This is a genomic window from Amycolatopsis iheyensis, assembly GCF_024703995.1.
GTDB lineage: Bacteria > Actinomycetota > Actinomycetes > Mycobacteriales > Pseudonocardiaceae > Amycolatopsis > Amycolatopsis iheyensis.
Genome location: NZ_JAMXQV010000003.1, coordinates 340,205 through 396,130, shown reverse-complemented (window position 1 = coordinate 396,130; position 55,926 = coordinate 340,205). Strand labels below are relative to the sequence as shown.

The 55,926-nt window shown below is 72.4% G+C and carries 55 protein-coding genes (2 of these 55 only partly in view); 32 read left to right on the top strand and 23 right to left on the bottom strand.

The features are described from left to right. The 4 genes in view from M8542_RS09085 to M8542_RS09070 are tightly spaced (at most 9 nt apart) and all read right to left on the bottom strand, a layout consistent with a single transcriptional unit that may run on beyond the window. Positions 1 to 578, bottom strand: partial view of a carbohydrate ABC transporter permease gene (locus M8542_RS09085; protein WP_257919586.1) — the 5' portion only. The gene continues 295 nt to the left of window position 1, outside the view; the window shows 578 of its 873 coding nt (coding positions 1–578); it begins with the start codon at positions 576 to 578; the stop codon falls past the left edge of the window. Then, positions 575 to 1,480 (bottom strand): carbohydrate ABC transporter permease, encoded by a 906-nt coding sequence (locus tag M8542_RS09080; protein ID WP_257919585.1) that lies wholly within the window; start codon positions 1,478 to 1,480, stop codon positions 575 to 577. The genes M8542_RS09085 and M8542_RS09080 overlap by 4 nt, the downstream gene beginning before the upstream one ends. A 9-nt stretch (positions 1,481 to 1,489) precedes the next feature. Beyond that, positions 1,490 to 2,749, bottom strand: a complete 1,260-nt coding sequence (locus tag M8542_RS09075) for an ABC transporter substrate-binding protein (RefSeq protein ID WP_257919584.1) — start codon at positions 2,747 to 2,749, stop codon at positions 1,490 to 1,492. Then, on the bottom strand, positions 2,749 to 3,549 hold the full coding sequence (locus M8542_RS09070) for an endo alpha-1,4 polygalactosaminidase (RefSeq protein ID WP_257919583.1): 801 nt from the start codon (positions 3,547 to 3,549) through the stop codon (positions 2,749 to 2,751). Before M8542_RS09070 ends, M8542_RS09075 begins: the two co-directional genes overlap by 1 nt. A 276-nt stretch (positions 3,550 to 3,825) precedes the next feature. On the opposite strand from M8542_RS09070, the gene M8542_RS09065 reads away from it, so the two are divergent. The 6 genes from M8542_RS09065 to M8542_RS09040 all read left to right on the top strand — a co-directional run bounded on the left by M8542_RS09065 (position 3,826) and on the right by M8542_RS09040 (position 8,635). Further along, positions 3,826 to 4,911: a sensor histidine kinase gene (locus M8542_RS09065; RefSeq protein WP_257919582.1), complete on the top strand. Its 1,086-nt coding sequence runs from the start codon at positions 3,826 to 3,828 to the stop codon at positions 4,909 to 4,911. Further along, positions 4,904 to 6,172, top strand: coding sequence for a hypothetical protein (locus M8542_RS09060; protein WP_257919581.1), 1,269 nt, complete (start codon positions 4,904 to 4,906; stop codon positions 6,170 to 6,172). Before M8542_RS09065 ends, M8542_RS09060 begins: the two co-directional genes overlap by 8 nt. Next, positions 6,157 to 6,807 (top strand): response regulator transcription factor, encoded by a 651-nt coding sequence (locus tag M8542_RS09055; protein ID WP_257919580.1) that lies wholly within the window; start codon positions 6,157 to 6,159, stop codon positions 6,805 to 6,807. The genes M8542_RS09060 and M8542_RS09055 overlap by 16 nt, the downstream gene beginning before the upstream one ends. Positions 6,808 to 6,976: 169 nt before the next feature. After that, positions 6,977 to 7,597 carry a hypothetical protein gene (locus M8542_RS09050; RefSeq protein WP_257919579.1) on the top strand — a complete coding sequence of 207 codons (621 nt, stop codon included), beginning with the start codon at positions 6,977 to 6,979 and terminating at the stop codon, positions 7,595 to 7,597. A 172-nt stretch (positions 7,598 to 7,769) separates the two neighbouring features. Further along, on the top strand, positions 7,770 to 8,138 hold the full coding sequence (locus tag M8542_RS09045; protein ID WP_257919578.1) for a hypothetical protein: 369 nt from the start codon (positions 7,770 to 7,772) through the stop codon (positions 8,136 to 8,138). After that, positions 8,135 to 8,635, top strand: a complete 501-nt coding sequence (locus tag M8542_RS09040) for a roadblock/LC7 domain-containing protein (RefSeq protein ID WP_257919577.1) — start codon at positions 8,135 to 8,137, stop codon at positions 8,633 to 8,635. The genes M8542_RS09045 and M8542_RS09040 overlap by 4 nt, the downstream gene beginning before the upstream one ends. A gap of 122 nt (positions 8,636 to 8,757) precedes the next feature. On the opposite strand, the gene M8542_RS09035 is transcribed toward M8542_RS09040, so the two are convergent. From M8542_RS09035 to M8542_RS09025, 3 genes are read right to left on the bottom strand one after another with little or no spacing between them, the layout of a single operon-like run. Next, a complete protein-coding gene (locus M8542_RS09035) occupies positions 8,758 to 9,285 on the bottom strand; it encodes a 2'-5' RNA ligase family protein (RefSeq protein WP_257919576.1) in 528 nt (175 codons plus the stop codon). After that, positions 9,282 to 10,220, bottom strand: a complete 939-nt coding sequence (locus M8542_RS09030) for an SDR family NAD(P)-dependent oxidoreductase (RefSeq protein ID WP_308210246.1) — start codon at positions 10,218 to 10,220, stop codon at positions 9,282 to 9,284. The genes M8542_RS09035 and M8542_RS09030 overlap by 4 nt, the downstream gene beginning before the upstream one ends. Positions 10,221 to 10,225: 5 nt before the next feature. Further along, on the bottom strand, positions 10,226 to 10,702 hold the full coding sequence (locus M8542_RS09025; protein WP_257919575.1) for a TspO/MBR family protein: 477 nt from the start codon (positions 10,700 to 10,702) through the stop codon (positions 10,226 to 10,228). Positions 10,703 to 10,878: 176 nt separating this feature from the next. Between M8542_RS09025 and qcrB the strand changes: the two genes are divergently transcribed. Beyond that, positions 10,879 to 12,447 (top strand): cytochrome bc1 complex cytochrome b subunit, encoded by a 1,569-nt coding sequence (gene qcrB, locus M8542_RS09020; RefSeq protein ID WP_257919732.1) that lies wholly within the window; start codon positions 10,879 to 10,881, stop codon positions 12,445 to 12,447. Positions 12,448 to 12,631: 184 nt separating this feature from the next. Here qcrB and M8542_RS09015 read toward each other — a convergent pair whose 3' ends face one another. Then, positions 12,632 to 13,477 (bottom strand): MerR family transcriptional regulator, encoded by an 846-nt coding sequence (locus M8542_RS09015; RefSeq protein WP_257919574.1) that lies wholly within the window; start codon positions 13,475 to 13,477, stop codon positions 12,632 to 12,634. Between the two features lie 92 nt (positions 13,478 to 13,569). On the opposite strand from M8542_RS09015, the gene M8542_RS09010 reads away from it, so the two are divergent. The 5 genes from M8542_RS09010 (at position 13,570) to M8542_RS08990 (ending at position 18,636) form a co-directional block, all read left to right on the top strand. Beyond that, positions 13,570 to 14,802, top strand: coding sequence for an NAD(P)/FAD-dependent oxidoreductase (locus M8542_RS09010; protein WP_257919573.1), 1,233 nt, complete (start codon positions 13,570 to 13,572; stop codon positions 14,800 to 14,802). A gap of 91 nt (positions 14,803 to 14,893) precedes the next feature. Continuing rightward, positions 14,894 to 15,991 carry a ferredoxin reductase gene (locus M8542_RS09005; protein ID WP_257919572.1) on the top strand — a complete coding sequence of 366 codons (1,098 nt, stop codon included), beginning with the start codon at positions 14,894 to 14,896 and terminating at the stop codon, positions 15,989 to 15,991. A gap of 16 nt (positions 15,992 to 16,007) precedes the next feature. Next, positions 16,008 to 17,270: a fatty acid desaturase family protein gene (locus M8542_RS09000; protein ID WP_257919571.1), complete on the top strand. Its 1,263-nt coding sequence runs from the start codon at positions 16,008 to 16,010 to the stop codon at positions 17,268 to 17,270. A 179-nt stretch (positions 17,271 to 17,449) separates the two neighbouring features. Next, a complete protein-coding gene (locus tag M8542_RS08995) occupies positions 17,450 to 18,382 on the top strand; it encodes an acyl-ACP desaturase (RefSeq protein WP_257919570.1) in 933 nt (310 codons plus the stop codon). A gap of 17 nt (positions 18,383 to 18,399) precedes the next feature. After that, on the top strand, positions 18,400 to 18,636 hold the full coding sequence (locus M8542_RS08990; RefSeq protein ID WP_257919569.1) for a hypothetical protein: 237 nt from the start codon (positions 18,400 to 18,402) through the stop codon (positions 18,634 to 18,636). A gap of 7 nt (positions 18,637 to 18,643) precedes the next feature. Here the strand turns inward: M8542_RS08990 and M8542_RS50300 are convergent, their stop codons facing one another. Together M8542_RS50300 and M8542_RS08980 are read right to left on the bottom strand one after the other, a co-directional pair. Then, positions 18,644 to 19,966: a DUF4474 domain-containing protein gene (locus M8542_RS50300; RefSeq protein ID WP_257919568.1), complete on the bottom strand. Its 1,323-nt coding sequence runs from the start codon at positions 19,964 to 19,966 to the stop codon at positions 18,644 to 18,646. Beyond that, complete coding sequence (locus tag M8542_RS08980) at positions 19,963 to 20,271, bottom strand: hypothetical protein (protein ID WP_257919567.1); 309 nt, start codon at positions 20,269 to 20,271, stop codon at positions 19,963 to 19,965. Before M8542_RS08980 ends, M8542_RS50300 begins: the two co-directional genes overlap by 4 nt. Before the next feature lie 245 nt (positions 20,272 to 20,516). Between M8542_RS08980 and M8542_RS08975 the strand changes: the two genes are divergently transcribed. The 6 genes from M8542_RS08975 (at position 20,517) to M8542_RS08950 (ending at position 27,397) form a co-directional block, all read left to right on the top strand. Next, entirely contained in the window at positions 20,517 to 22,148 is a 1,632-nt protein-coding gene (locus tag M8542_RS08975) for a beta-1,3-glucanase family protein (protein WP_257919566.1), read from the top strand. Positions 22,149 to 22,419: 271 nt separating this feature from the next. Then, entirely contained in the window at positions 22,420 to 24,228 is a 1,809-nt protein-coding gene (locus M8542_RS08970; RefSeq protein WP_308210245.1) for an arabinofuranosidase catalytic domain-containing protein, read from the top strand. Between the two features lie 114 nt (positions 24,229 to 24,342). Continuing rightward, entirely contained in the window at positions 24,343 to 25,314 is a 972-nt protein-coding gene (locus M8542_RS08965) for an NAD(P)-dependent oxidoreductase (protein WP_257919565.1), read from the top strand. Then, positions 25,307 to 26,344, top strand: coding sequence for a D-alanine--(R)-lactate ligase (gene vanA / locus M8542_RS08960; RefSeq protein ID WP_257919564.1), 1,038 nt, complete (start codon positions 25,307 to 25,309; stop codon positions 26,342 to 26,344). Before M8542_RS08965 ends, vanA begins: the two co-directional genes overlap by 8 nt. Beyond that, entirely contained in the window at positions 26,341 to 26,949 is a 609-nt protein-coding gene (gene vanX, locus M8542_RS08955; protein WP_257919563.1) for a D-Ala-D-Ala dipeptidase VanX, read from the top strand. The genes vanA and vanX overlap by 4 nt, the downstream gene beginning before the upstream one ends. Before the next feature lie 16 nt (positions 26,950 to 26,965). Continuing rightward, positions 26,966 to 27,397, top strand: coding sequence for a GNAT family N-acetyltransferase (locus tag M8542_RS08950; protein ID WP_257919562.1), 432 nt, complete (start codon positions 26,966 to 26,968; stop codon positions 27,395 to 27,397). Here M8542_RS08950 and M8542_RS08945 read toward each other — a convergent pair. After that, complete coding sequence (locus M8542_RS08945; RefSeq protein ID WP_257919561.1) at positions 27,375 to 28,442, bottom strand: sensor histidine kinase; 1,068 nt, start codon at positions 28,440 to 28,442, stop codon at positions 27,375 to 27,377. The genes M8542_RS08950 and M8542_RS08945 overlap by 23 nt on opposite strands. Further along, a complete protein-coding gene (locus M8542_RS08940) occupies positions 28,435 to 29,109 on the bottom strand; it encodes a response regulator transcription factor (protein WP_257919560.1) in 675 nt (224 codons plus the stop codon). Before M8542_RS08940 ends, M8542_RS08945 begins: the two co-directional genes overlap by 8 nt. An 86-nt stretch (positions 29,110 to 29,195) precedes the next feature. Between M8542_RS08940 and M8542_RS08935 the strand changes: the two genes are divergently transcribed. From M8542_RS08935 to M8542_RS08925, 3 genes are all read left to right on the top strand, one after another. Further along, positions 29,196 to 29,633: a M15 family metallopeptidase gene (locus tag M8542_RS08935; protein WP_257919559.1), complete on the top strand. Its 438-nt coding sequence runs from the start codon at positions 29,196 to 29,198 to the stop codon at positions 29,631 to 29,633. 277 nt (positions 29,634 to 29,910) lie between these two features. Beyond that, the gene (locus M8542_RS08930; RefSeq protein ID WP_257919558.1) at positions 29,911 to 31,212 is read left to right on the top strand and encodes a DUF1800 domain-containing protein; all 1,302 of its coding nucleotides are present in this window, start codon (positions 29,911 to 29,913) and stop codon (positions 31,210 to 31,212) included. 6 nt (positions 31,213 to 31,218) lie between these two features. Next, positions 31,219 to 32,418 carry a DUF1501 domain-containing protein gene (locus M8542_RS08925; RefSeq protein ID WP_257919557.1) on the top strand — a complete coding sequence of 400 codons (1,200 nt, stop codon included), beginning with the start codon at positions 31,219 to 31,221 and terminating at the stop codon, positions 32,416 to 32,418. 55 nt (positions 32,419 to 32,473) lie between these two features. On the opposite strand, the gene M8542_RS08920 is transcribed toward M8542_RS08925, so the two are convergent. The 4 genes from M8542_RS08920 to M8542_RS08905 all read right to left on the bottom strand — a co-directional run bounded on the left by M8542_RS08920 (position 32,474) and on the right by M8542_RS08905 (position 37,459). Further along, complete coding sequence (locus M8542_RS08920) at positions 32,474 to 33,760, bottom strand: ATP-binding protein (protein WP_257919556.1); 1,287 nt, start codon at positions 33,758 to 33,760, stop codon at positions 32,474 to 32,476. Continuing rightward, positions 33,757 to 34,437 (bottom strand): response regulator transcription factor, encoded by a 681-nt coding sequence (locus tag M8542_RS08915; RefSeq protein ID WP_257919555.1) that lies wholly within the window; start codon positions 34,435 to 34,437, stop codon positions 33,757 to 33,759. The genes M8542_RS08920 and M8542_RS08915 overlap by 4 nt, the downstream gene beginning before the upstream one ends. 70 nt (positions 34,438 to 34,507) lie before the next feature. Beyond that, positions 34,508 to 35,515, bottom strand: a complete 1,008-nt coding sequence (locus M8542_RS08910; RefSeq protein ID WP_257919554.1) for a right-handed parallel beta-helix repeat-containing protein — start codon at positions 35,513 to 35,515, stop codon at positions 34,508 to 34,510. A gap of 12 nt (positions 35,516 to 35,527) precedes the next feature. Then, complete coding sequence (locus tag M8542_RS08905; RefSeq protein ID WP_257919553.1) at positions 35,528 to 37,459, bottom strand: hypothetical protein; 1,932 nt, start codon at positions 37,457 to 37,459, stop codon at positions 35,528 to 35,530. 432 nt (positions 37,460 to 37,891) lie between these two features. On the opposite strand from M8542_RS08905, the gene M8542_RS08900 reads away from it, so the two are divergent. The 6 genes from M8542_RS08900 (at position 37,892) to M8542_RS08875 (ending at position 43,906) form a co-directional block, all read left to right on the top strand. After that, complete coding sequence (locus M8542_RS08900; protein WP_257919552.1) at positions 37,892 to 40,330, top strand: HAMP domain-containing protein; 2,439 nt, start codon at positions 37,892 to 37,894, stop codon at positions 40,328 to 40,330. Between the two features lies 1 nt (position 40,331). Beyond that, entirely contained in the window at positions 40,332 to 41,516 is a 1,185-nt protein-coding gene (gene pgsB / locus M8542_RS08895) for a poly-gamma-glutamate synthase PgsB (protein WP_257919551.1), read from the top strand. Continuing rightward, a complete protein-coding gene (locus M8542_RS08890; protein WP_257919550.1) occupies positions 41,513 to 41,995 on the top strand; it encodes a poly-gamma-glutamate biosynthesis protein PgsC/CapC in 483 nt (160 codons plus the stop codon). Before pgsB ends, M8542_RS08890 begins: the two co-directional genes overlap by 4 nt. A gap of 11 nt (positions 41,996 to 42,006) precedes the next feature. After that, positions 42,007 to 42,873, top strand: coding sequence for an NlpC/P60 family protein (locus M8542_RS08885; protein WP_257919549.1), 867 nt, complete (start codon positions 42,007 to 42,009; stop codon positions 42,871 to 42,873). Then, complete coding sequence (locus M8542_RS08880) at positions 42,870 to 43,013, top strand: hypothetical protein (protein WP_257919548.1); 144 nt, start codon at positions 42,870 to 42,872, stop codon at positions 43,011 to 43,013. The genes M8542_RS08885 and M8542_RS08880 overlap by 4 nt, the downstream gene beginning before the upstream one ends. 65 nt (positions 43,014 to 43,078) lie before the next feature. Further along, complete coding sequence (locus M8542_RS08875) at positions 43,079 to 43,906, top strand: hypothetical protein (RefSeq protein ID WP_257919547.1); 828 nt, start codon at positions 43,079 to 43,081, stop codon at positions 43,904 to 43,906. Here M8542_RS08875 and M8542_RS08870 read toward each other — a convergent pair. Both M8542_RS08870 and M8542_RS08865 read right to left on the bottom strand, forming a co-directional pair. Then, positions 43,903 to 45,705, bottom strand: coding sequence for a bifunctional sugar phosphate isomerase/epimerase/4-hydroxyphenylpyruvate dioxygenase family protein (locus M8542_RS08870; protein ID WP_257919546.1), 1,803 nt, complete (start codon positions 45,703 to 45,705; stop codon positions 43,903 to 43,905). The genes M8542_RS08875 and M8542_RS08870 overlap by 4 nt on opposite strands. Then, positions 45,692 to 46,588 carry a shikimate dehydrogenase gene (locus M8542_RS08865; protein ID WP_257919730.1) on the bottom strand — a complete coding sequence of 299 codons (897 nt, stop codon included), beginning with the start codon at positions 46,586 to 46,588 and terminating at the stop codon, positions 45,692 to 45,694. Before M8542_RS08865 ends, M8542_RS08870 begins: the two co-directional genes overlap by 14 nt. 141 nt (positions 46,589 to 46,729) lie before the next feature. Here M8542_RS08865 and M8542_RS08860 point away from each other — a divergent pair, with 141 nt between their 5' ends. Beyond that, positions 46,730 to 47,392: a TetR/AcrR family transcriptional regulator gene (locus M8542_RS08860; RefSeq protein WP_257919545.1), complete on the top strand. Its 663-nt coding sequence runs from the start codon at positions 46,730 to 46,732 to the stop codon at positions 47,390 to 47,392. Here the strand turns inward: M8542_RS08860 and M8542_RS08855 are convergent. The 3 genes from M8542_RS08855 to M8542_RS08845 form a co-directional block, all read right to left on the bottom strand. After that, positions 47,370 to 48,131, bottom strand: coding sequence for an N-acyl homoserine lactonase family protein (locus tag M8542_RS08855; RefSeq protein WP_257919544.1), 762 nt, complete (start codon positions 48,129 to 48,131; stop codon positions 47,370 to 47,372). The two genes, M8542_RS08860 and M8542_RS08855, sit on opposite strands and share 23 nt — an antisense overlap. Beyond that, positions 48,128 to 49,471: an MFS transporter gene (locus tag M8542_RS08850; RefSeq protein WP_257919543.1), complete on the bottom strand. Its 1,344-nt coding sequence runs from the start codon at positions 49,469 to 49,471 to the stop codon at positions 48,128 to 48,130. The genes M8542_RS08855 and M8542_RS08850 overlap by 4 nt, the downstream gene beginning before the upstream one ends. A 153-nt stretch (positions 49,472 to 49,624) precedes the next feature. Then, positions 49,625 to 50,200, bottom strand: coding sequence for a TetR/AcrR family transcriptional regulator (locus M8542_RS08845; protein ID WP_257919542.1), 576 nt, complete (start codon positions 50,198 to 50,200; stop codon positions 49,625 to 49,627). Positions 50,201 to 50,297: 97 nt separating this feature from the next. On the opposite strand from M8542_RS08845, the gene M8542_RS08840 reads away from it, so the two are divergent. Beyond that, positions 50,298 to 51,314, top strand: a complete 1,017-nt coding sequence (locus tag M8542_RS08840) for an SDR family oxidoreductase (protein WP_257919541.1) — start codon at positions 50,298 to 50,300, stop codon at positions 51,312 to 51,314. Here M8542_RS08840 and M8542_RS08835 read toward each other — a convergent pair. Beyond that, positions 51,311 to 52,264, bottom strand: coding sequence for an SDR family oxidoreductase (locus M8542_RS08835; RefSeq protein WP_257919540.1), 954 nt, complete (start codon positions 52,262 to 52,264; stop codon positions 51,311 to 51,313). The two genes, M8542_RS08840 and M8542_RS08835, sit on opposite strands and share 4 nt — an antisense overlap. 17 nt (positions 52,265 to 52,281) lie before the next feature. Further along, the gene (locus M8542_RS08830) at positions 52,282 to 52,710 is read right to left on the bottom strand and encodes a MerR family transcriptional regulator (protein ID WP_257919539.1); all 429 of its coding nucleotides are present in this window, start codon (positions 52,708 to 52,710) and stop codon (positions 52,282 to 52,284) included. Positions 52,711 to 52,795: 85 nt separating this feature from the next. Between M8542_RS08830 and M8542_RS08825 the strand changes: the two genes are divergently transcribed. The 3 genes from M8542_RS08825 to M8542_RS08815 form a co-directional block, all read left to right on the top strand. Further along, a complete protein-coding gene (locus M8542_RS08825; protein WP_257919538.1) occupies positions 52,796 to 53,260 on the top strand; it encodes a winged helix-turn-helix transcriptional regulator in 465 nt (154 codons plus the stop codon). Between the two features lie 64 nt (positions 53,261 to 53,324). Beyond that, on the top strand, positions 53,325 to 54,161 hold the full coding sequence (locus M8542_RS08820; RefSeq protein ID WP_257919537.1) for an isocitrate lyase/PEP mutase family protein: 837 nt from the start codon (positions 53,325 to 53,327) through the stop codon (positions 54,159 to 54,161). A 42-nt stretch (positions 54,162 to 54,203) separates the two neighbouring features. After that, on the top strand, positions 54,204 to 55,926 hold the 5' portion of the coding sequence (locus tag M8542_RS08815) for a hypothetical protein (protein WP_257919536.1). It continues 1,571 nt past the right edge of the window; the window shows 1,723 of its 3,294 coding nt (coding positions 1–1,723); the start codon lies at positions 54,204 to 54,206; its stop codon lies off the right edge, out of view.

Below are 55,926 nucleotides of genomic sequence, written 5' to 3'. Positions count from 1 at the left end.
CGCGAGCAGCCGTCGATCCACGCGGCTTCTTCCAGTTCCCGTGGCAGTGAGAGGAAGAACTGGCGCAGCAGGAACACCGCGAACGGCGTGACCAGCGACGGCACGATGAGCGCGCCCAGGCTGTCGATCAGGCCCAGCTGCTTCATCACCAGGAACGTCGGGATCATGGTGAGCTGGAACGGGATCGCCATCGTCGCGACCATCAGCGCGAGCAGCACCCGCGAGCCGGCGAACCGCATCCGCGCGAACGCGTACCCGCCGAGCGTGCCGAACAGCAGGTTCGACACCACGGTCACCGCGGAGACGATCAGCGAGTTCGTGAACCAGCGCACGAACAACGCGTTGTCGAGCACGTACCGGTAGCCCGCCCAGTCCACATGGGACGGCCACAGCGCTGGCGGGAACCGGTTGATCTCGGCGTTGCTCATCACCGACCCGAGCAGCAGCCACACCAGCGGCGCGGCGAACAGCAGCGCGAGCGGCGCGAGCAGCAGGTGCCACGGGCTGAACGGCAGCCGCGGCCGGCGCAGGGCGGGCAGCACGCGCGGCGCGGGCACGCTGCCGATCCGGGCGGTCATCGCCGGCCCCGCAGCACGCGCACGGCGAGCACGACCACCAGCAGGCCGAGCGCGAGCACGTAGGCCGACGCCGCGCCGTAGCCGGCGGTGAAGTTCTTGAACGCCTGCTCCCAGACGAAGTAGACGATCACCGTCGTCGAGCCGAGCGGGCCGCCCTTGGTCGTCACGTAGACCAGGTCGAACACCTGCAGCGACGTGATCAGCTGCCACAGGAGGAGGAACGCCGTCACCGGGGTGACCGCGGGCAGCGTCACGTGCCGCAGCACCCGCAGGGTCCCGGCGCCGTCCAGCCGGGCGGCCTCGACCAACGACGGCGGGACGTCCTGCAGCGCGGCCAGGTAGACCACGACGCAGAACCCGGTGCCACTCCACAGCGTGATCCCGACCAGCACCAGCAGCGCCTGCGCCGGATCGGTCAGAAACCCCTGCGGGGACACGCCGAGGTGGTGCAGCACCGAGTTGGCCGCGCCGAACTGCGGGTCGAGGATGAACGAGAACAGCACACCCTGGGCCGTCGCCGAGAGCACGAACGGGACGAACACGAGCGTCCGGTACACCCCGGCCAGGCGGATGCGCCGGTTCAGCGCCTGCGCCAGCAGGAACCCGAACAGGATGCTCAGCGGCACGTAGAGCACCGTGTACAGCACGGTGTTGCCGACCGCCTGCGCGAAGTGCGGGTCCTGGGCGAGCGCCGCGTAGTTGTCGACGCCGACGAACCGGCTCGGCGTCACGAGGTCGTCGGCCTGGAAGGACAGCAGCAGCGACCACGCCACGGGCACCACGCCGAGGCCGAGGATGATGAGCACGGCGGGTGAGACGTAGGTCCACGCGGCCGCGGTTTCGCGGCGGCGACGGCTGCGCGCGGTGGGCGCGAGGGTGATCGGGGACGGCAGTCCGGGCATGGCGGCTCCCTAGCGGGGGATGATGAGGGCGGCGTTCGCGGCCGCGGCGCAGTCGCGCAGGGCGTCGGCCGGGGTGGCGCGGCCCAGCAGCACGGCGACGATCGCGGTCCCGATCGCCGCCGACACCTGGGGGTAGGCCGGGTGCATCGGCCGCACGCGGGCGTGCTCGAGCGCGTCCACGAACGCCGGCAGGCCCGGCGTCTCGGCCGTTTTCTCTTGCCACGCGGGCAGGTTCTTCGTCTGCGGACTCAGCGGCAGGCTGCCCGCGCCGATGTCCCAGCGGACGTCCTGCGCCGGAGCGGCCAACCAGGACAGGAAGGTGCGTGCCGCCCGGACCCGCTCCTCACCGTTGTCGAACAACGTCCAGGTGTCCGGGCCGGAGATCGTCACCGGGCGGCCGCTGAAGCTCGGCAGCGGCACGACCGCGTAGTCGATCCCGGCGTCGGTGATGTCGGGCAGCTGCCACGGCCCGGTGACGACCATGCCGATGTTCCCGCTCTCGAACGCCTGGTACATCTGCTCGCTGCCGGTTTTCGGGTCGAGGTAGACACTCTTGGCCGCGGCGAGGTCGCGCACGACTTCGAGCGCCCGCACGCCCTGGTCGGCGAACCCGATGCCGCGCCCGGCCACGACGTCACCGCCGAGGTCCCAGATCATCGGCCAGATCCGCCAGACCGTGTCCTCGTCGCCGGTGGCCGGCCAGGCGGTGCCGAACACGCCGCCGCCCGGATCGGTGAGTTTCCCCGCGGTGGCCACGAAATCGGACCATCGCCAACCCGCCTCGGGCAGCGGCAGGCCGGCCTTCTCGAACAACGCCTTGTTGCACACCACGGCGAGGGAGTCGAGCAGCGCCGGGACCGCGCGGACCCGGCCATTGACCGTGACCGCCTCGCGGGCCGGTCCCCAGAAGCCGGGGCCGGCGTCGACGAGGTCGGTGACGTCGACGACCTGCGGGCTGCGTGCGACGTTGGCCAGGTCCGACCCGAAGACGTAGGCGATGTCCGGGTAGGACCCCGACGCGAGCGCGGCGGTGACCTTCTGCAGCATCGCGTCGGCGAGCACGCCGCCGCCGAGGTCGATCCGGATCCCGGGGTGGGTCCGGTGGAAGCCGGCGACGAGCTCGTCGAGGACCTTCTTGCCGGTGTCGGTCTGGCCGTGCCAGACCTCGACGGTGACCGGACCACCGGCACTCTGTGCCGTGCCGCACCCGGCCACGGCCGCGCCGAGGGTCAAGCCGCCGACGCCGCGGAGGAAACCGCGCCGGTCCATCAGCAGGTCTTGCGGACGTAGCCAGCTTCGCCCTTCGGGACGACGTCGTGGTCGCGCCGGACGATGCTGAGGGAGCCCCAGCGATCGCAGGCGGTGCGCAGCCCCGCGTCGGTGTATTCGATGACGATCACGTGGTCGCCGAACGCCGGGGTGAACTCACCGCAGTTCTTCTGCTGGCCGCATTCTTCGGCGACGGCGAAGTCGAGGCCGTTCGCCTGGCGCTGCCCGGCGAGTTCGGAGGTGTTCTTCTGGCCGATCGCCAGGTTCTTCTGGTGGGCGTGCGCGGACAGCAGGCGGATGTAGGCCTGGGCGTCGCTGTCGGACAGAAGTCCTTGGGAGCGCGTGAAACTGTCGTAGTTGTCAGGCTCGATCGCCTGGAAACCCTTGGCCGCGCAGTTGTCGACCCAGGTGTTCACCTTGGCCGCGACGCTTTCGCGCTTGGCCGCGGTGCGGAGGTCGAGGAGAGCCTCACCCCAGTCCTCGTCCATGACGACGTCGCCGTTCGCGTCGCGCAGCAGGAGGTCACCCCACTCCCCCTCGGCGCCGGGCTGGGCCTGGAAAGCGTTGACGTAACAGATGTTGTAGCGGCCCGCGGCGGGTTGGGCGGTGTGGTCGCGGCTGACGACCTTGACGTCGCTCGCCGGGGTGTAGGCGCCGCCGATCTGGTAGTCGAAGCCGGCTCCGGCCGGCGGTGGGGTGACGGCCGCGGCCGGGGCGGCGGAAGCGGAACACGCGGTGCCGGCGACGACCACGGCGGCGAGGGCGGCGCCGGTCAGCAACTGAACGCGGGAAGAGGGCATCCTCGAACTCCGGAGAGTGGTGGGCACGACCCCGCCTCGGACCACGAGCACGTCCTGGCGACTCAGTCCGGGCTCGCGGCGGCGGCCGACATACCGGCTGGGCGTACCTCTGACGTCGGGCGTCCGTTCCGACGTGTTCAGCAGTAAAGCGAGCAAAACCGGGCATGTCAAGTGCTCGATAGTGCTTGCTTTCTGGCCTTAATGGACAATATTCATCAGCCCGGGCTTGCCCTGGTAGAAACAGAACGTCCGTTTTCCGCTGTTCCCGGGGGTGTGATGACCGCCAGCGCCCCGGGGGCGGTTGAGGAGCGGTTCCGCGCGTCCGTCACCCGGTTCGCCGGGCCCGTGCGGGCCGCGGCCGCCGCGGTCGTCGCGATCTTCGGCATGGTCGCCGCGCCGGGGGACGCGCTGCCCCTGGCGTTCGGGCTGCTGGCGGTGAGCCTGGTCGCGAGCGCCGCCGACGTCTTCCGGCCGTCGTTCGCCCTGTCGGTCCTGCGGGCCGGCGCGGTGGGCGCGTGCCAGCCGTGGCTGACGTCGGTGCCCGGCGAGGCGAGCCTGTGGGCGGTGAACGTCCTGACGATCACCGCGATCACCTGGCAGTGGGAGTACCCGCCGCGGCGGACGGGACCGTTTTTGGCGGTGCTCCTGGCCGTCGGGCTCGCCGCCGGGGGCGGGGACTGGCTGCCGGTCGCGCTGCGGGTGGTGGTGGAGAGCGTCCTCGCGCGGGCGGCCTTCGTGCTGCTGGTGCGGTCGACCGCGCGGACGGACGCCGTACGCGCCGAGCAGGCCGCGCTCGAGCAGGCCGAGGCCCTGGATCGGGACCGCCGTCGTCGTGAGCGGGAGTACTTGGCCCTGTTGCACGACACGGCATCGGCGACTTTTCTCGCGGTGGCTTCGGGCGCGGCCGCGGACCCGGCCGCGGTGGCGGGCTACGCGGCTCGGGATCTGGCCATCTTGACTGGGTCGCATCGTGAGGAGGACACGCCCGTCGATCTCGAGGCCGGGCTGCGCGCGACCTTGGCTGGGCGGGGGTTGCCGGTCGACGCGGTGTGGGAGCAGGTGCCGCTGATCCCGGCTTCGGCCGCGCTCGCGCTGGTGCGGGCGGCGGAGGAGGCGTTGCGCAACGCGGAACGACACTCGGGCGCGGCTTCGGTGTCGGTGCGGCTGACGGCGTTGCCGGGCGGGGTCGTGGTGACGATCGCGGACGACGGCTCGGGGTTCGACCCGTCGTCGGTGCCCGCGGCACGGCGTGGGGTGCGGGGATCGGTGGTCGAGCGGATGCGCGCGGCCGGCGGGACGGCGGAGGTCCGGTCAGCGGTCGGCGCCGGGACGACGGTGACCTTGAGGTGGTCCCGTGGTTGAGCCGGCCGCGGACGACGGTGGCGGGGTGGCCGGCTCGGCTGAGCCGGCGGTTCAGCCCACCGCTCCTGCGGCGCGGCCGGCCGCAGGAGCCGAAGGAAGTTCCGCGGCCTCGCCCGCCCACCCCGCGGAGCCCGCACCTGCGCCCCCGCTCGCCGGAGCCGCTGCCGCACACCCGACCCCCACCGATCCCGCGATCCGCCTGGCCGCCGCCATCCGGATCGTCCTGCTCGGGGTCACCGCGATCATCCAGCCCGGCCTCAGCCTCGCTCCCCTGCTCCGCCACCATTCCGCCTACCGCCCACCCCTCGCCGCCGACCTCGCCTACGTCGCTCTCGCCGGGGTCACCGCCCTCTGCGCGATCTGGATCCTGCGCCGCAAGCCGCTTCCCGTCGCCGTCGCCGCCGGTGGGACCCTCGTTGTCCTGGGCGCCTCCGCCGTCGCGACCGCCGCGCTGCCGCCCGACTCCTTCTTCCGCGAGCCGCACTGGTCGTTCGGGCTCGTCGGGTGGCACCTGCTCGTCCTGCTCGCCGACCGGGTGCCCGCGCTGGTGGCCGCGCTCGGCGTCCACGTCGCCGCCAGCGTCACCCAGTTCCTGCTCGCCGGGACCCCCACCCGCACCGAACTCGGCGACGCCGCGATCGTGCTGTTCGCCGTCACCGCCTTCCAGCTCGCCATCATCGGGCTGATCCGGCTGCTCGACCGCCGCGCCGGGGAAGCCGCCGCGGCCGATGCCGAACGAGAACGCCTGGCCACCCGGGCCGCGCTCGCCGCCCAGGCCGGGCGCGATCTGCGGACCGGGTTCGCCGAGCAGCTCGGCGCGACCCTGCCCCTGCTGGCCGGGCTCGCCGACGGCACCGTCGACCCGCGCACCGCCGAAGCCCGCGCCCGCTGTTCGATCGCCGCGGCGCAGCTGCGACGGCTCTTCGCCGAGAACGACGACGTGCCCGACCCCCTGGTGCACGAGGTCACCGCCTGCCTCGACGTCGCCGAGCGGCGTGGGGTCGCCGTGGCGCTCGCGGTGAGCGGCGACGTCGTCGACGTCCCGGCGAACGTCCGCCGCGACCTGACCGGGCCGGTGCTCACCGCGCTGGCCGCCGCCCGGACCCGGGCGCGCGTCAGCGTGCTGCGGACACCCGAGCTGGTGCGCGTCGCCGTGGTCGCGGACGGTTCCGCCGAAGTCAGCGGATCGGCGGCGGTGCCCGTCACGTCCCACTCCCGGGACGGACAGACCTGGATGGAGGCACGGTGGCGACCCGAGTGAGGGCGGCGGTGGTCGACGACCACCCGGCGGTGCGCGCCGGCGTGGCGTACTGGCTGGCGGCCGGCGACCCGCCGATCGACGTCGTCGCCGAGGGCGAGGACGTCAAGGTCGCGTGGCTCGGCGCGGGCGCCGAAGCCGACGTGGTGATCTTCGACCTGCACCTGGGCGGGCCGGCGCCGGCGTTCGGGGACCTGCGGCGGCTGGCCGAGGCCGGGCGCCGGGTCGTCGTCTACTCGATGCGTGCCGACGACGAAGTCGCGTTGCAGTGCCTCGAACTCGGCGCGCTCTGCTACCTGACGAAGGCCGAAGGCGCCGAGCACCTGGTGGAGGCGACGCGGGCGGCGGCGCAGGACCGGCCCTACACCCCGCCGTCGCTGGCCGGGGCGCTAGCCGGGGACCGGTCGGAGGCGCGGCCGGCGTTGTCGGCGCGGGAGGCCGAGGTGCTCGTCGAGTGGTTCCAGTCGGAGTCGAAGGAGTTCGTCGCGCACCGGCTGGGGATCTCGGCCAGCACGGTGAACTCCCACCTCGAGCGGATCCGCGTCAAGTACGCGCGCATCGGCCGGGAGGCGCCGACGAAGGCCGCGCTCGTCGCCCGGGCCATCCAGGACGGCCTCATCGGCGTGGACGATCTGTGACCTCCGTGTGGTGCGAACAGCCCACACCACGGGTCGCGCGCGCGGGTTAGCGTCCCGCTGACGGAGCCGCGAGGGCGCCCCGTACGGATCGCCGCGACCGTCCTGGGGGCGGCCGCGGTGGTCCGCACTCCCCCCGGAACCCGTCCGGCGGGGCTGCCCGAGGAGATCCATGAAGCACGTCCGCACCACCGCCCTGCTCGCCGCCTGCGCCGCGACCCTCCTGCTGTCCGCGTGCGGCGAGGAGACCGGTCAGGCCGCACCCGCCGCCCCCTCCAGTGCCCCCGCCTCGGCTTCCCCGGAGGCTCCGGAATCTTCGGAGACCGCCGCGGCCCCGGCGGGCGACGTCACGAAGCCCGGCACCGAACTGAAGCTCGGTGAGCGCGCGGTGGTCCCGTTCAAGTACGGCACGACCAAGTCCGGCACGATCGCGATCACGGTGACGGCGATCGAGAAGGGCGCCAACGCCGACCTCGCGAGGTATGGCGACAAGGCAAAAGGGATCACACCCTTTTACCTGCGCGCGACGGTCGAGAACGTGGACGGCGCCGACCTGTCCTACGCGTCGATCTCGCTGCGTGCCCTGGGCTCCGACGGCCGGTCGACCGGCGTGATCATCACCGGCAGCACCGACCAGTGCAAGTCCGGGACCGCGGGCAAGGACTTCAGCACGGCGGGCGCGAAGTTCGAGACGTGCACGCTGCAGGGCGCCCGCGAAGGCGAGGCGGTCGGGGCCGCGACGTTCGACAAGGGCGACGACTACGACAAGTCGCCGGTGGTCTGGAAGAGCTGACGTCCACTTCGGACGCGGGCGCGGCGACGCGCCCGCGTCCGCCTTTTGCTTACCGCAACTTGCAGATTCACTTCGATCGACACTCAGCGTCGTCACCCGGAAAATAAGTGCCGGAACAGTTGCTCCGAACGGTCGTACTCCTGACTACTGAGGACACTTACCGTCACGTTTCATGACGATCGAATTGGCGCTGAAAGAAGCGATGAGCATTCCCGGAGCGGTCGGCGTGACCCTGGTCGACTACGACAGCGGGATGTCCCTCGGTTCCCTGGGTGGCGGCGACTGGCTCGACCTCGACATCGCGGCGGCGGGCAACACCGAAGTCGTCCGGGCGAAGCTGCGGGTGATGGCTTCCCTCGGGCTCGACGACAGCATCGAGGACATCCTCATCACGTTGCACCGCCAGTACCACGTGATCCGGCCGCTGTCCGCCCGCGGCAACTCCACCCTGTTCCTGTACCTCGTCCTCGACCGCGAGCGCGCGAACCTGGCGCTCGCCCGCCACAGCATCAAGCGCATCGAGACCAGCCTGTCCGTATGACGAGTGCCGACACCCACAACCAGTCCTTCCGCGCACCGCTGCCGGTCCGCCAACCGGTGGTGAACCCGGTTCCGCCGCAGGACCGGACGGTCATGCGGCCGCCCCTCGACGCCGACCGGACGCTCGAGACGCTGAGCAGGATCCGGGACCAGGTCGACCAGGTGGCCGGTCTGCTGGTGGCCACCCACGACGGCCTGGTCCTGGCCGGCGACACGACGACGGTGGAAGCCGACAGTGTCGCCGCGATGTCGGCGGCGGCGGCCGGGCTCGCGACGCAGTTCACCGCCCAGGCGGGAATCGGCGAACCCCGCTGCGCGATGTTCGAGGGCAGTTCGGGCTACGTGTGCGTGTTCCCGGTCGAAGGGTCGCTGCTGCTCGTGGTGTTCGGCCAGCCGGACATCACCATGGGGCTGTTCACCTTGGCGGCCAAGCAAGCGCTGACACTGTTGCGACAGGCCACTGTGGACGCCGCTCGCCGGTCACCGGCCGCGGAGTGAAGCCGGTCCGAACCGGAGCAGCCCGCAGCCGCTCAGCGGCCGCCGAACGACCCCGGTCCGAACCCGAACAGCCCGACCGGCTCCCACGGCCGGGTTCCTCGCACAGCACCGCGGCAGCCCGCTCACCGGCCGCCGAACGACCCCGGTCCGAACCCGAACAGCCCGACCGGCTCCCACGGCCCGCCCAGATAACGCCACACCGCAAGCCCGGTCGCCAGCCCAGCCGGCGGCCCGGTTTCCTCGCGCAGCACCGCAAGGGTCTCCGCCGCCACCTCGGCGGTGACCTTGTTCTGCACCGTGACGTGCGGCCTCAACGGCTGCCGGTCCTGCGGGGTCAGCCACTCCGCCCACCGGCGCCGCAACCGCGCGTGCAGGGTCAGCAGCTCCGGCGAACGCACCACGAGCGCGACGCCGCGGCCCAGCGACCGGGCGCCGTCGACCTCGAACGTGAAGGGGTCGGTCGCGCCGACCTGGGCCGTGCACTCGGCGAGCACCGCTTCCTCGTGCTCGCCGGGCAGCGCGTGGAACAGCGTGAGGTGCGCGCCGACGACCAGGCGGGCCGGCGGGAACCACCTCCGCCGCAACTCGTCCCACGACGCCTGCGTCTGCTCGTCGACGGCGAGGGTGATCACCAGCGGAGCCGCGCTCACCGGCCCACGGCCGCCAGGCAGTCGCGCAGCAGCCGCTCCGGGTCACCGGCCGGCGGCCGGGTGCCGGGCAGCAGGTGTGCCGGGCGCGCGCGGCGGTCGTGCCAGAACCGGCCCGGTGGCGGTCCCGGCCGGGTCGCCGCCAGCCAGACCGCCGTGTCCGCGCCCTCCGCCGCCGTGCGCAGCGCGGGCCCGACGAGCCGCCGGAACGCCGGGAGCGAGTCGGCCAGACCCGGGGTGTCCGCCCAGCCGGGGTGCGTGCTGTGCACGGCGATGCCGTCCGGCCGCCAGCGTTCGGCGAGCACCGGGGTCAGCTCGACCTGCATCCGCTTGGTGCGCGCGTACGCTGTGGCGCCGCGATAGGTCCCGGTCCGGTATTCGGCGTCGTCGACGGCGAGGCGCTGGGTGTACATCCCGCCTGAGGACACGAAGATCACCCGGCCGTCCTCGGCCGCGCGCAACGCCGGCCGCAGCAGCTCGGTCAGCAGCAACGGGCCGAGGACGTGCGTGGCGAAGGTGATCTCGTGCCCGTCGACGCTCTCCCGGCGCTCCGGCGGCAACACCCCCGCGTTGTGCACCAGAACGTCCACTCGGGACTCCCGGGCCGCGAATTCGCGCACCGAAGCGAAATCGGAGACGTCGCAGCGAGCCGTCCGGACCTTCGCCGCCGGCACCTGCGCGCGCACCCGGGCGAGTGCCTGCTCGCCGCGACCGAGGTCGCGCACCACCAGCACCACCTCGGCGCCGAGGCGGGCCAGACCGGTGGCCGTCGCTTCGCCCAGCCCGGAACTCTCGCCGGTCACCAGCGCGACACGGCCGCGCAGCGCGTCCGGCGCGGGGTCGTCCGCCGCCCACGTGCGCCGGCGCACCGCGTAACCCAGGCGCGAGTAGCCGACGACGGCTCGATCGAGGACGGTGTCGAGCAGCAACTCGGGCACTCCGATCAGTTCAGCACGACGATGGCGGCGTTGAGCGCCGTCGCGAAGAGGGTCCACGCCAGGTAGGGCAGCTGGAGCGCGGCGGCCGCGGCCGAGCGGCGCCGGAACACCAGCGCCGTCGCCACGATCACGGCGTCGAGCAGGAGGATCTCCACCAGGGCGACGGTGTAGGCGCCGGCGGCGAAGAACAGCGGGGTCCAGGCCATGTTGAGCGCCAGACCGGCCGCGTACCAGCCGAACTCGCGCCGCGGGGCGCCGGTGCGCCAGAACAGCCAGCCGGACAACGCGATCAGCAGGTACAGCACCGTCCACACGGGACCGAACAGCCACGACGGCGGCGCCCACGGCGGCTGGGTCAACCCGGAGTAGACGGCGCGTGACTGCGTCGCGGCCAGGCTGCCCACCGCGGCCACGACGGCCACCGCGGCGACGAACCCCGCCAGCACCAGCGGGGCCGGAGCGGAGCGGTGCACTGTGGTCATCCGGGACTCTCTTCCGATGCAGATCCGACGCGCTGTCTCTGCAAACCCTAGACGCGAACGGGCGGTTCCGCCGTTCTTGACCGGTAACTGCGATGCATCTTCGATGCACGACCGCGCGGGCCACCTTCACCGGGGTGACCATCGAAGAGATCGGCCGAGCCGGAAGCGAGGTGCCGATGAGCTCACTCACCACGCCGACCAAGGGGTCGAGCCCGGTCGAGAAGGCGTTGGGCGACGCCGCGAACAACGCCGACCAGCGGTACCACCTGGCCAAGGGCCTGCGGCACCAGCTGAACAAGGTGTTCCCGACCCACTGGTCGTTCCTGCTGGGCGAGATCGCGCTCTACAGCTTCATCATCCTGCTGCTCACCGGCGTCTACCTGACGTTGTTCTTCGACCCCTCCATGCAGGAGGTCGTCTACCACGGCAGCTTCAAGAACCTGCAGGGCCTGGAGATGTCGCAGGCCTTCCGCACCACCCTGGACCTCTCCTTCGACGTCCGTGGCGGGCTGTTCATGCGGCAGCTGCACCACTGGGCCGCGCTGATCTTCGTGGCGTCGATGGCCGTGCACATGCTGCGGATCTTCTTCACCGGCGCGTTCCGGCGTCCGCGTGAGGCCAACTGGGTGATCGGCGGGCTGCTGCTGATCCTGGGCTGCTTCGAAGGCTTCTTCGGCTACTCCCTGCCCGATGACCTGCTCTCGGGCACCGGTATCCGCGCGACGCTGTCGGGGATCGTGTTGTCGGTGCCGGTGATCGGCACGTGGATCCACTGGGCGCTCTTCGGTGGCGAGTTCCCGGGGGATCAGATCATCCCGCGGCTGTACACGCTGCACATCCTGCTGCTGCCGGGCATCATGCTGGCGCTGGTCGGGGTGCACCTGGCGCTGGTGTGGTATCAGAAGCACACCCAGTTCCCGGGGGTGCGGCGCAAGGAGACCAACGTCGTCGGCGTGCGGATCATGCCGTACTTCGCGTTGAAGGGCGGGGCGTTCTTCACCCTGGTCATCGGGGTGCTGGCGTTGATGTCGGGGTTGTTCCAGATCAACCCGGTGTGGAACTTCGGCCCGTACAACCCTTCCCAGGTCTCCGCCGGGTCCCAGCCGGACTGGTACATGGGGTGGGCCGACGGGCTCCTGCGCGTGTGGCCGCCGTGGGAGGTCTACCTCGGCAAGTACACGATCCCGCCGGTGTTCTTCGCCGGCGCGATCGGCATCGCCGTCCTCGTGACGCTCCTGCTGAGCTACCCGTTCATCGAGCGGCGCCTCACCGGCGACACAGCGCACCACAACCTGCTGCAACGCCCGCGTGACGTGCCGGTCCGCACCGCCATCGGGGCGATGTCACTCACGTTCTTCCTCGTGCTGACGCTGTCGAGCTTCAACGACATCCTCGCCGTCCAGTTCGACATTTCGCTCAACGCCATGACCTGGGCGGGTCGCATCGGCCTGCTCCTGGGCCCGCCGATGGCCTACTTCGTCACCTACCGGCTGTGCGTCGGCCTGCAACGCGCGGATCGCGAGGTGCTGGCGCACGGCATCGAGACCGGCATCATCAAGCGGCTGCCGCACGGCGAGTTCGTCGAGATCCACCAGCCGCTGGCCGCGAAGGCGCTCGAATACCAGGGTGCGCCGGTGCCGAAGAAGATGAACAAGCTGGGTTCGGCCGGGCACGCCGTCCCGGGCTCGCTGCTGAGCCCCGACCCGGCCGAGGAGACCCGGGCGCTGAATCGGGGCCGGCGGTGACTCTCGCCCGACGCGTCGCCGGCGGCGGCGCGGCGCCGCTTTCGGTCGTGGCCACGACGACCAGCTTCGCCTGGCTGCCATGGGATTCGCCGGCGTAGGCCGTGGTCGCGCCGACCGTCCACTCCGTCCTGCTGCTGACCACTGTGGACAGCCGTCGTCGTGGAGAACACGGCCGTGCCGGCGGTCAGCCGCCCACTGCGCTCAGCGCGCCGTCGAACGACGGTGGCAGCGGCTCGCCCACCGTCGGCAGCCCCCGCCAGCCCGGTCCGGCCGGGCGCACCGGCACCCCGTCGGCGTGCAGGGCCCGCAGGATCCGCACGTCCGCGGACTGCGCCGTCATCGACCACACCACCACCTCGCTCGGCGTGAACCGGGCGGACACCACGCGCAGGACGTCGACCGACACCAGCCCGCCGAGGAACATCGACGGCGCGCCGTCGTCGCTCAGTGCGGCGCTGAGCATCTTGACCGGCAGGTCGTGGCGCTCGGCCGGCCCGCACACGAACACGATCGGGGCCGCCCCGGCGCGGGCGGGCAACGGCGCCGGGTACCGGTCGACCGCGCCGGACGCCGCGGTCGCCAGCGCCCACTCCGCGGCCATGGCGTTGCGGTCGCCCAGCCGCGCCCAGCGTTCGCCGATGGCCCGCAGGACCGGGGCGACGACCTCGGTCCAGGTCTTGGTAACGCCCAGACCGGCGAGCGCGTCTTCGACCAGCCCGCCCATCAGGGCCAGGTCGAGCGCGTCCGCCGCTTCGGCGAGCCGTTCCCGCCGCTGCCCGGCGGTCGTTTCGGCGGCCGAGCGGGCCAGCACCAGCCGGGCGGCGTCCCGGGCGCCGGTCCCCTGGGCCCGCAACGCCCGCATCCGGCGCAGCCGCGCCACGTCGTCGGGCGTGTACCGCCGCCTGCCGTTCGCTTCGCGCTCCGCGGCGCCGATGCCGTACCGCTGTTCCCAGGTGCGCAGGGTCACCTGGGACACCCCGAGCAGCCGCGCCACCTCGTTGGAGCCGAGGGACCGCGCGAAGTCGCTCATCCGGCCTCCTCCCGCGTGAACGCGCACACTCAGTGGATCGATTCTGCATCGAAGTGCCCGGGACCGCTCGGGTGGTCGCCGAAGGAGCACGTATGGCCCAGCACGAAACGGACGTCGTAATCGTCGGAGCCGGCCTCGCGGGCCTGGCCGCCGCGACGCACCTGCATCGGGCGGGCGTGCCCTGCGCGGTGCTGGAAGCGGACGACGACGTCGGCGGGCGCGTGCGCACCGACGTCGTCGACGGCTTCCGTCTCGACCGGGGCTTCCAGATCCTCAACCCGGCTTATCCGGCGGTCCGGCGCCTGGTCGACGTCGACGCGCTGCGGCTCGGCCGGTACTGGCGCGCGGTCCGGGTGGCCGACGACGACCACGTCTCCCTGCTCGGGCAGCCACTCGACGTGCCCCGGGCCCTGCGCGACATCGCCGCCCGCCGCTACCTGTCGGCGAAGGACCTGGCCGCGCTCGCCGCGCTGTCGGCCCGGGTGGCCGCCGGTCCGGCGAAGGCGATCGTCGACCGCGAAGACCGCACGACGCTCGACGAGCTGCGGCACGCGGGGCTGTCCGAGCGAGCGGTGCGAACCGTGTTCCGGCCGTTCCTGTCCGGGGTGTTCCTCGAGGCCGAGCTCAGCACGTCGGCGCGCTTCTTCCAGCTGGTGTGGCGGAGTTTCCTGCGGTCCGCGCCGTCGCTGCCGGCACTCGGCATGGGCGAGCTGCCCCGGCAGCTCGCGCGCCGGCTGCCAACCACGGCCGTGCACCTCGACACGCCGGTCGAGGAAGTCCGGCCGGGCGCGGTCCGCACGGCCGGCGGCGACGTCTGGAGGGCGCGGGCGGTACTCGTCGCCACCGACGGGTCCACGGCCGCGCGGCTGGCCGGGACGCCGGAGCCGCGGTGGAACAGCGGGACGACCTGGTACTTCGCTCCCCCGCGGTCGCCGCTGCCCGAGCCGGTCATCGTCGTCGACGCCCGCGGTGGGCCGATCGTCACCACGAGCGTGGTCAGCGAGGTCTGCCCGACGTACGCGCCGAGCGACCGCGCGCTCGTCAGCGCGTCGGCGTTGACGTCGCTGCCGGACGCCGAGGTGCGGCGGGCGCTGGGCCGGCTGTACCGCACGGACGCCGCGGGGTGGCCGCTCCTCGGCCGGTACGAGATCGCCCGTGGGCTGCCGTCGATGCCCCCGCCGCACGACATCCGCCGCGACGTCCGGCTCGACGACGGGCTGTACGTGTGCGGCGACCACCGGGACACGAGCTCCCTGCAGGGCGCGCTGGCCTCGGGTGCCCGGGCGGCACGGGCGGTCCTCCGCGAGGTCGGCGCCCGCGTCTGACGCTCATCCTGCGAGTTGAGTGCACGCTTGTACACTCAATAGGCATGTCCTCCATCGACTGGTCCGGCACCCGCGGTGAGCGGGGTGCACGATGGCCGAAGTAGGGATGCGCCCTCCGGCGTCGCCGTTGAGACGGCGGGCGCTGCGTGCGCTGCGCTGGCTGTTCACCCCCTTGCGGCCGGACGACTACCTCGAACTGATCAACCCGTTGTGGTCGACCCGGGAGCTGCGCGGGCGCGTCGAACGCGTCGAGCCCGAACGCGGCGGCGCCGCCACCGTGCTGATCCGGCCGGGGTTCGACTGGATCGGGCACCGGCCCGGCCAGTACGTGCGCCTCGGTGTCGTCATCAACGGCGTCCACCACTGGCGCGCCTACTCGCTGACGTCGAGCCCGGACCGCGCCGACGGGCTCATTTCGGTCACTCCCAAGAAGGTCGACGGCGGGGTCGTCTCGCCGTACCTGGTCGAGCGGGCCCGGCCCGGCGAGGTCGTGCGGCTCGGCGAGGTCGAAGGGTCCTTCACCCTGCCCGGCAAGCTCGACCGCGGCCTGCTGTTCGTCACCGCCGGCAGCGGCGTCACCCCGGTGATGAGCATGCTGCGCCACCTCGCGCCGGGCGTCGGCCTGCGCGACGTCGTCCACGTGCACTCCGCGCGGGAACCCGGCGAAGTCATCTTCGGCGAAGAGCTCGAGACACTCGAGAAGCAGCACGAAGGCTTCCGGCTCGAACTGCGCCACACCGGCCGCGACGGCCGGCTCACCCCCGGCGAGCTGGACACGCTGTGCCCGGACTGGCGCGAGCGCGAGTGCTACGCCTGCGGGCCCGGCGAACTGCTCGACGCGCTGCAGGCGCACTGGAAGCGTCACGGCGACGTCGATCGGCTGCACCACGAGCGGTTCCAGCCGATCGTCGGCGGCGAAGGCGCCGAGGGATCGGGCGGGACGGTGCGGTTCACCCACCGCAACCTCGACGCGGACTGCCCGCCGGGCACCCCGATCCTCGTCGCGGGCGAGAACGCCGGCGTCGACCTGCCCTTCGGCTGCCGGGTCGGGGTGTGCCACACCTGCGTGCTGCCGATCCGGGACGGCCGGATCCGCGACCTGCGCACGAACGTCGTCAGCGAGAAGCACCACGAGATCGTGCGCACCTGCGTGCACGGCGCCGAAGGCCGGGTCACGGTCGACCTCTGAGCGGAGAAAGGAACTCATGCCCTCGACAACCCACCCGTTCGCCCACCTGAGCGAGCGCGAGCTCGCCGAGCTCGCGCGCGAGTTCGACGCCATCCACGACCACGTCCGCGCCGACCTCGGCGACCGCGACCGCCAGTACATCAAGGGCGTCATCCGGCTGCACCGGCAGATCGCGGTGGCCGGCCGGGCCCTGCTGCTCGGCTCCCGGTCCAAAGCGGCCTGGGCGGCGGGCACCGGCTGCCTCGCGGTCGCGAAGATCCTGGAGAACATGGAGATCGGGCACAACGTCCTGCACGGCCAGTGGGACTGGATGAACGACCCCTACATCCATTCGTCCACTTGGGACTGGGACACCGCCTCGACGGCCGCGGCGTGGAAGCACTCGCACAACTTCATCCACCACACCTACACCAACATCCGGGGCAAGGACAAAGACCTCGGGTACGAGATCATGCGCATCGACCCGCACCAGAAGTGGCACCCGGCGTACCTGGCGCAGCCGCTGTACAACCTGCTGCTGATGGCGTTCTTCGAGTGGGGCGTCGCGGTGCACGACATGGACGTCGAGGCGATCCGCGCCGGCGAGAAGCCGCTGAAGGACGTGTGGCACGACATCAAGGGCATCTCGGGCAAGGCCCGCGACCAGATCCTCAAGGACTACGTCGGCTGGCCGCTGGTCAGCGCGCTCGCCGCGACGGCCGTGGGACGGCTGGTGCGGCCCGAACCCCGCTCACGGCGCCGGGTGCTCGCGGACCGGGCCCGCGGCCGGGGTTTCCGGGGCGCCGTCAGCGCCCAGCTCGCCGCCGTGCGCAAGGAGGGCGGCGGCGCGTTCGCCGCGACGTTCTGGGCGGACTTCACCGCGAACATCATCCGCAACCTGTGGGCCCACTCGATCATCTTCTGCGGCCACTTCCCCGACCAGACCTACACGTTCAGCCAGGAGGAGGTCCGCGACGAAACCCGCGGCGGCTGGTACGTCCGGCAGCTCGTCGGCGCGGCGAACATCACCGGCTCGCCGCTGTTCCACCTGATGAGCGGCAACCTCGGCTACCAGGTCGAGCACCACCTGTTCCCGGACATGCCGAGCAGCCGCTACGCCGAGATCGCGCCGCAGGTGCGGGAGATCTGCCGCCGCTACGGCCTGCCGTACAACACGGGCCCGCTGTCGCGGCAGCTCGGCACGGTGCACCGCACGATCCTGCGGCTCGCCTTCCCCGGCGGGAAGCCCCGCCCGAAGCCCGGCCCCTACCCGGGCGACGAGGTGCGGCGCGCCGCCTGAGCGACGAGCCGCCGGCGACGGCGACTGCCCGGCGGGGCGGAGGACGCGCTGGTCGCGGCCGTGCCGGCGGACCCGCTCGCGCCGGCCAGGCGCGGCGGGAACCTCCGGGACCCCGCGTCCGTTGTCAGTACCTACGGCACCGTAAGTTACGGTCGCGTAGGTACGGAAGGACGTCCCCCATGCCGGTCCCCGAAAGCACGCGCCTGCTGTTCGAGCTGGAAGGAACGGTCGAGGAGAACCTCAACCGGCACCTCTCCGCGGCTCAGGAGTGGATGCCGCACGAGTACGTCCCCTGGAGCCAGGGGCGCGACTTCGCCGAGCTCGGCGGGGAGGCCTGGGACCCCGAGCAGTCCCGGGTGAGCCCGATCGCGCGGACCGCACTCGAGGTCAACCTGCTCACCGAGGACAACCTGCCGAGCTACCACCGCGAGATCGAGCGCGCGTTCGGCCGCGACGGCGCGTGGGGCACCTGGGTCCACCGCTGGACGGCCGAGGAGGGCCGGCACGGCATCTGCATCCGCGACTACCTGCTGGTCACCCGGGCCGTCGACCCGGTCGAGCTGGAGCGCATGCGGATGGAGACGATGCAGGCGGGCTACGACTCCGGGGACAAGCCGCTGCTGCAGGTGTGCGCGTACGTGTCGTTCCAGGAGCTGGCCACGCGGATTTCGCACCGCAACACCGGCCGCTACACGCAGGACCCGCTGGCCGAGCGGCTGCTGGCCCGGGTGTCGACGGACGAGAACCTCCACATGGTCTTCTACCGCAACCTGGTCAAGGCGGCCCTGGAGATCTCGCCGGACGCGATGATGCGCGCGATCACCGACGAGGTGCTGAGCTTCGCGATGCCGGGTGCGGTGATCCCGAGCTTCGCCCGCAAGGCGGCGCTGATCGCCAAGGCGGGCATCTACGACCTGCGCATCCACCACGACGACGTCGTGCTGCCGCTGCTGCGGTACTGGAAGGTGTTCGACCTGACCGGGCTCGGCGCGGTCGGCGAGGCGGCACGCGAGGAGCTGGCGGCCTTCCTGAAGTCCCTCGACACGCAGGCGTCGCGCTTCGAGGAACGCCGTGACGCCACCGCCGCACGCCTGGCCGCGCGGCAGGGGTAGCCGCCTAAAGTGGAGCCATGAGTGACCCGGATGAGCTGGCCCGCGCGTTGCGGGCCACGGCGAGGACCGCCGCGACCACCGCCCTGCGCGAAGGCCTCGAAGAGATCGAGGAGCGGCATGGCCGGGACGTCGCCGACGAGGTGGCCGGGCTGGTCGACGTCGACGGCGTGTTCGCCGGGCTCCGCGAGGTCACGAGCCGGCGCGCCGACCCGGACGACGAGGAGTGGGAGTTCAAGCCGGTGACCTCGATCTGAGCGCGGCTCACTTCTCCCCCCACGTGTAGCTCAGCGCCGGCGGGTCGTCGGTGGTCTTCGTGACCTTCAGGTTCTGGTCCGGGTGCGCGGCGGCCCACCGGGTCATCTCGTCGTACATCCGGTCGCGCATGCCGGTGTCGCGCACCTCGATGGTGGCGCGCTGGGCCAGTTCGCTCGCCTTGACGTCCGGGTCGGTGCGGATCGCCAGGTTCCAGAAGTGCTTCTTGTCGGAGCCGTCGGCGCCCTGGCCGTCGTTGGTGAAGTAGACGTGCCCGTCGTTCTTGTTGTAGATCGTCTGGGTCACCTTGATCTGGTCGTCGCCCTGGGCGGCGTGGTAGTAGCCGGAGATGTCGCCGGAACCGGGTTCGCGGGTGTAGAACCCGACTTCGCCGCCGAACGCGCCACCGAACCCGTAACTGCCCTTCCACAGCTCGAGCCGGTACTGCTTGCCGGTCTTCGGGTCGGTGAACTCCATGTTGTCGCCGTCGTCGCCGGTCGCGTCGAGGTCCGCGCCGATCAGCTTCTCCAGCTTGTCGTAGAAGTCGTGCCAGCCCAGGAAGCTCTGCACCGAGTGCTCGCCGGTCGTGTAGTAGTCGCCGTCCGCGACGTACTTGAAGCCGAGGTAGTCGTAGATCTTCTGCGCGATCTCGCGGTTCTGCAGCAACAGCTCCCAGTTGCCGGTCAGCACGGCGACCTTGAGCCTCGGGTCCTTCGCCACCAGCTCGGCGAGGCCCGGGATCTCCCGCAGCATGATCGCGGCGATCTCGGCCGGGTTCCGCTTCTCGGAGCCCGCGAGCTCCCACACCTGGCCCGTCTTGTTCCGCAGCTTCAGGCCTTCGGCGAGCAGGACCGCGTCGTACCCCACGACGATCCGCTCCAGGTCGGCGAGCACGACCAGCGCCCGGGCCTTGAGCGCCTTGTCCTCCGCCCAGGCGAAGACGATGTTGCCCTTGCCGTGCGCGAGGTCGTTCCACACGCCGTCGAGCTTCTTCTCCAGGGCGTCGGCGTCCGCGCGGTGGCTGCGGGCGTCGCCCTGGGCCTTCGCCAGCGCGTCGCGGACGACCTCGAACGACTTCGCCGACTCTTCGAGGTCGTGAGCCTGGTCGTCGCGGTTCTTCTTGAAGTCGTTCAACGAAGTCAGCGCCGATTCGCCGGCGCCGCCGTGCCAGCCCTCGCTCAGCTGGACGCGGACCGCCTCGACGAGCGCCTTGGCGTCCAGGACGGATTCCTTCGTGGCCCGGCAGGCCCGCGCCCGGTCGTCCAGGTCGGCCGGGTTGCCCTTCTCCACCTGGTCGGCGAGGTGGCGGATCTTGTCGAAGACCGAGCTCACCGGTCGATCCCTTCGAAGCCGCTGTCGAGGGCCTTCAAGAAGGTGTCACGCGCGGCCGAGTCGGTGCGGTCGTAGCTCTTCGCGGCGGCCTGGATGGCCTCGACCAGGCTCGCGACCTGCTGCTGCGCGGCTTCGAGGTCCTCCTGGCGGGTCAGCAGCCAGACGTCGTAGTCGCCCGCGAAGCCGCCGGCCCGGTTCGTGGCGCCGACGTTCGGCGAGCCCCCGGGCGTCAGCGACGGCGGCGTCCCGGCGGCGAGCTTGCCCGCCGCGTTGCTGATGTCCGCGACATCGACCTCGAAGCCCACGGCGTTCCTCCCGCTCGCGTGACATTTCGCGCGGGCAATGTAACACCCGACTCCTGCTCCGACGTCCGGTTCGCGCTTTCGGTTCCCCGGCGTGGCCTGCGCCGAAAGGGCACCGTTGAGGGCCGTTCGTGCCCCAACCCCGGCGCCGGATATTGACCGCGCGAGACCGGCGTACCTACCGTTTCGCCACCCTGCCCGGCGGAAAGGTCTGAACCAGTGACCGCCGGTCGTCCCCAGGAGGTGCCATGCCATCCAGACGTACCTTCCTCACCGCCGGCCTGGTGGCCGCCGCGGCCAGTGCGCCGCTGTGGTCCGCCGCCACCGCACCCCGGGCCCGCGCCGCCGCGGGCCTGCCGTTGACGTTGAAGAACAACTCCGGCAGCGGCACCGTCTACGCCTACGTCAGCGGCGCGGACACCGCGGGCCGGCCCGGTTTCGTCACCGCCAGCGGCCAGTTCCAGCGGCTGGCCAACCCGTCGTCGCCGGTGACGCCGATCCCGGACTACTCGATCCCGCTCGGCTCCGGCGGCCAGGTCACCGTGCCGCTGAACGACTACGTGATCGGCGGCCGGGTCTGGTTCTCCGTCGACAAGAAGATCCAGTTCTTCGTGAACCCCGGGCCCGGGCTGGTACAGCCCGGCTTCACCAGCTCGGATCCGAACTGGCAGACCAACTGGACGTTCGCCGAGTTCACCTACAACAGCGCGAACCTCTACGCGAACATCAGCTACGTCGACATGGTGGCGCTGCCGGTTTCCATGGCCACCACCGGCGCGGCCGGCTCGCAGTCGGTGAGCCCGCTGCCCGACGGCGCGCTCGGCGCCATCGCCGACGGGCTGCGCGCCCAGCACAACACCGACGGGGCGCCGTGGGACCGGCTGGTCGCCACCGACGCGTCCGGCAAGGTGGTGCGGGTGCTCGCGCCCGGCCACTCCCCCGTCGACTTCGGCGGCTACTGGACGAACTACCTCAACGCCGTCTGGGACCACTACCGCTCGACGCCGCTGACGATCAACGGCCAGGGCAGCATCGGCGCCTACACCGGCACGGTCAGCGGCGACACCATCGTGTTCGGCGGCTTGAACACCAACGGCGTCCCGTTCACCAAGCCCAGCGCGATCGACATCTTCGGCTGCGCGAGCGGGCCGCTGTACAACTCGGGCGGAGACGCGCGGGGCGCGATCGCCGCCCGGCTGGCGGCCGCGCTGAACCGCAGCAGCCTGCTGGTCGCGGGCGGCAACAACCAGCCCGACGGCGTCTCGCCCTCGAACTACTACAAGGACGCGACCACCAACCACTACGCCCGCTTGGTGCACCAGCACGCGTCGATCGGCTACGCCTTCCCGTACGACGACGTCGGCCCGACCGGTTCGCAGCCGGTCGACGGCCACCTCCAGGACCCGGCGCCGACGTCCTGGACGGTCTCCCTCGGCCCGGGCGGCGGCACGACACCGCCACCCACCGGTGGCGGGACGAGCGCGTACTCGACCATCCAGGCGGAGTCGTTCAGCGCCCAGGGCGGCACGCAGAACGAGGCGTGCAGTGAAGGCGGCACCGACGTCGGCTGGATCGCCAACGGGGACTGGCTGAAGTACTCGAGCGTCGACTTCGGCTCGAGCTCCCCACGCCAGTTCGTGGCCCGCATCGCCTCCGGCGCGGCGGCCGGGGTCAGCGGCGCGATCCTGGCCCGCGTCGACAGCCAGTCCGGCCCGGTGCTGGCGGAGATCGACTTCGCCAACAACGGCGGCTGGCAGTCGTGGCAGAGCGTGCCGGCGAACGTGGTCCGCTCGGTGACGGGAGTGCACGACGTCTACCTGACCTTCGGCGGCAGCTCGGCGGACTTCGTCAACGTCAACTGGTTCACCTTCACCCGCTGACCCGCGCCCCGGGCAAGCATCGCGACCGCGGTGCTCGCCCGTTCTCCGTGCCACGAAACGGATCCCGCGGTTACGCCGTCCGGGGGCACGCCAGCCCGCGAAAAATGGACCAAACCACCAGAAAGCCGTGAACCGTTGACACGGCCGAGAACCCGGTCCTAACCTTCCCCACATCCCCGGAAACCTCTCCGCACTCCCCTTCTCTCCCGGAAATACAACGTTGTAAAAATCCGCGCAGGTCGCTGACCTGCGGCTTGAGAGTGAGATCCCCGTGCGCCGTCCCCTTGCCCTGCTCGCCTCCACCGTGCTCGTCCTCGCGACGATGCTCGGCCTGAGCTCGCCCGCTCAGGCCGCCGGTCCGCTGCCCTGCGACATCTACGGTTCCGCCGGCACCCAGTGCGTTGCCGCGCACAGCACCACCCGTGCCCTCTACGCCGCCTACAGCGGCAACCTCTACCGCGTGCAACGCGCCTCCGACCACGCCGAAACGAACATCGGCCTGCTCGCCGCGGGCGGGTACGCCAACGCCGCCGCGCAGGACTCCTTCTGCGCCGGCACCACCTGCACCATCACCGTGATCTACGACCAGTCCCCGCGCCACAACGACCTCACCGTCGAAGGCCCGGGCACGGCGGGCGGCCAGGACGTCGCCGCCATCGCGTCCGCCCTGCCGGTCACCGCGGGCGGGCACAAGGTCTACGGCGTCTACGTCTCCCCCGGCACCGGGTACCGGCACTACGTCGGGGCCGGCGTCGCGCAGAACGGCCAGCCCGAAGGCATGTACATGGTCGCCAGCGGCACCCACGTCAACGGCGGCTGCTGCTTCGACTACGGCAACGTCGAAGCCCAGATCGCCGACACCGGCAACGGGCACATGGACGCGGTCAACCTCGGCACCACCTGCTACTTCCCGCCGTGCACCGGGATCGGCCCGTGGGTGGCGGGCGACCTCGAAAACGGGCTGTTCCAGGGCAACCGCTCCAACACCGCCAACCGCGGCAACGCCACCCCGTTCGTCACCGCGCTGCTGAAGAACAACGGCCAGACCACCTTCGCGCTCAAGGGCGGCAACTCCCAGAGCGGCGGCCTCACCACCTGGTACAACGGCGCCCTGCCCTCGGGCGGCTACACGCCGATGCACCAGGAGGGCTCGATCGTGCTCGGCACCGGCGGTGACAACAGCAACGCCTCCATCGGCTCGTTCTTCGAGGGCGTGATGACCGCCGGGTACCCGACCGACGCGGCGGACGACGCCGTGCAGGCCAACGTGGTCTCCGTCGGCTACTCCGGCTCCACCGGGACACCCCCCTACGCCGCAACGGTTTCCGGACCTGGCGGCAAGTGCCTCGACGTCGCCGGCGACGACACCGGCGGCAACGGCACCGCCGTGCAGCTGTGGGACTGCCAGACCAACGCCGCCGACCAGCACTGGGCGCACAACGCCGACTCGTCACTGTCCACTGTGGGCCGTTGCCTCGACGTCAACGGCAACGGCACGGCCAACGGCACCCAGGTGGAACTGTGGGACTGCAACGGCGTCGGCGGTCAGAAGTGGGTGCAGCAGGCCGACGGCTCACTGCGCAACCCGCAGTCCGGCCGTTGCCTCGACTCCCCCAACGGCGCCACCGCCAACGGCACGCGCCTGCAGATCTGGGACTGCAATGGCTCGGCGGCGCAGAAGTTCGCCGTCACCGGCGGCGGCCCGATCACCGGCCCCGGCGGCAAGTGCGTCGACGTGGCCGGAGACGACCACGGCGGGAACGGGACGGCCGTGCAGCTGTGGGACTGCCAGTCCTTCGCCGTGGACCAGCACTGGGTCCACCTCTCCGGTGGCGCGCTGCGCACGCTGGGCCGCTGCCTCGACATCAACGGCAACGGCACGGCGGGTGGCACCCAGGTCGAGCTGTGGGACTGCAACGGCGTCGGCGGCCAGGTGTGGACGCAGCAGGCCGACGGCTCGCTGCGCAACCCGCAGTCCGGTCGCTGCCTCGACTCACCCAACGGCGCGACCGGCAACGGGACGAGGCTGCAGATCTGGGACTGCAACGGTTCCGCGGCGCAGAAGTTCGCACTGCTCTGAGTCGGCCCCGGAGCGAGCCGTCGCGGTGAGCCGCGGCGGCTCGCTCCGGTGTATCGCCCGCGTATCGGAAAACGCATACGGGACGGCAACACCGCTTCGCCTTGACTGGCGGGCATGACCGACACGGCTCTGGGCATCACGATCTACGGCTGCGCGCCGGACGAGGCCGCGTTGTTCCTCGAGCTGGCGCCACGCTGCGGCGTCGTGCCGACCCTCACCGAGGCCGCGGTTTCCGAGGCCAACGTCGAGCTGGCGCGCGGAAACCGCTGCATCAGCGTGGCGCACAAGCACGCGATCACCAACGCCACCCTGCGCGCACTCGCCCAGGCCGGCGTGCGGTACATCTCCACGCGCAGCATCGGCTTCAACCACCTCGACGTCGGCTACGCGAACAGCGTCGGCATCACCGTCGGGAACGTCGCCTATTCACCGGACAGCGTCGCCGACTACACCGTGATGCTGATGCTGATGGTGGCGCGGGACGTCAAAACGCTGCTCCGCCGCGCGGACGTGCACGACTACCGGCTGAACGACGTGCGGGGGCGGGAGCTGCGCGACCTGACCGTCGGGGTCATCGGGACCGGGCGCATCGGCGTCGCGGTGCTGGACCGGCTGCGGGGCTTCGGCTGCCGCGTGCTGGCCCACGACATCCGCCCGCGCAACTCCGCCGACTACACCTCGCTCGACGAGCTCCTGCTGCTGAGCGACGTCGTCACGCTCCACACGCCGCTGACCGCGGACACCCACCACCTCCTCGACCGGGCCCGCATCGCGCGGCTGAAGCCGGGCGCGGTCGTGATCAACACCGGCCGCGGCCCGCTCCTGGACACCGAAGCCCTGGTCGAGGCGCTGGAAAGCGGCCGGCTGGGCGGTGCGGCGCTGGACGTCCTCGAAGGCGAGGAGGGGATCTTCTACGCCGAGCACCAGGGCTTCCCCGAGAGCGAAGCCCTGGCGCGGCTGCAGAAGCTGCCGAACGTGCTGATCAGCCCGCACACGGCCTACTACACCGACCACGCCCTGAGCGACACGGTCGAAAACTGTCTCGTCAACTGCCTGAGCTTCGAAAGCGGGGAACAGCATGGATAAGGTCAAGGTCGGGATCATCTTCGGCGGCGCCACCGAAGAGCATCCCGTCTCCGTCAAGTCGGCGCGCGAGGTCGCGAACCACCTCGACACCGAGAAGTACGAGCCGTTCTGGATCGGCATCACCCAAGACGGCGCGTGGAAGCTCTGCGACGGCCCCGGCCCGGGCTGGGAAAGCGAAGGCCGCCCGGTCGTGCTGTCGCCGGACCGCGAGGTCCACGGGCTGCTCGTCCTGGAACCGGGCGGGTACCGGGCGGTCCGGCTCGACGTCGTCCTGCCGCTGCTGCACGGCCGGCTCGGTGAGGACGGCGCGATGCAGGGTTTATTGGAGCTCGCCGGCGTGCCCTACGCCGGCTGTGACGTCGCCGGCTCCGCGCTGTGCATGGACAAGTCCCTCACCTACCTCGTCGTCCGCGCCGCGGGGATCGCGACGCCGGACTTCCGGACCGTGCCGGCGGACGAGCAGGTCGATCCCGGCGAGCTCACCTATCCCGTGTTCGTCAAGCCGGCCCGCTCGGGGTCCTCCTTCGGCGTCAGCAAGGTGACGAGCGGCGAAGAGCTGGCCGAGGCGGTGGAGACCGCGCGGAAGTACGACGCGAAGGTGCTGATCGAAGCGGCGGTCGCCGGTCAGGAGATCGGGGTTTCCCTGCTGGGGAACGATCCGGACCTGGTCGCGGGCGAGCCGGACCGGGTCGCGCTCACCCACGGCTTCTTCAAGATCCACCAGGAAGCCAACCCCGAAAGCGGCTCCGAGAACTCGACGTTCGTCGTCCCGGCGGACATCCCGGCGGAGTCGCGCGCACTCGTGCTCGAGACGGCGAAGGCCGTCTACCGTGCGCTCGGCTGCCGTGGACTGTCGCGTGTGGACATGTTCCTGACCGGTGACGGGACCGTGGTGCTCAACGAGGTCAACACCCTGCCCGGGATGACCTCCTACAGCCGCTACCCGAGGATGATGGCCGCGGCGGGGATCCCGCTCGGCGAGGTGCTCGACCGCATGGTATCGCTGGCCCTGACGGGAAAGTCCCGGTGAAGGACGGCTTCGTGTTCGTGGACGAGTTCGCGCCCGGGATCCGCTGGGACGCCAAGTACGCGACGTGGGACAACTTCACCGGCAAGCCGGTGGACGGGTACCTGGCCAACCGGGTCGTCGGCACGCGGGCACTGGGCGTGGCTCTGGCGAGCGCCCAGGAAGAGGCCGAGTCCCGCGGTTTCGGGTTGCTGCTGTGGGACGGCTACCGGCCGCAACGTGCCGTGGACTGCTTCCTGCGCTGGGCGAAGCGCCCGGAGGACGGCCGCACGAAACCGCGGCACTACCCGAAGATCGACCGGGCCGAGATGTTCGAAAAGGGTTACGTGGCCGCGAAGTCCGGGCACAGCCGCGGCAGCACGGTCGACCTGACGCTCTACCACCTCGACACCGCCGAGCTCGCCCCGATGGGCGGCGACCACGACCTGATGGACGCGATCTCCCACCACGACGCGAGCGGGATCACCGAGGACGAGGCACGCAACCGGCGGCACCTGCGGTCCATCATGGAGGCCAGCGGCTTCCGCCGGTACGACTGCGAGTGGTGGCACTACACGCTGACCGACGAACCCTACCCGGACACGTACTTTGACTTCCCCATCGGCTGACCACGAGATCCGGCCGGTGCGGCTCGCGGATGCCGCGCGCCTCACCGGCCTGCTGACCCAGCTCGGCTACCCGGCCGACGTCGACACGGTGACCGGCCGCCTCGCGGTCGTCCTGGCTTCGGCCACCCAGCGGGTCCTGGTCGCGGCCACCGCCACCGGCATCGCCGGCTACGTCGGCGTCGAACGGCGGTCGGTCATGCTGCACCAGGACGAGCGCGCCGAGATCACGGGCCTGGTGGTGGCCGCGACGGCCCGCCGCGCCGGTGTCGGCCACGCGCTGGTGCGGGCGGCCGAGCGGTGGGCCGCGGAGCTCGGGCTGCGCACGGTCGTGGTCCGGTCGAACGTCGCGCGGCCCGAGTCCCACCCGTTCTACGAAGGGATCGGGTACCGGCGAATGTCCACTTCGCACACTTACCGCAAGGACTTCACCGCGGCAGGCGCACCGTGACCAGGAGGCCGCCCTCGGCCCGCGGGACGAGGGTCACGGTGCCGTCGTGGGCCTGGGTGATGCTGTCGACGATCGCCAGGCCGAGCCCGACGCCGTCGTGGCCGGAGCGGGTGCGTTCGGCGCCGCGCAGGAACGGTTCCGCCAGCGTCGAAACCTCGTGCGGGGTCAGCTTTTCGCCGGTGTTCTCGACGGTCAGTTCGACCGTGCCCGGCTGGGCGGCGGTCGTGACCCACACCGCGCCGTCGGCGGGCAGGTTGTGGACGATCGCGTTGTGCACCAGGTTCGTCGTCAGCTGCTGCAGGAGCGCCGGTGAGCCCGCGGCCGGGGCCGGGTCGCCGAGGGTCTCGACGGTGACGCCGCGTTTTTCCGCCAGCGGCAGGAGCGTTTCGGCGGCTTCTTCCGCCATGAGCGACAGCTCGACGTCCTCCCGGGTGAAGGCCCGCTGGCCGGCCCGGCTGAGCACGAGCAGCGCCTCGGTGAGCTCGATCGCCCGGGTGTTGACGACGTGCAGGCGCTCGACGAGTTCGCCGGCTTCGCCGTCGCGCCGGGCGACGTCGAGCAGCGTGCGGGTGACCGTCAGCGGGGTGCGGAGCTCGTGGGAGGCGTTGGCCGCGAACCGCCGCTGGGCGGCGACGTGGGATTCGAGCCGCTCGAGCATGGTGTCGAAGGCGTCGGCGAGCTCGCGGAACTCGTCGCGGCGGCCGGGGAGGCGGACGCGGTGCGAGAGCGACCCGGCCGCGGCGGTGCGGGTGGCGTCGGTGATCCGGGTCAGCGGCGCGAGCATCCGCCCGGCCAGGAACCAGCCCCCGGCCAGGCCGAACACCAGCATGAAGACCAGCACCGCGATCGCGGACGGCACGAAGGCGCGGATGAGGGCGCGCCCGGGCGGCGAGATCACCACCGGCATGGTCTCCAGGCCCAGCCGCTGGTAGTACAGCAGGAACAACCACATGGCCCCGAGCAGGACGACGCTCGCGAGCATGGTGAACCCGGCGTAGCTCAGGGTGAGCTTGAGGCGGACGCTCAGCCCGGGCGGCCTACCCACGGTCGTGGCCGGTGTCGATCCGGTAGCCGACGCCGGCGACCGTGGCGATCAGCCAGGGTTCGCCGAGCCGCTTGCGCAGGGCCGAGACGGTGATGCGGACGGCGTTGGTGAACGGGTCGGCGTTCTCGTCCCAGGCCCGTTCGAGCAGCTCTTCGGCGCTGACGACACCGCCTTCGGCCGCGACGAGCACCTCCAGCACCGCGAACTGCTTGCGGGTCAGCGCGACGTACCGGCCGTCGCGGTAGACCTCGCGGCGGAACGGGTCCACCCGCAGCCCGGCGAGCTCCCGCACCGGCGGCCGGTGGTGCGCGCGGCGGCGATCCAGCGCCCGCAGCCGGACCACCAGCTCCTGCAGCTCGAACGGCTTGGTGAGGTAGTCGTCGGCGCCGAGCTCGAACCCGGTGACCTTGTCGTCGAGCCGGTCGGCGGCGGTGAGCATGAGGATCGGGATGCCACTGCCGGAGGCGACGATCCGCTGCGCGACCTCGTCGCCGGACGGGCCGGGGATGTCGCGGTCGAGGACGGCGAGCTCGTAGGAGTTGACGCCCAGGAGCTCGAGCGCGGTGTCGCCGTCGCCGGCTATGTCGGCCGCGATCGCCTCCAGCCGCAGCCCGTCGCGGATGGCCTCGGCCAGGTACGGTTCGTCCTCGACGAGCAGCACACGCATGCTTCGATGCTACGGACCGGCCCTTATCGCGGGCTTATCGAAAACCGGATACGGGCCGGCAACACGGCGTGGCCTCTCCTGGAGGCATGCCCTCCAGCGAACCGGCGCTCGGCGCCGTGACGGTGTTCGACGACGTCCCGGCGGTGGCCAACCTCGACCCCGGCCTGCGGACCGCCCTCCGCCGCGCGGCCGCGGACGTCGGCTTCGTGGTGAACAGCGGCTGGCGCTCCCCCGAGCACCAGGCCCGGCTGCGGCGCGAGGCGGTGGCGAGGTACGGCTCGGAGGAGGCGGCGGCCCGCTGGGTGGCCACCCCGGAGACGTCGGCCCACGTGCGCGGACTGGCGGTCGACATCGGCCCGCCCGCCGCGGCGGCGTGGCTTTCGGAGCACGGCGCCGCGTACGGGCTGTGCCGGGTGTACCGGAACGAGCCGTGGCACTTCGAGCTGTGCCCGGAGGCGGCCGAGGGTGGGTGCCCGCCGATGTACGCCGACCCGTCGCAGGATCCGCGGATGCGGTCGGCTTGAGGAACCGTCAGCCGCTCGCCCGAGCGCCCGCGGCGGGTCGCTCCGGCGCCCCACCCGCCGCCGAGCTTCGCGCCGGGTCTGGTTCCGCCGCCGGCCCTCCTCGGACCAGGCTCTGCGCGTAAGCCGGCGGCAGCTGGCCGCGATGCCCGACCGGCCGCCGAGGCTCCGCGCCGGTCCTGCGCCGCGCCCGCCTCCGCCGTCGGCCCAGCTGTGGATCGGCTTAAGGAACCCGCCTGCCGGTCGCTTCACCCCGCCTGAGCAGGGCACCATCACCCGTATGGTGGTGCTCTCCGAACGAGCCGCGGTCCGGCGGCTGCACGACCGCCTCGGCTTCGGGCCGCGGGCCGGTGATCTCGACCGCGGGTTCGCCGAGACCCGCGACCGGCTGCTGGCCGGTGGCCCGGACGCCGGCGCGGCCGCGACCCCCATGCCCGATCCCGGCCCGCCGCCGGACAAGCCAGGCAAGAACGCCGACCAGGCCGCCAAGCAGCAGGCCCGCAAGCAGACGCAGGCCCAGGCGACCCAGGCCGCCGGGTGGTGGCTGGACCGGATGGCGGCCGCCGACCTCGCGTCCGTCGAACGGCTGACCTGGTTCTGGCACGGCCACTTCGCGACCAGCGAGCAGAAGGTGCGCAGCCCGCGGCTGATGCTCGCGCAGAACCGGACCCAGCGCGACCACGCGCTCGGCAGCTTCACCGACCTCGCCCGGGCGATGGTCGTCGACCCGGCGATGCTGCTGTGGCTCGACGGGAACAAGAACAAGGCCGGCAAGCCGAACGAGAACCTCTCCCGCGAGTTCATGGAGCTGTTCACCCTCGGCGTCGGCCACTACACCGAAGACGACGTCCGCGAGGCCGCCCGGGCGCTCACCGGCTGGACCGCCGACCGGGGCACCACCGGCGCGCAGCTCGTCGCCAAGCGGCACGACGACGGCGTCAAGCGGATCCTCGGCACCGAAAGCGACTTCGCTGCTCAGTCCTTTGTGGACCTCGTGCTGAGCCGGCCCGAATCGGCGCCGTTCGTGGCCGGGCGGGTGTGGTTCCGGCTCGTGTCCTCGACCCCGCCGCCGGCCGGCACGCTCAACCGGCTCGTCGCCGCCTACGGGAGCCGCCGCGACATCCGGGCGCTGCTGCGCGCGATCACCGACGAACCGGCGTTCCACGACAGCGCGACGTCGCTGGTCAAGCAGCCGGTCGAATGGCTGGCCGGGCTCCTGCGCGCCCTGGGCGTGCGGCCGGGGAAGCTCGACGAGAAGACCCGCGCGCAGCTGTCGGCCGCGTTGCGCGGGATGGGTCAGGTGCCCTTCCAGCCGCCCAGCGTCGGGGGCTGGGCGGCCGGCGGCGCGTGGCTGACGACGTCGGCGGGTGTGGCGCGCCTGCACGCGGCGCAGCTGGTCGCCGCGCACGCGGACCTCGGCGCGGTGACGAAGGCGCGGGACAAGGTCGCCGCGATCGGCGACCTGCTCGGCGTCGACGCCTGGTCGGACCGCACGCGTGCCGCGCTGGCCGGGGTCGCCGGCAACGCGCGGCAACTGTCCACAGTGGCCGCTTGTGCCCCCGAATACGTAGTGAGCGGGTGACGAAGAGTGCAGCAGGTGAACCGTCGCAGGTTCCTCACCGCGACCGGCGTGACGGCCGCCGCGGCACTGGCCGCCGGCGCAACGCAGGTCGACTGGGGCCACCTCATGTCGGCCGCGGAGATCGACCCCCTCGACCCGGACGCGGGCGTGCTCGTGGTCGTCACCCTCTACGGCGGCAACGACGGCCTCAACACCGTCGTCCCGGCGAGCGACCCGGCTTACCAGAGCGCCCGGGCCGAGCTGGCCTACCGACCGGAAGAGGTCCTCGACCTCGGTGACGGGCTGGGGCTGAACCCGGGCATGAAGGGCCTCAAGGGCCTCTGGGACGGCGGTCGGCTCGCGGTGCTGCGCGGCGTCGGCTACCCGAAACCGGACCACAGCCACTTCCGCTCGATGGCGATCTGGCAGACGGCGTCGCCGGAGACGTCGGTGCCGACCGGCTGGCTCGGCCGCTGGCTGGACGCGACCGGCGACGACCCGCTGCGCGCGGTGTCGGTCGACCCGGTGCTGCCGCCGCTGCTGGCCGGGGAGCGCACCGCCGCGGCCTCGCTGCCCGTGGGCGGGCTGAAGCTCCCGGACGGCGCGCTGGGCCAGGCGTTCGGCGGCCTCGGCGCCGCCCAGGCCGGCGAAGGGTACTGGCAGGCACGCGCGGCGCGGTCGGTGACCGACCTGCACCGGGCGGCGCAGACGTTCGGGAAGTCCACGAAGGACGGGCAGAAGGCCAAGGGCGAGCTGGCGGCGCAGCTCGACGTCGTCGCCGGGCTGATCGAGGCGGGCGTGCCGACGCGCGCGTATTCGGTGTCGCTGGGCGGCTTCGACACGCACGCCGACGAACGCGGCACCCAGCAGCGGCTGCTGACCGAGCTGGACGGCGCGCTGACCCCGTTCGCCCAGCGGCTGGCGAAGACCGACCGCGGCAAGCAGGCCACGGTGCTGGTCTACTCGGAGTTCGGCCGGCGCGTGACGGCGAACGCGAGCCAGGGCACCGACCACGGCACGGCGGGCCCGGTCTTCGTGCTCGGCCCGAAGGTCAAGGGCGGTTTCCACGGCGCGGAGCCCAGCCTGACCGACCTCGACGACGGAGATCTGAAGCTCACCACCGACTTCCGCGACATCTACGCGACGCTGCTGGAGGACGTCCTGGGCGCGGACGCGGGCCAGGTGCTCCCCGGCCACAACGGCCGCATGACAGACCTCTTCGCCTGACGCCCTGCCGCGGCTGGTCGTGAGTGTTCAGGGCGGTTAGAACCGCCCTGAACACTCACGACTGCGGCAGCCCGGCCAGCCGGAACCGCGCTCCCCCACCCGGCGCCGCCTCGCACCACAGGTCGCCACCGTGCGCGCGGGCGAACCCACGAGCGATCGGCAGGCCCAGGCCCGAACCACCCTGGCCACGGGCTTCGTCGAGCCGGACCAGGCGGTCGAAGATCCGCTCGCGCTCGGGCCCCGGCACGCCCGGGCCGGAATCCGTCACCGTCACACCATCCGCCGTGACCTCCAGCGTGAGCGTGCCGCGGCCGGCCATCGCGCGGACGGCGTTGCCCGTCAGGTTGGCCAGGATCTGCGTGAGCCGGGCGCGGTCGCCGAGCACGACCGTGTCCGGGCCCGTCACCTCGACCGAGACCGCCGGCGCGGTCAGCCCCAGCTGCTCCGCCTGAGCCCGGACCAGCTCCAGCAGCGGCACCGGGAGCCGCTCGAGCTCGGCACCCGCGTCCAGGCGGGCCAGGTCCAGCAGGTCGGCGACGAGCCACCCGGCCCGTTGCGACTCGCGGATCACCAGCAGCTGCAGCTGTTCCCGCTGCTCGTGCGGTGTGTCCGGCGGCTGCTGCAGCAGGGCCTCGGCCGCGGCCTGCACCCCCGCGAGCGGGGTCCGCAGCTCGTGGGCGGCGTCGGCGACGAACCGCCGCGTCCGTTCTTCCGACGCCCGCGCGGCCCGTTCGGCGCCTTCGAGCGCGTCGAGGGCGGAGTCGAACGCCGCCGCCGTGCGGCCCAGCTCGGTCGAGGTGCGCTGAGGCGCGAGCCGGCCACCTCGCCCGCCGGAGACGATGGAACGCGCCAAGCGCGTCATGGCGTCGAGCGGCGCGAGGGCGAACCGGACCGCCAGCACGAGCGCGACCGCGGCGACGAGCAGCGCGGCCACCCCGGTCGCCAGCAGCACCCACCGCAGGCTCTGCTCGGCGGCCGCGATGAGGGACTCGTCCGCGGTGAGCGTCAGCTTCGCGCCGTCGATCCGCGGCGGCCCGGTCAGCGTCGCGCGCACCTGGCGGATCCGCGCGTCGGGCGGGAGGTCACCCGCGCCGAAGAACGTGCCGTCGGGCAGCGACAGCGCGCCCTGCACCCCGCGCGTCTCGACGCGCCGCAGCAGGTTCTGCGGCGCCACGTTCTGCTTGGCCAGCTGCTGGGCCAGCTGGACGCGCGCGGTGAGCACCGCGCTGACGTCCCGCTCGGCCTGCGCGCGGAACACGGTGTCGACGACGAAGCCGACCGCGACCAGCACGACCGCGAGCACCACCAGCACGGTGACGGTGACCCGGCGCCGCAGGCTCACGGCTCACCCCGCAGGACGTAGCCCTGGCCGCGCACGGTGTGCAGCACGCGCGGGCCGTGCGCCTCGAGCTTGCGGCGCAGGGTGCTGACGTTCACCTCGACGAGGTTCGGCGCGTAGTCGTCGTAGCCCCACACCGCGGTGAGGACCTGCGTCTTGGAGACCACCCGGTCGCGATGCCGGGCGAAGTACACCAGCACCTTCCACTCGGTGGAGGTCAGCTCGACGTCGGCGGCGCCGTAGCGGGCCCGGCCGCCCTCGACGTCGATCACCAGCTCGCCGATTTCGACGGGTGGCCGGGTGCGCCCGGTCCGGCGCAGCACCGCGGTCACCCGCGCGACCAGCTCGGCGAGCACGAACGGCTTCACGAGGTAGTCGTCGGCGCCTTCGCCGAGGCCGCGCAGCCGGTCTTCGACACCGTCGCGGGCGGTCAGCATCACCACGCCGGCCGCCGACGTCCGCCGGATCACCCGCAGCAGCTCGAACCCGTCGCGTCCGGGCAGCATGACGTCCAGCACCACCAGGTCCGGGCGGGCGGTGGCGAGCTCGGTCTCCAGCTCGGCGCCGTCGGGCCGCGAACGCACCGAGAACCCCGCGGCGGACAGGGCCGACTCGACCGGCAGCCGGATCGCGTCGGCGTCCTCGATCACCAGGATGCGCGGCGGGGTCGGCTCGTTCACCCGGCCAGCCTAAAGGCACCGGGGCCCGCGCCGCCGCCTCTGGCGGGAGGCGGCGACGCGGGTCACCTGGTCAGCTCCCCGGGGTGAGCGGGGTCTTCGACACCCCCTTCCCGCCGGTCGCCGTGTTCGAAGCGCCGATCACGTTCGGCGTCTTCTGCGACACGCAGCTGCTCTGGTTGGTCGAGTTGATCCCCCAGCCCTGCGCGTTCGTCAGCGTGAACGTGTTCTTCGTGATCGTGTTGCCGCAGCCGGTCTTGCCCCAGACGTTGTGCGTCTGGAAGCCGTCGAGGTACGGGTGGGTGACCTTGTTGCCGGTGATCGTGTACTTGTCGCCCTTGAGGTCGATCGTGGAGTCGGCGGAATTCTGGTTCTTCTCGCCGGTGCCGTCGAGCGTGTTGCCCGAGACCACGCCGTCGTGCGTGCCTTCCTTGATGTCGACGCCCTCCGCCGCGACGTTCGGGCCGATCTTGTTGTCGAGCACCTGGACGTAGTTGCTCGCGTCGGGGTCCTTGCCGCCGTTGGCGCCGTAGCACTCCCAGTTGCTGTTGGCCGAGCCGAGGTAGACGCCCTCGCCGTAGCCCGGCTGCTCCTTCCCGGTGTTGTAGACGGTCGAGTTCTTGATGACGCCGTAGGCGCTGCTCTTGCGGAAGTGCACGCCTTCGTAGCCGATGTCGTGCACGGTGACGCCGTCGATGGTGACGTGCGAAGCGCCGTCCAGCACGATCCCCTTCTTCGAGTCCTTGACGGTGAACCCCTTGAGGTTCCAGTAGTTCGCACCCTGCAGCCAGAGGCCGTACCCGGTCTGCCCGGACGGGCAGTCGGTGTCGCCGGGGTTGAACAACGGGTCGTGCAGCACGGCTTTCGCGCCGCCGACGAGGGTGATCGGCGCCGCCGCGGTGCCGGGCTTGGCCGCCACGAACGCGCCGCTGTAGTCGCCGTCGGCCAGCTTGATCGTGTCGCCCGGCTTGGCCGCCGAGAGGGCCGCGGTCAGCTGGGCGGCCGTCGAGACGTCGATCGTGGTGGCCGCGGGGTGGACGAGCTGCCCCACCAGGGACAGCGCCGCGAGGGTCTTGAACATCACGCGCTCCCTTCAGCCGGCGTTCTTGAGGAACAGCGACTTCGCCGTGCTCGTCTTCGAGTCGTCGACGCCGTGGCCGTGGGTGTAGTCCTTCTGCTCGTTGTGCGCCCAGTCGGTGATCGGCTTGCCGCCGACGTCCAGGTGGTGGAAGGCGCTGCCGTCCCAGCCGAACTGGTAGATCTTCGTGTGGTCCGGGTAGTACGGCGTGTACGCGGCGCCGGCGGTGACCTGCTTGGTCATGGTGTTGTTGAAGAAGACGTTGCGCGGGCCCGAAGAGCCGGACCACTTGACCGCCTTCTGCCCGGTCGACCAGTAGATCGGGAACCACGTCGAGTCGTCCGGGGCGTCACCGCCTTCGTCACCGCAGTGCGCCGTGCAGTTGCCGGAGCGATGGGCGAAGGAGACCTTGTTCGTGTTGAGCTCGAACAGGTTGTTGCGTTCGTAGCCGCCGTGGATGTTGAAGTCGGAGTCGATGTCGTTGCCGATCACGACGTTGCCCGAAGCCGACCACTGGAACGTGAAGTGCCGCAGGTCGCGGGTGGTGTTGCCGACGTAGAGCGAGTCCCAGACGCGGGAGCCGCGGAAGTAGCCGTTGCCGCCCTTGCCCTTGTTCCACGAGCCGTCGAGCTCGTTGTTCACGATCTGGAGGTTCTTGGCCTCCTCGGTGACGATCGGGTGCGAGCCGGTCATGATCGCGTGCGTGTTGCGGACCCAGGAGTTGGCGGCCCACTTGAACACGATGCCCTGCATGGCCAGCGACGGCGCCAGGTTGCCGTAGTTGTCCTTGGCCTGCTCCTGGGTGACGCCGGGCGGCGCGACCTGGGTGAACGAGAAGTCCTCGAAGCCGACCCCGACGATCGGGTCGACGATCGGCGACGCCTTGGACGCGTAGGTCGCGCCGTCGATCGGCGCCGAACCGTCCGAAGTGGAGTCGACCGGGACGTCGTACTCGAGCGGCTTGTCGATGGACACCGTGTGGTTCTTGGTGTCGAGCGCGGTGATGGTGAACCACTGCTGGCGCATGTGCAGGTTCTGCAGCGGCCAGGTCGTCGGGACCGCGTTCATCGACTGGTAGAACTTCATCGTGTTGGCGGCGCGGATGTTGATGAAGCCGCCGACCTTCATGTTCGTCGTCTTGGCGCTGGTGGCCAGGTAGACGGTCTTGTCGCCGGTGCGGGCCGCGAAGCCCTTGTCGCCGGGCTTCTCACGCAGCTTCGCGCCCGCCTTCCAGTGCACGTTGATCGTGCCCTCGAAGATGTCCTTGCGGTTGGCCGGCGCGGACTTGTACTGGCTGGCGTAGCTGGGGTCGACACCCCGGGACTGCACGCGGAACAGGCCGCGGCCGGGCCACAGCCAGCCGCCGGAGCCGTCCTCGTAGTTCATCTCGTGCTGGTCCCACTGGTCGCCGTCCGGTGTGACGACGTCGTATTCGGTGTTCTTGTCGGGTTTGTAGACGAACTTGGTCTGGTCCATGCCCGCGCCGCGCAGGATGAGGTAGTTCGCGTCGACGTGGATCTCGTGCGAGACGTTCAGCTGGCCGGCCGGGAAGGTGATCAGGCTGAGCTTCGAGTAGCTGCCCGACGGCGAGCAGGACGAGTGGATCTTGTCGATGGCCGACTGGATGCCGGCGGTGTCGTCGACGCCGTCGTCCGGCTTGACCTTGTACGTGCTCGCCAGCTGGGCCGCGGTGATCCGGCAGCTCGCGCTCGGGTTGACCGCGCCCGAGCCGGGCAGGTCCTGGCCGCCGCGGAAGCCGGCCTTGCTCCAGTCGTAGAGACCGGGCACCGGTGCGGCGCGGTTGGCCGCGGACGTGTCCAAGGTGGTCAGGGCGCCGGGGCCGGGTGCGTTCGCCGATGCGGCCACGGCGGCCGGGTTCAGCGCGCCGAGCCCGGCCGCGGCACACGCGGCCACGGCCACGAGCACGCCGGTTTTCTTGCGTGACAAGGGAACCTCCGAAATAGGGAAGAAGAATCGCGCGGCGAAGACGAACTCTGGTTATCGGCGGGCGCGAGCGGGGGAAGTCCGGAATCCGGGTGAGTTCCCGTGCCTCGCGGGGAAAGTCGTGGCCTCGGGGTGCGCGACGTTCACTCGTCTGCTCAAGGGGTCCTCCGTAGCTGACTGGTTGACACCAGAACTGCTTGAAGGCGGCGGTGCGACGAACCATACAGCCGGTTCGCCGGTTAGTAAAGTAACCTTCCAAATACGCAGCGTTCCCCGAGGGCTTGACAGCCCGCCCGGCGCGGGATCATCCTGATCCCCGTTCGGAAAGAAACTTTCCTAACATTCAACGTATCGGGTCGACGGTCCCCCGCCGCCGGGCCCGTCCTCCTTCCCCGTCATCGCGGACGCCAACGGCCGTCCGCGCTAGGAGCGTGCATGCGCACCCGCGGCACAACGTCCTCCCCGGCCGGCCGGCTCCGCGCCCGCCTCCCCGAAGCCGGTTTCCCCGGCGGCGCGGGCGCACCTTCGGCGACCGGGTTCGTCCTGTTCGTCCTGCTCGCCTGCGCGTGCTTGCTGGGCCTCAGCCCACTCTTCGGTGGCGCCCCGGCGGTGTCGGCCGGCGTCGCGGACGGACAACGCCGGGACGCCGAAGCACTCGCCAAGGCCGTCGGCGCGTCGGCCGCCCACGGCCTCGCGGTCGCGGCGACGTCGAGTGATCCGGCGTTGAGCGAGCTGAGCGCGGTCCACCCGGCGTGGCGCGGTCTGGTGGTGCTCGACGCGGCGAGCCGCGCCCTGCTGGCCGCGCACGGGGAGCCGGTGCCCGTCGACGCACTGGCGGGCGCGGACCTGGGCCGCCCGGTGGTGCGCGCGTCGACACCGGTGGGCGGAATGCCGCTGCTGCTGAGCACAACCCCCTTGCCGGGCGGCCGGGTCCTGGCGGTGTCGACGCGGTTGCGGCTCCCGGCGGCCCCGAACCTCACCCGCCTCGTCACGGCCGACGGCCGGATCCTCGAGACCTCCGGCGCCCCCGCCGACCGGGCCACGGCCGGGTTGCTCACCACGGCGGCGACCGCGGCCGGGTCGGGGGTGCTCACGGGCCCGCCGTCGCCGGGCCCCGGGTCGTTGGTGCCGGTGGTGGCCCACGCCCCGGCGGGCGACCTCGGAGTGGCGGTCCTGACGGCGGCGTGGCTGCCCGCGGACAGCGCGCCGGCGCCGTGGCCGGGCCTGGCGGCCGGCGGTGCGCTGCTGGTGCTGGGGGCGGGGAGCACGCTGTTGTTGCGGCGTGGGTTGGTGATCCCGCTCCGGCGGTTGCGGCTGGACGCGGTGGCGGTCGCGGCCGGGGAGCCCGGTGTTCGGGTTCGGCCGGGGCGGGTGGCGGAGTTGCGGCGGGTCGCCGTGGCTTTGGAGCGGTGCCGCCGGTTGTTGGGTGCGCGGGCGGATTTCGGATCGGCGGGCGCCGCATCGGTGGTGGGGCTCGGCGAGCTGGGGATCGATCCCCCGCCGGCGGGCGTTGCCTCGGCGGCTGGGCACGGCCGGGCGCGAACCGCCCCCGCGCCCACCACTGCCTTGCAGCTCGGCGAGCCGGGGATCGATCCCCCGCCTGCGGGCGTTGCCTCGGCAGCGGGGCACGGCCGGGCGCGAACCGCCCCCGCGCCCACCACTGCCTTGCAGCTCGACCAACTGCGAACCAACCCCGCCCCCGCGGACACAATCGCCGCCGCCGCGGCGGCGGCGAGGCCCCGCCGGGTGCGGACCGCGCCCGGCCCCACCACCACCGTGCAACTCGACCAGCTCCGAACCAACCCCAGCACCGCTCTCCACCTCGGCCCCCTGAAAATCACCACCGCGACCAACCCCCGGCCACCCCGCCGAGGCATCCCCGCCCGTGCGCTCGTCGGCTTGGTCGTGCTCGTCCTGCTCACCTGGTCCGCCGCCGTCCTGCTCACCCTCGGCACCCAGCCCGCCGACGTCCCGCCCGCCCTCGCTGCCGGCCAAGATCTGAGGCTGGCGAGGGCCGCCGATGGTGTGCGGTCCGCCCTCGCCGGGGGCCTGTCCGAACTGCGCACCGCCGCCCGGCTCCTCCCCGACGGCGACCCCGGCCCCGTCCTCGACCGCCTCGGGCAGGATCCCGCCTTCCGCAGCGTCTACCTCACCGACCGAACCGGCGATGCCGGCCCGCGCCGGGGCCGGGTGCCGCTGCGGGAGGGCGTCGTTCCCGATGGGGAAGGCCTGCGGCAGCACAACACCAGCGGCCGGGTGCCCGTCGTCTACGGGTTCGCGCGGCTCGGGGACGGGCGCGCGCTCGTCGGCGAGTTCGACGTCACCCGGCTCGCCCAGCCGCTCACGCCCGCCGGCGCGCGGGTGCGTGTCGTCGACCAAGGTGACCGCACCATCGTCGACACCCACGGCTACCTCGCCTTCGACCCGCTCGCCGATCCCGGGCTTCGCGCTGCGACCGCCGCCGCGCGGACCGGGCCGCCGCCGGCGCGGGTCGACCGCGATCTGCTCGTCTCCGCGCGGGAGCTGGCCCGGCGGGGACCGGTCACCGCGCTGGGCTGGGTGGTCGTCGCCGAGCAGCCGGTCGCCGCGCTCGGTGTTCGCGACGACGTCGTGCGGGACCGGGCGCGGGCCGCCGCCCTGCTCGGCGCCGTGCTGGCGCTGCTGGTCGGCGCCTGGCACGAACTCGTCGTCGTGCGCCCCCTGCGGCGGGCGGTCGCAGCGGCCGAACAGGTCGCGGCCGGGAACACCGGCGTGGTCGTCTTTCCGCAGCGGCAGGACGAAATCGGCACCGTCGTGTCCTGTGTGGACCTTTGCCGACACGCGCTCGCCGACCGCGCCGCGCCCACGCGGCAGCTCGCCGGAAGCCGGTCGTGACATGGGTTTCCTCTACGGCGTCCTGCTGGTCGGCGCGGGCATCCTGTTCCTCGGCGGCGTCCTCGAACAACGCCGGCACTACGCCCGCCTCCACCACATCCCGACCCGCGTGCTGGTCAACGGCATCCGCGGCAAGTCCTCCATCACCCGCCTCTGCGCCGGCGCCCTGCGCGGCGGCGGCCTCGTGACCACGGCGAAGACCACCGGCACCGCAGCCCGGTTCATCCACCCGGACGGCAGCGAAGAGCCCGTGTACCGCAAGTTCGGCATCGCCAACGTCGTCGAGCAGATCGGCATCGTCCGCCGCGCCGCCGCCCACCACCCGGACGCACTGGTCATGGAGTGCATGGCCGTGCTGCCCGACCTGCAGGAGCTCAACCAGAGCAAGCTGATCCGCTCCACCATCGGCGTGCTCTGCAACGTCCGCGAAGACCACCTCGCCGAGATGGGCCCCACCCTCGACGACGTCGCCCGCTCGCTCTGCCGCTCGATGCCCGTCGGCGGGATCTGCGTCACCGCCGAGCAGGACCGGCTGCCGATCCTCCGAGCGGAAGCCGCGAAACGCGACTGCCGCCTCATCGCCGTCGACCCGGAGTCCGTCACCGACGAAGAGCTGCGGGGCTTCGGCTGGATCACCTTCAAGGAGAACGTCGCGATCGCGCTGGCCGTGGCGGACCTGCTCAACGTCAACCGCCAGCTCGCCCTCGAAGGCATGTGGGCCGCCCCGCCCGACCCCGGCGTCTTGCGCGTCGACCACTACCGCGCCGGCGAACTCGAGGTGCGCTTCGCCAACGTCTTCGCCGCGAACGACCCCGAGTCGACGTTGCTGAACATCGACCAGCTCCGCCGCCAGGGCGCGATCGCCGACCCGCTGCACGTGATCATCAACTGCCGCCCGGACCGCGTCGAGCGCAACGGCCAGATGGGCGCGCTCATCCCCAAGATCGCGCCGGAACGCGTGGTGCTCATCGGCGACCCGACGCGCAGCGCCCGCACCGCCATCCCCGGCGGCTGGCACGACCGGGTGCTGGACCTGGGCGGGCACCGGCCGGCCGCGGACCTGGTCCGGGCCCTGCTCGACGGCCGCGGCGAGCGGTCGGTGGTCGCCATCGGCAACATCCACGGCCAGGGCGAGCTGCTCCTCGACGAGCTCGCGAAGCTGCCGTCCGCCTGGCAGCTCCGGTGAACGCCGCCGAGCTCGCGCCGGAGATCGCGACCGTCGGCCTGGCCATCGGCCTGCTGCTCTCGCTGGTCTGCTACCTCACGACCAACCTCTCCCCCGGCGGCATGATCACACCCGGCTGGATCGCGCTGACGCTGGTCGAGGACTACCGCCGCGCGGCGATCATCGTCCTGATGACCGCCCTGACCTTCGGCGGCACGAAACTGTTGCAGCGCATGGTGATCCTCTACGGCAAGCGCCTCTTCGCCGCGGTCGTGCTGCTCGGCGTCGTGCTCCAGACCAGCCTGCTGTTGTTCCTGCAGGCCGACTTCCCGCTGCTGTTCGTGCACCAGACCCTCGGGTTCGTGGTGCCCGGGCTGGTCGCCTACCAGCTCGTCCGGCAGAAGCCCGTGGCCACGATGCTCGCCACCGGCGGGGTGAGCCTGGCCAGCTACGCGGTGCTGATCAGCGGCGTGCTGGTCGGCCTGGTCCCGACGGTGTGAGGAGAAAACCGATGCGCGGCAAAGCCTTCGCACTGGCTCTGGTCATCGCCGTGGCCGGCGCCGCCTCGACGTGGTACGCCCGCCAGGACCACCCCGCCACCACGCCCGTTCAGGAAAGCACGAGCACCCGCTTCGACCGCCTCGCCGACCCGCCGCGGACCGTCGTCACGACCGGCGGCGCGGTCGAGGCGACGCTCACCGACGGCGCCCGCACGGTCGTGCTGGCCGGGCCGGCCCGCACCTTCCGCGACCCGCGGTCGGGCACGACCGTGACGGGCACCGCGTGGGTCCGGCTCGCACCGCAGCCGTGGGCGGCGGGCGCCGAGCGCGCGGCGTGGTTCGGGCCGTGGCTGGCGGCGGCCACGCACAACACCGCGCCGGACGTGCTCGCCGTCGCCCTCCAGTACGTCGACGGCGCGCCGCCGGTGCGTGACGCGACCGGCCGGCGCATCGCGGGCGACGCGACGTTCGCGCCGAACGCCGACTACGACGACTACCTCACCCGGGCGTCCGGCGCGGTCGACAGCGCGGGGTTCGTGCGCCTGGTCTACGGCTTCCGCGAAGGCTTTCCGCTGCCGGCCTTGCCCCGGACCGCGGCGGCGATGGCGGCCGCGGGCCCGGGCGCGGCGGTGGTGCCGGCGTCGCCGCAGCGCGTGACCGACTGTTCGCGCCTCCAGGCGGGCGACCTGGTGTTCTTCACCCGCACCCCGGACGGCGGCGGGGTGACCCGCGCCGGCATCTACCTGGGCCGGGACAGCGGTGGCCACCACCGCGTGCTGATCAGCGGCCGCGCCGCGGGCCCGGCCTTCGGGAAAGGGTCTACTTTGGACGGCGAGAGCGGCTACGCCAAGACCTTCCGCGCCGCGAGACGCCTGTGAGGCGCGCACTCGCCGGCATGGCGCACGCCGACGCGCTGCGCTCCTGCGCCGACACCCACCTGGGCCAGGACAGCGGCGACCACCACCGCGTCCTCGGCAGCGGCCGGGCCAAGACCTCCCCCGCCCCGAGACACCCATGAAGCGCGCACTCGTTTTCGCACCGCACCCCCGCACCGGCACCCACCTGAGGCGCGCACTCGCCAGCATGGCACTCGCCTTCGCGCTGCACTCCTGCGCCGCCGCTCCCCCAGAACCGGGCCTCGACACCGTCGTCACCACCTTCACCGACGAGATGTCCCCGGACCAGCCCTACCGCGCCCCCACCACCGCCGAACGCCGCAGCGCCGCGGCCGGGTTCGCCGCACTCCTGGACTGCCGCGACCCCGCCGGCCTCGAAGCGCTCGGGTTCTCGGTGCGCGATGGCGTCGACCCGGCGACCGGACGGCCGTACACGATCGCCGTCGACGTGCCCGGGACCGAGCGGGCGTGGGGCCTGTACGTGATCGACCGGTCGGCGCGGCCGTCGCTCGCGGTGGAGGTGCCGCACCCGGCGTTCGACCTGCGGACCGAGCTGTTCGGCGTCGACCTGTTCCGGCGGGTGCCGGGCTCGGTGCTGCTGGTCGCGGGCGCGCACCGGAAAGCCGGCGACGGCACCGCGGACGTCGCGCACGAGCCGGGCTCGGTCTTCCACGCCGTGGCCGCCGAGCTGGCCGGGCGCGGGCTCGCGCAGGTGCAGCTGCACGGGTTCCACGACGAAAACCTGCCCACGACGGACATCGTGCTCTCCTCCGGCGTCGCCCCACCCGGCACGGCGGCCCCGCGGACGGCGGCACGCCTCACCGCCGCGGGGTTCGCCGTCTGCCGGGCCTGGGCGCAGCGGTGCGGCGACCTGGAAGGCACGACGAACGCCCAGGGCGCGACGGCCGCGGCGGACAACTCGGTGTTCCTGCACGTCGAGCTGAGCCGGACGGTCCGCGACTCGCCGGAGAGACGCGCGGACGTCGTCCGGGCGCTCGCCGAAGCCGTGCCCTAAGCCGCCCGGGCGCGGCGCTGGGCCGCCATCCGGACCGGCGCGTTGACCGCCCCGTCGCCCGCGTACCCCCCGACCCGCTGGACCACCTCGAAGAACACCCGCCCGCCGAGGACCACCGTGCAGAAGTGCAGCAGCTCGCCGTGCTCGTCGCGGTCGTAGAGCACCGACTGCTCGCGCAGCTCGGGCAGCAGCGGGGGCGCCAGGCGGGCGTCGAGGTCGTCGTAGTAGTTGGCCGGGATCTCCAGCAGCGGCGCCCCCAGCTCGCGCATCCGGCGGGCGCTCGCCAGTGCGTCCACTGTGGACAACGTGATCCGCTGCGGCTCGCGCACCCCCGGCGCCCAGTCGCCCCGCCGGAGCAGGGCCGATTCGAGCGCGACGCGGACGCGGCCCGACGGGTCCGCCACCGTGCGGCTGCGGACCAGGCCGAACGGCGCCGCGAACTCCGTCACCGGTTCCGGCGCCAGCCCGAGCACCGCGCGGTAGAACAGCGCCGCCTCGTCGAAGTGGTCGAACGGCTGGGTCAGGGCCAGGTGGTCGATGCCGGTGACCCCCGCCGACGGACCGGGTGCCGACGTCACCGTGAAGTCGCCGAGCCAGCTTTCGCCGGCGGTGCGGCAGAAGAACACCGACGTGCCGTCGGGCGCGGCGATCGCCGACAGGTCCGCCTCGTCCGCGCGGTGGCCGCGGGGCAGGATCGGGGCGAGCAGCCGCTGGGCCCGGCGAGCCGAGCCGGCCGGGTCCGCGCTCTCGACGGCGACCGCGCCGACCGACGCGCCCCCGGCCGGGGCGGAGCCGTTGAGCAGGATCCGCGCGTCGCCCTGCTGCCACAACCGGACGGGCTTGGACCGGTGGTGCCCCGTCTCGGCGAACCCGAGGCCGTGCAACGCCTTCGCCAGCTCGGGCTCCGCCGTGTCGTCGACCGCCAGCTCGACGAACGCGGGCCCGGCCAGCGCGGGCGCGGGCGGCAGGTCCGTGCCACCGAGGGACTCCTGCAGGACCAGCAGCGACCGCATCGCGTCGACGGCGGCCGGCGCCGGGTCGGCCTGGCGGAAGACGTCGTTGAACACCTCCAGCGACAGCGGCCCGCGGTAGCCGGCCGCGAGCACGTGCCCGGTGAACGCCGTCAGGTCGAACGCGCCCTGGCCCGGGAAGAGCCGGTGGTGGCGGCTCCACTGCAGGACGTCCATCTGCAGCCGCGGTGCGTCGGCCAGCTGCAGGAAGAACAGCTTCTCGCCGGGGATCGTGCGGATCGCGGCCGGGTCGCTGCCGCGCGAGAGGATGTGGAAGCTGTCCAGGCACAGCCCGAGCGCGGGGTGGGCGGCCCGGCGCACGATGCGCCACGAGTGCTCGTAAGTGTTGACGAACCGGCCCCACGCCAAGGCTTCGTAGGCGATCCGGATCCCGCGCGCCGCGGCGCGGTCGGCGAGCAGGTGCAGCTGCTCGGCCGCGAGGTCGTCGTCGTCGACCGCGTCCGGCGACACCGACGAGCACACCAGCATCGTGTCGGCGCCGAGTGCGGCCATGACGTCGAACTTCAGCTCCGCGCGCCGCAGGTTGCGGGCCAGCACGTCCGGCGGCACCGCTTCGAAGTCGCGGAAGGGCTGGTACAGGTCGATCGACAGGCCCAGTTCGGCGCAGTGCTCGCCGATCTCCTTCGCCGGCCACGACGAGGCGACGAGGTCGTTCTCGAAGATCTCCACCCCGTCGAACCCGGCCCGGGCGGCCGCGGTCAGCTTGTCCTCCAGGGTGCCGGACAGGCAGACCGTGGCGATCGAACGGCGGGCTTCAGTCGAGGACATCGGCGGGCTGCCTTTCGGTGAGCGCGGCGAAGTGGCGCAGCATCCGCGCGGAGTCGGGTTCGACGCCGGTGAACAGCGCGAAGGCCTCGGCGGCCTGGTACACCGCCATCCGGCCGCCGTCGAGGACCGGCGCGCCGAGCGCTCGCGCGGTGCGGACCAGCTCGGTGTCGAGCGGGCGGTAGACGACCTCGGCCACCCACAGGTCCGGGCGCAGGAGTGCGGCGGGCAGCGGGAGCCCCGGGTGCGCGGCCATCCCGGTCGGGGTGGCGTGCACGAGCCCGGCCGCGGCGCCGAGCGCCGCTTCGAGGTCCGTGCCCGGCGACGCACGGCCGGCGCCGAACCGGCCGGCGAGGGCGGCGGCGAGCTCCGCGGCCCGGCCGGTGTCGAGGTCGAAGACCTGGACGCGGCCCGCGCCGGCCGTCAGCAGCCCGTGGGCCACCGCGGCGCCGGCCCCGCCGGCGCCGAGCAGCACGACCGCGCCGAGGTCCGCGTCCGGCAGCCCGGTCCGCAGGCCGCGCGCGAAGCCGGACCAGTCGGTGTTGTGCCCGATCGCGCGGCCGCCGCGGAACACGACGGTGTTGACCGCGGCCAGCGCGGCCGCGTCGGGCGAGAGCTCGTCGAGGTGGTCGAGGACGACCTGCTTGCACGGGTGCGTGATGTTCAGCCCGTGGTACCCGGCCTCCCGGGCCACGGCCAGCAGCGGGCCGACGGCGGTGGCCGGCACGCCGTGGTCGTCGAGGTCGAAGCGGGTGTAGGCCAGCTCGAGCCCGAGCCGGCGGGCCTCGGCCTCGTGCAGCGGCGGGCTCAGCGACGGCCCGATGCCCGCGCCGACCAGCCCGGTGCGGACCGCGCCCGGCGTCGCGTGCGCGGCCTGCGCGCGGATCGCCTCGACGGCGGAAGACAAGGTCACGAGCTCTCCCCTAATGTACGAACCAGTACGTTATTTGTACCTGATGTCGACGGCTCCGTGAAGGGCCGCGACGTCCTAGAGTGGGCGGATCAGCCGAAGCGAGGAAGGAAGTCCGTGGCAGCACCATCGTCGGACGGAGTGGCGAGCGCCGGTCCCGAACGCATCCGGGACGCGGACCGGACGCGCGCCGAGATCCTCGACACCGCCGCCCGCGAGTTCGCCGAGAAGGGCTTCGACGGCGCCCGGGTGGACGAGATCGCCGCGAAGACCCGCACCACCAAGCGGATGATCTACTACTACTTCACCAGCAAGGACCAGCTGTTCGTCGAGGTGCTCGAACGCGCCTACACGGTGATCCGCTCGCTGGAGCAGCACCTCGACGTCGACCACCTCGACCCCGCCGAGGCGATCCGGCAGCTCGCGCGGCTCACCTTCGACCACCACGAGTCCCACCCGGACTTCGTGCGGCTGGTGAGCATCGAGAACATCCACCGCGCCGAGCACATCGCCCGGTCGAAAGCGCTGTCCAACCTGGCCAACCCGGCCCTCGACGTGCTGACCCGCATCCTCGCGCGCGGCCGCGAAGCGGGGCAGTTCCGCGAAGACGTCGACGCGCTCGACGTGCACATGGCGATCAGCGCGTTCTGCGTGTTCCGCACCGCGAACCGCTACACGTTCAACGCCATCTTCGACCGCGACATGCTCGATCCGGCGCTGCGCGACCACCACCGGCGGATGGTCGCCGACATGCTGGTCAGCTACCTGACGACGCGCTGAGCCGCACGACCCGGTCGGCGACCGGCGGGTACCGGGCCAGCACCTCCGGATCGTGGCCCGGCACCACCAGGCCGGCGCCGGCCAGCTCCCGGACGCGGTCGAAGGCGCCGTAGACCCCGGTCATCGAGTGCAGCAGCGGCGCCGGGCGGTCGGCTTCGAGGTTCTCGTGGAAGTGACACGCGTCCGAGGCCAGCACCACCGGCCCGGCGGCGGTCTCGACGCGGACCACCTGCATGCCGGCGGTGTGCCCGCCGACCAGGTGGACGCTCAGCCCGGGCACCACCTCGGCGTCGCCGTCGAGCAGGTCGAGCGGCCCGGCCAGCAGGTGGCCGAGCGCGACTTCGTCGAGCAGCCACCGCTCCCGCTCGATCCGCTTGGCCCACGGCCCGGTCCAGTAGTCCACTTCGGACCGCTGGACGACGAACCGCGCGCCGGGGTAGGAGGCCACGGTGCCGCAGTGGTCGTAGTGCAGGTGCGTGAGCACGACGGTGTCCGGGACCGCACCGAGCCCGGCCAGCAGCCGGCCGGGCTCGACGTACTCGAGCCCGGGTAGTTCACGTGCGCGCGCCGGCCGGATGCCCGCGTCGACGAGCACCGTGTGCTCCGGCGAAACCGCCAGCCAGACGTAGTAGGCGGTCGGGTGGGGCACCGCGGAATCCTTGCCGTAGCCCAGGAAGTGCTCCCCGCGGTACCCCGTGCGCCGGCCGTAGCAGAGCGCGTAGACCTCGAACTCGCTCACTGCGGAACGCTCACCTCGTGCCGGACCGGCTCCTTGCGGCCCAGCCGCGCGGTCGGCACCCGGTAGGTCTCCTTGCCGGTGGCCACGGCGATCACGTTCACCAGGCACAGCGCCGCGGTGAACACGGCGACCCCCACCCACGCGCCGTGGCCGGTCCCCGTGACCCCGACCGCGATGGTCGGCAGGAACCCGCTGATCGCGAACCCGATCTGCGTCCCGATCGCGGTGCCCGACAACCGCACCCGCGCGGGGAACATCTCGCCGTAGAACGACGGCCACACGGCACTCGTGGCGGTGTAGACGATCCCGAACATCCCGATGCCGACGACGAAGATCCAGAGGTAGCTGCCGGCAGCGATCGCGCCGAGGTACGGGAAGATCAGGATCGCGCAGCCGAGCGACCCGGCCATGAAGATCTTCTTGCGCCCGAAGCGGTCGGAGAACTTGGCCCACAACGGGATCGACACCACCGCGGCCACGTTGGCCAGCACGCCGACCCACAGCATCGGCGTCTTGCTCAGCCCGACGGTGTTCACCGCGTAACTGAGGGCGTAAACGGTGAAGATCGTGCTGACCGACGCGATCAGCGCCGCGACGACCACGCGCAGGACGTCGGCCCAGTGCTCCCGCAGCAGGACGGCCAGCGGCAGCTTCACGACCTCGCCGGCCGCGACCTCCTCCTGGAACACCGGGGTCTCCTCCAGCGAGCGGCGGATGAAGTAGCCGACCAGCACCACGACGGCGCTGAGCCAGAACGGGATCCGCCAGCCCCACGACAGCAGCTGCTCCTGTGGCAGCGCGGCGACCGGCAGGAACACCGCGGTCGCCAGGATCTGCCCGGCCTGGGTGCCGCTGAGGGTGTAGCTCGTGTAGTAGGCACGCCGGTTTTCCGGCGCGTGCTCGAGGCTCATGGAGTTGGCGCTGGCCTGCTCGCCGCCCGCGGACAGGCCCTGCAGCAACCGCAGCGCCACGAGCAGGATCGGCGCGGCCACGCCGAGCGTCCCGTAGCCCGGCAGGCAGCCGACGAGCACAGTGGACAGTCCCATCAGCAGCAAGGTGATCAGCAGCACGCGTTTGCGGCCGAACTTGTCCCCCAGGTGCCCCAGCAGCAGCGCGCCGAGCGGCCGCGACACGTAGCCGACGCCGAAGGTCGACAGCGCCAGCAGCGTGCCGGTCGCCGGCGACGAGGCCGGGAAGAAGATCTTGTTGAAGACCAGCGCGGCCGCCGTGCCGTAGATGAAGAAGTCGTAGTACTCGAGGGCACTGCCGATCCACGCGGCCAAGGCCGCCTTCGCGGGCCTGCCCACGGGCGGGGCCGCGCCATCCGGACGATCGGTCACGTCAATCTCCTCCGTGGGTGCGCCACTGCAGTCCAGGTAACTAACCGGTCAGGTATGAACCGTACGGTTAATTAGAGAGATTGAAGGGCGCCCGCGGGCTTGTCAAGGGCCGATTTCGCGGCAGCGCCCGCCCGCAAGATCACCGGAAGCGCGTCACAACGGCCGGGGCGGCGCCTCCAGGCCGGAGAAAACGGCGGCGACGAGGCGACGGCCCTGGGCCGCGCCCTCGTCGTTGTTCGCCACCCGCCACAGGAAGCTCATCAGCATGATGATGTCCGCCGGGTCGTGCCCCGGCGCGATCGTGCCCTCGGCAACGCACGCCTCGACGAGCTTCGCGACCGCCGCCGACGCCGGCCCCCACGCGGCGGCGACCACTTCCTGCGCGGCCGCGCTGTGCAGGGCGTCGCCGAGGCCGTGCTTGACCCGGATGTAGGCGGACAGCGTCTCGAACCACTCGACGAAGGCGGCCTTCGCGGACGAGTGCCGGGCCAGCACCTCGTCGGCAGTGGTGGTCAGCCGCTCGATGTCGTGCTGGTAGGCAGCCAGGATCAGGTCCTCGCGGGCCGGGAAGTGCCGGTAGAGCGTGCCCGCGCCGACGCCGGCGCGCTTCGCGACCTCGCTCAACGACACCAGCGGGTTCTGCGCGAACAGCTCGTGCGCGGCCTCGATGATCGCGACCCGGTTGCGCGCGGCGGCCTTGCGCTGGGTGCCGTACGTCCCATCCGTCATCCCTCGATCATGCCTCATCTTTTGACATGCGGAGAACTCTCCGCTAGTTTCGGAGAAAGACGCGGAGAATCCTCCGCATGTTGAAAGGTCTGGAGTAATGGCGGAAGTTCTGGTCACCGGTGGCTCGGGGTACATCGGCAGCTTTTGCGTGCTCGCCCTGCTGGCCGAAGGACACTCGGTGCGCACCACCGTGCGGAACCTGGAGAAGGAACCGCAGCTGCGGGCCATGCTGCGCGCCGGCGGGGCACCCGAAGACGCGAAGGTCACGGTGCTGCAGGCCGACCTGCAGCAGGACGCCGGCTGGGCGGCGGCGGTCGAAGGCTGCGACTACGTGCTGCACGTCGCTTCCCCGACGTTGACCAGCCTGCCGCGCACCGACGACGAGATGGTCGTCCCGGCGCGCGAAGGCGTGTTGCGGGTGCTGCGCGCGGCTCGCGCGGCCGGGGTGAAGCGGGTCGTGCTGACCTCGGCGTTCGGCGCGGTCGGGTACGGCCACCCCGAGGCGCACCGCGTCTTCACCGAAGCCGACTGGACCAATGTGGACGGCGGGATCGCGCCGTACCAGAAGTCGAAAACCCTGGCGGAGAAGGCGGCGTGGGAGTTCGTCGCCGAGAGCGGCCCGGAGCTCGCGGTCGTGAACCCGGTCGGCGTGCTCGGCCCGGTGCTGAGCGGGGACTACTCGCCGTCGCTGAACCTGGTGCAGCGCATGCTCGACGGCGAGATGCCCGCCCTGCCGCCGTTCGCCAGCGGGTTCGTCGACGTCCGCGACGTCGCCGACCTGCACCTGCGCGCGATGACGGACCCCGCCGCGGCGGGCGAGCGGTTCCTCGCCACCGCCGGGCACAGCTTGTGGATCCGCGAGGTCGCCCGGATCCTGCGCGCCCGCCTGGGCGAACGTGCTTCGAAGGTGCCGACACGCGAGCTGCCGGTCTGGGCGGCCCGGCTCTTCGGCCGCCTCAACCCGGGCATGCGCGCGGTGCTTCCCCAGCTGGGCAAGAACTTCGACGCGACGTCGGCGAAGGCCGAGCGCGTCCTGGGCTGGTCGCCGCGGCCGATCGAGGACACGATCGCCGAGACGGCGGAGAGCCTGCTGGCCTTGAAGGCCGCCGCCTAGAGGCTGCGGGCGGTGTCGGCCAGGGTCTCTTCGACCGGCCGTGGCCGCCAGCCGAGCACGTCCCGCGCCTTCCCGGTGCGGATGACGGGCACGTGTCCCAGGCGGGCGACCGCTTCCCGCATCGCCGGGTCGGCCCGCACCTGCTCGGCGGTCAGCTCCTCTGTGGACACTTCGTACCCGCTTTCCGTCAGGATCCTCGCCAGTTCGAGGAAACTGATCGACCGCCCGGCCGCGGCGAGGAACCGCTCCCCCGCCGCCCGCGGGTGCGTCATCGCCCGCACGTGCAGGTCGGCGGCATCCCGGACGTCGACGACGCCGAAGTGCAGCGGCGACACCACCGGCATGGCGCCGTCGAGCATCGCCCGCACCAGCCCCACCGACGACGACAGGCGCCCGCCCAGGACGGGCCCGAAGATCCCGGCCGGGTTGATCACCGCCAGCTCCGGACCGCCCGCCGACCGCACTTGGTCCCAGGCGGCGCGTTCGGCGATGACCTTCGACCGGATGTAGGCGGTGTTGGGGTCGGCGGGATCGGTCCAGTCGGCTTCGGTGTACTCCGCGCGAGGCACGGCGCTGTACCCGACGGCGGCGAACGACGAGGTCAGCACGACGCGCCGGACACCGGCTTCCCGGGCGGCGGCCAAGACCCGCACGGTGCCTTCGCGGGCCGGGCGGATCACCTCGTCGTCGTCGGCGGGCGAGCTGGGCGGGAACGGGGACGCGACGTGGAGCACGTAGTCGACGCCTTCGGTGGCCGCGGCCCAGCCGTCGTCGGCGCCGAGATCGGCGGCCACGACCTCCACCTCGTCGTGCGGGACCTCGGCCGCCCGGCCGAGGTCCCGCACGGTGGTGCGGACGCGGTGGCCGTCGGCCAGCAGCCGCGTGATGGTGTGCCCGCCGAGGTAGCCGGTGCCGCCGGTGACCAGGACGAGTGCTCGGTTGTCGTTCAAGTTCGGTCCTTCGTGAGTCAGAATCGGTCGATCAGCGCCAGCAGCCGAGGGACCAGCTCCCGCGCCGTACCCGTGTCACCCCGGTCGCGGGCATCCCACAGCCGGGCCTTCAGCCGCAGGTACTCCAGCCGCAGCCGCAACCGCTCGATCTCGGCCTCCAGCCGGTCGGCGTGGTCGTCGAACAGGTCGCGCTGCTCGGCCGCGGCCGCGTCGCCGCGGGCCAGCAGCTCCAGGTAGCGGCGCAGGTCCTCGACCCGCATGCCGGCCGAGCGCAGGCACCCCAGCGAGTCGAGCACGTCCATGGTCTCGGCGTCGTAGCGCCGGTGCCCGCTGCTCGGGTCCCGCGGCACCGGGCCGACCAGCCCGATCTGCTCGTAGTAGCGCAAGGTCGGCTCGCTCAGCCCGCTGCGCCGGGACGCCTCGAGGATCGTCAGGCCTGCTGTCATGGGACCAGCATGCAGAACTTCAAGCACTTGAAGTCAACGCCGCGACCCGCGTGTCGTGCCCCACACCGGCCGGTACCGTCGTCGCATGGCACAACCCGTCAGCGCGACCCCGGATCACGGCTCTTGCACCATCGGCCGCGTGCTCACCGCCGTCGGCGACAAGTGGAGCCTGCGCCTGCTCTGCGAAGCGGCCCTCAACGGCGTGACGCGCTTCAAGGACTTCCAGACCGTTCTCGGCGTGGCGCCGGACGTTCTCGGCCAACGGCTCACCAAGCTCGTCGACGAGGGGCTGCTCACCAAGGAGCCCTACCAGGAGCCGGGGCAGCGCAGCCGGTTCCGGTACGGCCTGACACCGGCCGGCGAAGAGCTGCGGCTGGCGCTGGCGGCGCTGCAGCAGTGGGGCGAGGTCCACCGGCCGCGGCCCGACAGCGTGGCGCTGACCGAAGTCGGCCGGACCCTGGGTTCCGACCGGCCGGTCCGCGTGGCCTTCGTGGACGACGAGGGCCACGTCGTGCCGGCGGACGACATCGACTTCCGGTACTCGGTCTGACTTGGGAAATCCAAGCCAAATCCCCTGTGACCACAGGCTTTTCGCACTTTGCTAGCTTCCGTTCATGAGCGAAGCACGGCAGCGGAAAGCCGACGAACTGCAGCACCTCAACCAGGACGGCATCTACGTCCTGCCGAACGCCTGGGACACCGGCAGCGCCGTGTTGTCCGCGAACGCGGGAGCGAAGGTCATCGCCACCACCAGCGCCGGGGTGTCCTGGGCCGGCGGGCGGCCCGACGGCCAGCACCTGACCCGCGAGCGGGCGGTGGCCGTCGTCCGCGACATCGCCGCGGCGGTGGACGTCCCGGTCAGCGCCGACATCGAAGGCGGCTACGGGCCGGACCCGGCCGACGTCGCCGAGACCGTCCGCGCCGTCGTCGAGGTGGGGGCCGTCGGCGTCAACCTCGAAGACAGCGGCGCGCCCGCGGGCGGGCTGTTCGACGACGACGCCCAGGCCGCGCGGATCAAGGCCGCCCGCGACGCCGCGACCGCGGCCGGGCTGCCGAACCTCGCGATCAACGCACGCACCGACGTCTACCTCGCCGGCATCGGCGCCCCCGAGGGCCGCTACGCCGAAACCCTGCGCCGCGCCCGGGCCTACGCCGCCGCCGGCGCGGACACGATCTTCGTCCCGGGCCTCACGGACCTCGACGTCATCACGAAGTTCGTCGGCGAGTCGCCGGTCCCGGTGAACATCATGGCGGGCCCCGGCGCGCCCTCGATCGCCGAGCTGGCCGAGGCCGGGGTGCGCCGGGTCAGCCTGGGCGCGTCGGTCGCGTTCGCGGCGTACTCGCTCGTCGTGCGCGCGACCCGCGAAGTCCTCGAGAAGGGCACTTACACCGAGCTGGGTGCCACCGAGCCGTGGGACGTGATCAACGGCGGGTTCACCGGCGCCCGCTGAATTCCGTTGGCCCGGCCGGGGTGATCGGGAACAATGTCCCGAATGGACATGCACGCCCTCCTCGGCCGGGTCGACTCGCTGGCCGCGCCCGCGCGGCGGCGCGTCTTCGCCGAAACCGCCCGCGAGCTGGCCGGCACGCCCGAGCTGAGCGCGCTGCTCGCGGAGCTCGACGCGACGCCGGGGATCCCGCGGGCCTGGGCGGCGATGATGGCGGTCGTCGCGGGTGACGACACCCACCTGAGGCGCTGCGTCGTCGCGGCGGAAGCCGCGGTCGCCGGCCCGGCGCTCGACCACTGCGCGCGCCGCGGCCGGCACTTCGACGTCGTCGTCGAGGCGCTGCCGGCCGCGCCCCTGGCGTGGCGGCACACCCTGTACCGGGTGGTGCGCGCCGCCGGCGCGGCCGAGTGGGCGCAGACCTTGCTGCCGCTGGTGCGCGACCGGTTCGGTGACCGCGAAGCCGCCGCCATCCTGCCGGCGTGCGGCTCCGCCACGGTGGCGGCGCTGCTGCCGGAGCTCGACTTCGCCGTGCCGAACCTGGCGGCGCTGGCCCGCCGGCATCCCGCCGTCGTGTTCGCGCACCTGCGCCGCCGGCTGGAGGAAGCCGGTGAGGCCGGCCGGGGCGCCGTCTGGGCGCGGTTCGGGCCGGCGCTCGGGCACCTCGTCCGGCACGACGCCGGGCGGTTCGTCGACCTGCTGACGGAGTCCGGGCCGGTCACCGGGCTGCCGCGCGGCGCGGAAAGCTGGCTGGCCACCGCGACCGCGGCCGCTCCGGACCGGATCGTCGCCCTGCTCGCCGAGCCTGCGCGGCACGTCCGGTTCCGGTCCGGCCGGAGCCTCGAACGCGCGCTGCGCGGCGCGTCCGACGCGTCCCTGATCGCGCTCGCGCGCACCTTGCTCCCCGCGGAAACTTCGTTGACGGCCTTGCTGCGCGGCCTGCCGCCCGCCCGGCGCGCGCTCGTGCTCACCGGTGCGCTCGGCGAACGCGATCTGCACCAGGCCGGGCTTTCCCTGACGCTGCTCGACGTCCTGCCGTGGCGGGCCCGGCACGAGCTGGCCCGGCGGCTGCTCGCCACCCACCCGGTGGCCGACGACCCCGGCCGGCGGCGGGCGGCCACCGCCCGGCTGCCGTGGGCGGAAGCCGAGCCCGCGCTGCGGACCGCGACCGCCCGGCCGACCGCGGCGGAGCGCGCCCTCGCCTACCCGCTGCTGATCGGCGCGGCGGCGGCCACCCGCGACCCCGACGTCGTGGCGCGGCTGCTGGCGTCGCTGACCCGGCTGCCCAACGAGCAGGACCCGGTCCGCCACGCCGCGCTCGACGCGATCGCCGCCATCCCGGGGTGGCTGCTGGCGTCGGCCGACGTGGCCGTGCTGGTCAAGCTGGGCGCCGACGCCGTCCAGGCCCGGGACGCGTCCTGGGGCACCCGGCAGGCCGTCGCCACGCTGGCCGTCCGGCTCGTGCGGCAGGGCACGGTGAGCGCGCACGCCGGGATGGTCGAAAGCGGTCTGGAGATCTTGGAGACCTCCGGCGGGCACGCCCGTGGCCTCTCGCTGTACCGGCTGGACCAGGACCTGCCCCGCGACGCCGAGCACGCGCTGTTCGCCGCGTTGCGTTCGCGCATCGGCGCCGACGCCCGCGCCGGTCGCCACAACCTGGTGCTGACCCTGGCCGCGGGCCTGCACCGGCGGGCCTGGGCGATGCCCGAGCTGCAGGCCGCGGTGGGCGCGGCGACGACCGCGGCGGACGACAGCACGGTCCGGCGGGCGA

Bases quoted from the DNA above. Each gene is read 5' to 3' on its own strand.
- vanA (WP_257919564.1), top strand. From the start codon at position 25,307: ATGGATAAGGTCAAGGTCGGGATCATCTTCGGCGGCGCCACCGAAGAG.
- qcrB (WP_257919732.1), top strand. From the start codon at position 10,879: ATGAGCTCACTCACCACGCCGACCAAGGGGTCGAGCCCGGTCGAGAAG.
- M8542_RS08995 (WP_257919570.1), top strand. From the start codon at position 17,450: ATGCCGGTCCCCGAAAGCACGCGCCTGCTGTTCGAGCTGGAAGGAACG.
- M8542_RS09000 (WP_257919571.1), top strand. From the start codon at position 16,008: ATGCCCTCGACAACCCACCCGTTCGCCCACCTGAGCGAGCGCGAGCTC.
- M8542_RS08825 (WP_257919538.1), top strand. From the start codon at position 52,796: ATGGCACAACCCGTCAGCGCGACCCCGGATCACGGCTCTTGCACCATC.
- M8542_RS08930 (WP_257919558.1), top strand. From the start codon at position 29,911: ATGGTGGTGCTCTCCGAACGAGCCGCGGTCCGGCGGCTGCACGACCGC.
- M8542_RS08845 (WP_257919542.1), bottom strand. From the start codon at position 50,200: ATGACGGATGGGACGTACGGCACCCAGCGCAAGGCCGCCGCGCGCAAC.
- M8542_RS09065 (WP_257919582.1), top strand. From the start codon at position 3,826: ATGACCGCCAGCGCCCCGGGGGCGGTTGAGGAGCGGTTCCGCGCGTCC.
- M8542_RS09070 (WP_257919583.1), bottom strand. From the start codon at position 3,549: ATGCCCTCTTCCCGCGTTCAGTTGCTGACCGGCGCCGCCCTCGCCGCC.
- M8542_RS08820 (WP_257919537.1), top strand. From the start codon at position 53,325: ATGAGCGAAGCACGGCAGCGGAAAGCCGACGAACTGCAGCACCTCAAC.
- M8542_RS08875 (WP_257919547.1), top strand. From the start codon at position 43,079: ATGGCACTCGCCTTCGCGCTGCACTCCTGCGCCGCCGCTCCCCCAGAA.
- pgsB (WP_257919551.1), top strand. From the start codon at position 40,332: ATGGGTTTCCTCTACGGCGTCCTGCTGGTCGGCGCGGGCATCCTGTTC.
- M8542_RS09025 (WP_257919575.1), bottom strand. From the start codon at position 10,702: ATGACCACAGTGCACCGCTCCGCTCCGGCCCCGCTGGTGCTGGCGGGG.
- M8542_RS08910 (WP_257919554.1), bottom strand. From the start codon at position 35,515: ATGTTCAAGACCCTCGCGGCGCTGTCCCTGGTGGGGCAGCTCGTCCAC.
- M8542_RS08975 (WP_257919566.1), top strand. From the start codon at position 20,517: ATGCCATCCAGACGTACCTTCCTCACCGCCGGCCTGGTGGCCGCCGCG.
- M8542_RS09005 (WP_257919572.1), top strand. From the start codon at position 14,894: ATGGCCGAAGTAGGGATGCGCCCTCCGGCGTCGCCGTTGAGACGGCGG.
- M8542_RS09045 (WP_257919578.1), top strand. From the start codon at position 7,770: ATGACGATCGAATTGGCGCTGAAAGAAGCGATGAGCATTCCCGGAGCG.
- M8542_RS09080 (WP_257919585.1), bottom strand. From the start codon at position 1,480: ATGCCCGGACTGCCGTCCCCGATCACCCTCGCGCCCACCGCGCGCAGC.
- M8542_RS09040 (WP_257919577.1), top strand. From the start codon at position 8,135: ATGACGAGTGCCGACACCCACAACCAGTCCTTCCGCGCACCGCTGCCG.
- M8542_RS08840 (WP_257919541.1), top strand. From the start codon at position 50,298: ATGGCGGAAGTTCTGGTCACCGGTGGCTCGGGGTACATCGGCAGCTTT.
- M8542_RS09075 (WP_257919584.1), bottom strand. From the start codon at position 2,749: ATGGACCGGCGCGGTTTCCTCCGCGGCGTCGGCGGCTTGACCCTCGGC.
- M8542_RS08900 (WP_257919552.1), top strand. From the start codon at position 37,892: ATGCGCACCCGCGGCACAACGTCCTCCCCGGCCGGCCGGCTCCGCGCC.
- M8542_RS08965 (WP_257919565.1), top strand. From the start codon at position 24,343: ATGACCGACACGGCTCTGGGCATCACGATCTACGGCTGCGCGCCGGAC.
- M8542_RS08885 (WP_257919549.1), top strand. From the start codon at position 42,007: ATGCGCGGCAAAGCCTTCGCACTGGCTCTGGTCATCGCCGTGGCCGGC.
- M8542_RS09010 (WP_257919573.1), top strand. From the start codon at position 13,570: ATGGCCCAGCACGAAACGGACGTCGTAATCGTCGGAGCCGGCCTCGCG.
- M8542_RS09015 (WP_257919574.1), bottom strand. From the start codon at position 13,477: ATGAGCGACTTCGCGCGGTCCCTCGGCTCCAACGAGGTGGCGCGGCTG.
- M8542_RS08830 (WP_257919539.1), bottom strand. From the start codon at position 52,710: ATGACAGCAGGCCTGACGATCCTCGAGGCGTCCCGGCGCAGCGGGCTG.
- M8542_RS08935 (WP_257919559.1), top strand. From the start codon at position 29,196: ATGCCCTCCAGCGAACCGGCGCTCGGCGCCGTGACGGTGTTCGACGAC.
- M8542_RS09050 (WP_257919579.1), top strand. From the start codon at position 6,977: ATGAAGCACGTCCGCACCACCGCCCTGCTCGCCGCCTGCGCCGCGACC.
- M8542_RS08870 (WP_257919546.1), bottom strand. From the start codon at position 45,705: ATGTCCTCGACTGAAGCCCGCCGTTCGATCGCCACGGTCTGCCTGTCC.
- M8542_RS08940 (WP_257919560.1), bottom strand. From the start codon at position 29,109: ATGCGTGTGCTGCTCGTCGAGGACGAACCGTACCTGGCCGAGGCCATC.
- M8542_RS08990 (WP_257919569.1), top strand. From the start codon at position 18,400: ATGAGTGACCCGGATGAGCTGGCCCGCGCGTTGCGGGCCACGGCGAGG.